The sequence below is a fragment of the Skermanella aerolata KACC 11604 genome (genome assembly GCF_000936425.1).
GTDB lineage: Bacteria > Pseudomonadota > Alphaproteobacteria > Azospirillales > Azospirillaceae > Skermanella > Skermanella aerolata.
The window spans coordinates 1-55,886 of the sequence record NZ_AVFK01000033.1 but is presented as its reverse complement, the minus strand read 5'-3'; the positions used below and the strand labels follow the sequence as shown (position 1 = coordinate 55,886).

The following is a 55,886-nucleotide window of genomic DNA, read 5'->3' as shown; positions in this document are numbered from 1 at the left end:
CCGGCGGCGATTTATCGGCTAAGTTCCCGTTCCCATCGTCCACAGTCTGTTCAGTAGCATCATGACCGCCAAAGTCGGCAACCCTCTCTTCCGCGACATGCCAACGACCGTCTTCGAGGTCATGTCGCAACTGGCCCTGAAGCATAAGTCGATCAATCTGGGGCAGGGGTTTCCCGACGACCGGGGACCGCCCGATGTGCTTCAGGCTGCGGCGGACGCTCTGCTCAATGGCTACAACCAGTATCCATCGATGATGGGAACGCCCGAACTGCGTCAGGCGGTGGCGAACCATGCCAAGCGGTTCTACGGGCTGGACGTCGATTGGGCGCGCGAGGTGCTGGTGACGTCGGGTGCTACCGAGGCGCTGGGCGCTTGCCTGTTCGGCCTGATCGAGCCGGGCGACGAGGTCGTGCTGTTCGAGCCGATGTATGACAGCTACCTGCCGATCATCAAACAGGCGGGCGGCATCCCGAAGCTGGTGACGCTGAAGGCGCCGGACTGGAGCTTCACGAGGGAAGACCTGGAGCGGGTGTTCAGCCCGCGCACCAAGGCGCTGGTCATCAACGACCCGCTGAACCCGGTCGGCAAGGTCTACCGGCGCGACGAGCTTGAGCTGATCGGCGAGTTCCTTCAGCGCTTCGACGCCTATGCCATCTGCGACGAGGTCTACGAGCATCTGGTGTTCGACGGGGCGGCGCATATCCCGCTGATGACCCTGCCGGGCCTGCGGAACCGTTGCCTGAAGGTCGGGTCCGCAGGCAAGACCTTCTCCCTGACCGGCTGGAAGGTCGGTTACGTCACGGGCGCTCCCGAACTGCTGCAACCGGTCGCCAAGGCGCACCAGTTCATGACCTTCACGACGGCGCCCAACCTACAGGCAGGAGTCGCCTATGGGCTGGGGAAGGACCGCGCGTATTTCGACAACCTGGCGTCATCGATGCAGGCGAAGCGGGACCGGCTGGCGGCGGGCCTGCACGACGTGGGCCTGTCGGTGCTTCACAGCGGCGGCAGCTACTTCCTGCTGGCGGACATCTCGTCGGTCGGATTCGACGGCGACGACGTGTCTTTCTGCCTGCACCTGACGGAGGCGGCGGGGGTCACGGCTATCCCCGTCAGCGCCTTCTTTGCGGAAACACCCGTGCGCAATTACATCCGCTTCTGCTTCTGCAAGCAGGACAGCCTGCTCGATGAGGCTATTGGCCGGCTGAAGCGCTATTTCTGAGGCAAATGTATCGGAATTGCGCCATAATTTGGCGGGACCATCCGGCGGGACGCATGATCGTGCGCTCCCCGCCGGTGTTTTTTTGTCGGCATCAGGGTTTTTTGTTTCATGCGCATGCTGCGTCCGCTCGGGCTCGCCTTCCTCGTCGCTCTGGGTCTTTCGACCGCTTCCAAGGCTCAGACGCCGGAGCCGCCCCAGGCGCCGGAGCAGGAACCGGCACAGTTCGCGGTCACCGGGGTCGACGTGCAGGCGGAGCGGGACACGCCGCAGGCCTGCTTCACCTTCAACCGCGCGTTGGAGAAGTCCCGCCTGAACGACTACGCGGCGCAGGTAGAGATCGACCCGCCCATCCCGGTATCGGTGATGGCCCGGAACGACAGCCTGTGCCTGGACGGCCTCAGCCACGGCGCAAAATACGCGGTCACCTTGAAGCAGGGGCTTCCCGGCGCGCAGGATGTCAGCCTCGCGGAGCCGGCGCGCTATGAGATCGAGGTGCCGGACCGGAAGCCTGCCCTGGCGTTCCGGGGAGCCGGCTACATCCTGCCCCATGTCGGGAGCGAGGGGCTGCCGCTGCGGACGGTCAACGTCAAGCGCGCCCGGCTTCAGGTGCTGCGGATCAACGACCGGTCGCTGGTCGAGCAGGTCTATTACGGACGGATCTCCCACGCCCTGACCGACCTGGACATCGGCGGCATCGTCGAGCGCAGCGGCGAGCAGGTCTGGCAGGGCGAGATGGCGATCGGCGAGCAGCGCAATCAGGTCGTCGTGACGCCGTTCCCGGTCGATGCCGCCATCGGCGCGCTCAAGCCCGGCGTCTATATCGCGGTGGCCGGCAACGCCGACCGCGAGGGCGAGAACTGGGAAGCCAAGGCGACGCAGTGGTTCGTCATCACCGACCTGGGGCTGACGACCTTCGCGGGGCAGGACGGCCTGCTGGTGTTTGCCCGCAGCCTGACCACGGCCGAGCCGATGGCGAACGTCGAACTGCGCCTGCTGGCGCGCAGCAACGCCGAACTCGGCAAGGTCGTTACGGGACCGGATGGAATCGCCCGTTTCCCGGCGGAGACGATGCGCGGGACCGGCGGCAACGCGCCGCAGGCAGTCTTCGCCTATGGAGCGTCGGGCGACATGGGCTTCCTGGACGTCGCGGCGCGGTCGGAGTCGGCGGAGGGAGCGCCGACGGCGCCGATGGAGGCCAACGGGCCGCTCGACGCCTATCTTTACACCGACCGCAGCCTGTACCAGCCGGGCGAAACGGTGTTCCTGAGCGCGCTGCTGCGGAACGCCGACGCCGTGGCGGTCCAGGGCCGTCCGCTGACTTTGAAGATCCAGCGGCCCGACGGGTTCGAGGTGGACCGCCGTCAGGTCGCCGACGCAGGCGTGGGCAGCTATTCCTTCGGACTGGATATCCCGCGCCCGGCATCGACCGGCCAGTGGTCGGTCACGGCCCATCTGGAGCCGGACGGCGAGCCGATCGGCCGCGCCGACTTCGTGGTCGAGGACTTCGTGCCGCCGAGGCTGAACGTCGGCCTGTCGTCCGACCGCGAAACGCTGGAGCCGGGCAGCGTGGCGGCGCTGAAGGTCGATGGTCGCTACCGGCAGGCGGGAGCGGCCGCCAAGCTGCCGGGCGAGGTGACGATGCTGCTGCGTCCTGCCGCCAATCCCTATCCGAAATACCAGGGATACCGTTTCGGTCTGGTCCAGGAAACCCTGCCGCCGGTCAAGGCAGACGCGCCGGGCTTCATCACCGGTCCGGACGGTTCCGCCAAGGTCGAGCTGCGGCTGCCCGAACTGCCGGACACGACGCAGCAGCTCGAAGCGGTGATCCAGGGCAAGCTGTACGACATCGGCGGACGTCCCTCGGTCAGGGAGATCACGCTGCCGGTCCGCCACCAGCCGTTCGCCATCGGGATCAAGCCGCGCTTCCAGGGCGATGCCGTACCGGAAGGGGCTACGGCGGCGTTCGACGTGATGGCGCTGGACCCGGCCGGCAACCCGGTGGACAAGCCGGCCCTGTCGTACGAGCTGTTCGAGGAAGACAACGACTACGCCTGGTTCGAGGCCGGCGGACACTGGGACTATCGCATCCAGGTGAAGGACAAGCGCCTGACCGGCGGCACGATCGCCGTTTCGGGCGAGCCGCGCGCCGACGCCAAGGCGGCGATCGAGCAGCCGGTCGGCTCCGGCCGCTATCGACTGGAAGTTTTCGACCCCGGAACGGGTGTCGCGACCAGCGTGCGGTTCGCCGCCGGCTGGTGGGTGAACGCCGCGGCCGGCGACCGGCCCGACCGGGTCGAGGTGGCCGTCATGATGCCTAAATATTCCGGAGGCGAAACGGCGCGTGTCTTCGTCCGTCCGCCCTATCAGGCGCAGGTGCTTGTGACAGTCGCAGACCGCAGGGTCCACCAGACGATGATCCAGCAGATCGGGCCGGAGGGCGCGTTCCTGGAGGTGCCGGTCGATCCGCTGTGGACGGCGGGCGTCCACGTCATCGCGACGGCCTTCGCCCCGGCCGATCCGACCCACAAGGTCGCGTCGCGCCGGGCGGTCGGCACGGGCTGGCTGGCGGTCGATGCGGCGCCGCGGCGCCTCAGCGTTGCGATGACGGTTCCCCAGGACATCGTGCCGCGCCGTCAGGTCATGGTGCCGGTCAAGGTGACCGGGGCTGAGGAGGGCGCGCAGGTCCGGCTGACCGTTGCGGCGGTGGACGACGCGATGCTCCAGCTGACCGAGTTCGCGGCACCCGATCCGGTGGCGCATTATCTGGGACGCCGCCCGCTGGAGGTCGACCTGCGCGACGTGCGCGGCCGGCTGATCGAACAGGATCAGGCCGTGCCGCTGCCCCGCGTCAAGCCGGTCGTGGCCGCCGCGGTCCGGCGGCGCGCCGCCGATCCCCAGCCGCGCCGGCGCGAGATGACGGCGCTCTATTCCGGCGTGGTGACGCTGAGGCCGGACGGCACGACGGAGGTCCCGCTCGACATCCCCGACTTCGACGGCCGGCTGCGCCTGATGGCGGTGGCCTGGACCCCGGCCAAGGTCGGCAACGCCGTGGTGGTCGCCACCGTGCGCGATCCCGTCCTGGCCGACCTGTCGATGCCGCGCTTCCTGGCGCCGGGAGATACGGCGCAGGCTACCCTGACGCTCAACGACCGGGGCCAGAAGCCCGGCGACTATGCGGTCGTCGTCAGCGCCGGCGGCACCATTGCGCTCCAGGGCGACGGGCGGGTCGCCGTACCGCCGCTGAAGCCCGGCAAGCCGGTCAGCGTGCCCTTCACGATCGCCGGCAACGGCGTCGGCGCCGGCTCGGTCAAGGTCGACATCACGGGACCCGACGGTTTCAGCCTGACCCGCGAATGGCCCATCGGCGTCCGCCGGGTGCAGCCGGCCACGACCCGGCGTCAGGTCGAGCTGATAGAACCGGGGGCCAAGGTGGAGGTAGCACCCAATACGGTGCCGGAACTGACGGCGCTTCGGCCTGAGACGATCAGCGTAATGCTGTCGTTAGGCACTCTGCCGGACCTCGACCTTGCCGGGATGCTGCTGGCGCTGGAAAGGTATCCCTATGGCAGCGCCGAGCAGATGACCAGCCGTTCCATGCCGCTGCTCCAGCTTGCCCCGGTGGCGGCCGAACTAGGCGTCGCCTCGGAAGAGATGGTCCGCAACCGCGTCCAGCGCTCGATCGACCGGCTGATGACGGTCCAGCGGACCGACGGCGCTTTCGCCCTTTGGTCGGCGCAGGGATCGGCGGAGATGTGGCTGACCGCCTATGTCGTCGATTTCCTCGGGCGGGCGAAGGAGGCGGGCTACCGCGTGCCCGAGCTGCCGCTGAAGAAGGGGATCGAGTGGCTGAACGCGGTGCTCGACAACGCGTGGTTCGACGAGTCCGAACTGGCGGCGCGGGCTTATGCGATCTACACGCTGGCCGGCGCCAAGGCGATCGACGTGGCGGAAGCGCGGTATTTCCAGGAGACCTGGTGGGCGGCCCTGCCGACGCGGATGGCCCGCGCCCAGATCGCCAGCGCCCTGGCACGGCTGGGCGACGGCGGACGGGCGGCCGAGGCGTTCAACCAGCTCGAGCGGCCCCGCGAGGAACCGGCCGGAATGCGGGATTTCGGTTCCGACCTTCGGGACCAGGCCGCCGTCATCACCCTGCTGGCGGAGAACAACAACGGCAACCGGGAACGTCTGGTCACCCAGACCCAGCAGCTCGCCACCATGCTGGCCGATGCCGAGGCGACCAGCACGCAGGAGCAGGCCTGGGTGCTGATGGCTTCGGCGGCGCTGGCGGGCAAGTCGGCCGAGATGAAGCTGACCGTGGACGGTGCGCCGATTGCGTCGAGCAAGCCGGTCTACCGCCGGCTCGATCCCGGCGGCGCTCCGGTCAAGCTGGAGAACACCGGGCCGGCGCCGGTCTGGCGGGCGGTCATCCTGGCCGGCGTGCCGGTCGATCCGCCGCCGGCGGCGTCCGAGGGCTTCTGGATCGAGCGCAAGATCCTGGACATGGACGGCAAGCCGGTCGATCCCGTCGGCATTGTGCGCGACCGCATGCTGGTCGTGATCCTGGAAGGCGAAAGCCTGCTGAAGGAAGACCATCAGGTGCTGGTGGTCGACATGCTGCCCGCCGGGCTAGAGATCGAGAACGTCCGTCTGGCCGATAGCGGCCAGCTTGGCGACCTGTCCTGGCTGGGCAGCCTGAGCGCGGTCAACCACGTCGATTACCGCGACGACCGCTTCGTCGCGGCGCTGGACCTGAAGCCGAACCAGCCGTCTTTCCGGCTGGTCTATCTGGTGCGGACGGTGACACCGGGGGACTACGCCATGCCGGGCGCCTTTGTGGAGGATATGTACAGCCCCAACCTGTTCGCACGGGGAGAGGCCCGGCGGCTGACCGTCGGGGCGGAGTGATCGGGCGGCATTGCGGAGGAGCCGTCCAATCCTCGGCGGAAAATCAGGAACCTGTCCGGCGCGCGGATGTTGGGTGCGGCATCACTCCCCAATCCGGAAGGAGATGCCATGGCCGTCAGCATGGACGAGTGCATCCGTAACTGCACCGAGTGTCACACCATCTGCATGAAGACCGTCACCCATTGCCTGGGCGTCGGTGGCAAGCATGCCGATCAGGGACATATCCGCATGCTGCTGGACTGCGCGCAGATTTGTGCTACCAGCGCCGATTTCATGACACGAGGCAGCCCGCTTCATCGGCTGACATGCGGAGCCTGCGCGGAGATCTGCCAGCAATGCGCGAACGATTGCGAGCGAATGGCTGGAGGCGACCAGCAGATGCTTCAATGCGTCGAGATGTGCCGGCGCTGCTCCGCGTCCTGCCGGGACATGGCTGCATAACCTGGATCAGACCCTTTCTCGGCCACTCGAACGGCGGCGCGAGGCGACGAACAGCATCGTCGCCAGCGCCGCTATGCCTGTTCCGATCCCGATCGACAACACTACGGCAATCCCGATGGTCGCCGTGCCGACGAGAACGAGCAATAGGAGCCATACTCCCAACGCCACGATAGCGCGGTCCGACATCTAACACCCCTGTACCTGTCTCCCCTTTTACGGGAACTATAGGCCGGTAAGGGGAAGGGATATGCGCGGCAAGCTGTCGCTGGGTATGCTATGGTTTCTTTTTTATAAAATTCAAATAAAAACTCTTCGGTTGAAACATACTTGGCTAGCCCCATATAGCCCGCGACTTTTCGAACAAAATCAACAGTCAGCGGCGCCGGAGGGGCATCATGAAACTCGCGGATGAAGTCCGCCGATGCTGAGCGCTATTCTCGGCATCTTTGTATGGTCGCTACTGGCACCAATTGTCGCACGAAGATTGCCACGGATTGCCGGCTGGGTGCTGGCGGTTGTCCCGGCGGCGGCGACTGTCTGGTTCGTCGGCTTCGTCCCCGAGATCGCGGCGGGCGGGACCGTGCGCGAAGTCGTCGCCTGGATACCCGGTCTGGGTGTCAACCTGTCGTTCTACCTGGACGGACTGAGCCTCACCTTCGCGCTGCTGATCTGCGGCATCGGCACGCTGATCGTGGTCTATTGCGGCGGATACCTGCACGGCGACCCGATGCTGCCGCGCTTCTTCCTGTTCATCCTGGCCTTCATGGCGTCGATGCTGGGCGTCGTGCTGGCGGACAATATCGTCTCCCTGATCGTCTTCTGGGAGTTGACCAGCGTCACGTCCTTCCTGCTGATCGGCTATCTGCACGACAGCCCGCAGTCGCGCCGCTCCGCCTTGCAGGCTCTGCTGGTGACCTCGATGGGCGGCTTGGTGATGATGGCGGGGCTGATCCTACTCGGCCTCACCGGCGGTTCGTTCGAGCTGACGGAACTGGTCGGTCAGGGCGATATGCTGCGGGAGCACCCGTATTACCTGGCGATCCTGATCCTGATCCTGGCCGGGACCTTCACCAAGTCCGCGCAGTTCCCTTTCCATTTCTGGCTGCCCAATGCGATGGACGCGCCGACGCCGGTCAGCGCCTACCTGCACTCCGCCACCATGGTCAAGGCCGGCGTCTACCTGATGGCGCGGCTGGCGCCGACGCTGGGCGGGACGGAGGTCTGGACCGTGACGCTGGTGTCGTTCGGGGCGGTCACTGCTCTGCTGGGAGCCATCCTGGCGGTCCGCCAGACCGACCTGAAGCGCATCCTGGCCTATACCACGATCACGGCCCTGGGCCAGTTGACGATGCTGATTGGCATCGGCAACACCTATGCGGTCGAAACCTTCACCGTCTATCTGCTGGCCCATGCCTGCTACAAGGGCGCGCTGTTCATGGGCGTCGGAGCCGTCGATCACGAGGCCGGCACGCGGGAGGTGACGCAGCTCGGCGGATTGCTGGCGCTGATGCCGGTCACGGCTGCGGCGATCGGTCTGGCGGCGCTGTCGAACGCCGGCCTGCCCCCGTTCCTGGGGTTCATCGGCAAGGAGTTCATGTATTCCAGCACCGTCGGCCTGGGTGAGGGGGAGATGGCGCTGCTCGGCTGGCTGGCGACCGCCGCCATGGTAGCATCCAATGCCCTGATGATCGTGACGGCGGGGCTGGTGTTCGTTAAGCCGTTCCTGGGACGGCGGACCGAAGCTGCCGGCCATGCCCACGAGGCGCCGGTCAGCCTGTGGCTGGGTCCCGTCGTGCTGGCGGGTATCGGCCTTGGGCTGGGCGTCTTTAACGGTGCGCTGGAGCGCTGGTTCGTGGCGCCCGTCGCCGCCTCCCTGACGGGCGCTCCCATGGATGTCCATGTCTATCTCTGGGGCGGCTTCACGATGCCGTTGGCGCTGAGCGCCGTCACGGTAGCGCTGGGCGCCGCGATGTATCTGGGATGGCCGCGGGTCAAGGCGGCGCTGGACGGCATCGCCAGCGCGCTGGGCTACGATTCGGACCGCGGCTGGGACCGGATCCTGAAGGGACTGGTCAGGGTGGCGCTGCTCCAGACGCGGGTGATCCAGTCGGGCTACCTGCGCCACTACATCATGTTCACGATCGGCTTCACGACCCTTGCGGTGGGTGGAACGATGGTGGTCAAGGGAGCGCTTGTCGCCCCATCCCTGACGGCGGCGGCGGGAGCGCCGTATTCGGCCTGGGCGCTGTCGCTGATCGTTCTGGCGTCTACGGTGGCTGCCGTCATGGCGGAATCCCGGCTGGTCGCCATCCTGTCGCTGGGCGTGGTCGGCGTGGTGATCGCGCTGATCTTCCTGCTGTACGGAGCGCCGGACGTGGCGATCACCCAATTCATGGTGGAAACCCTGGTGGTCATCATCGTGGCCCTCGTGCTGGCCCGCCTGCCGCGCCTGACCGCCTTCGCGCGGCCCGACCGGCGGAGCGCCGTGCGAGACGGCGTCATCGCGGTCGCCTTCGGCGCCGTCGTGACGGCGGTGATGCTGGCCGTGATCGACCTGCCGATCCCGCTGGACCTGAGCGAGTACTTCGCGGAGCGGAGCTACACGGAAGGTTTCGGCCGGAACGTGGTCAACGTAATCCTGGTCGATTTCCGGGCGATGGATACGCTGGGCGAAATCCTGGTCGTGGCGACCGCCGGGCTGGGGGCGTTCGCGCTGTTGAAGGCCCGACCCCGCAGGGAACCGCCCGTAGGCGACACGAAGACCGTAGGCGATAGCAAGCCCGAGACGGGAGACCGGTCATGATGGACAGCCTTATCCTGAGGACGGCGACCCGGCTTCTGCTGAGCCTGATGCTGCTGTTCTCCTTCTTCATCCTGCTGCGCGGCCATAACGAGCCGGGCGGCGGCTTCATCGGCGGACTGATCGCCGCCAGCGCCTTCGCGCTCCATTCCATCGCCTTCGGTCCCAGGGCGTTGCGCACCGTGCTGGTGTTCGATCCCCGATCGATCGCCGGCGTCGGCATGCTGTGCGCCATCGCCGCCGGGCTGTTTTCCGCCGTCATGGGAGATGCCTTCCTGACGGCCGGTTGGCTGCATTGGGGAGAAGGCGACGCGGTGTTCCATGTCGGGACTCCCCTCTTGTTCGACGTCGGCGTGTTCCTGGTCGTGATCGGCGCGGTGCTGACCATCGTGCTGGCGCTGGAAGAGGAGGACGTCTAGTGGAAACCCTCGTCGCCTTCACGGTCGGCGTCATGGCCGCCGGCAGCGTCTATCTGCTGCTCAGCCATAACCTCGTGCGCGTGCTGTTCGGCCTGATCCTGCTGAGCAATGCCGCCAACTTCGTGATCTTCGCGGCAGGCGGCATGACCGAGGGGTTGCCTCCGCTGATCGGGCTGGGAGAGAAGGCGCTGACCGGTGTCTATTCCAACCCGCTGCCCCAGGCCCTGATCCTGACCGCCATCGTCATCAGCTTCGGCTTGCTGGCCTTCGCGCTGGTGCTGGTCTATCGCGGTTATCAGGAGCTGGGCACGGTGGACAGCGATCGCATGCGTCTGGCCGAGCCGCCGCATCCCGACCAGGACATTCCCGAGCCGGAGGAGCCCGGCCGCCTGCATGTGCGCGACGCGTCCAGGCGGGTCGAGAATCTCGGGAGCCCGCAATCTTGAACGAGCCCCTAATCTTGAACGAGTCTATGGTGAGCGGGGCTATGTTGAGCTGGTATCTGGTGGCCCCCATCGCTGTTCCGATGACGACGGCGGTACTGTGCATCCTGCTGGCCACCCGGCGAGACCTTCAGCGGATCGTCAGCGCCGCCGGCGCGGGTGCACATTTGGTCGCGGCGCTGCTGCTGATGGCGCAGGTCTGGCAGGGCGGCATCCTGGCGGGGCAGATGGGCCAGTGGCCCGCCCCCTTCGGCATCACGCTGGTGGCCGACCATCTGAGCGCCGTCATGGTGCTGATCACCGGGATCATGGGCTTGGGCGTCGGGCTCTACAGCCTGCGCGACGTCGACGAGAACCGGGAGCGCAGCGGCTTCCATCCGCTCTACCACGTGCTGCTGACGGGGGTCACCGGGTCCTTCATCACCGGCGACCTGTTCAACCTGTATGTCTGGTTCGAGGTGATGCTGATCGCCTCCTTCGCGCTGCTGGCCCTGGGGTCGGAGAAGGTCCAGCTCGACGGGGCGATCAAGTACGCGGCGATCAACCTTGTCTCCACCGTGATGTTCCTGATCGCCGTCGCCGTTCTCTACGGGATGACCGGCACCCTGAACATGGCGGATCTGGCAGTGAGGGTACCCCAGGTCGAGCAGCGCGGCATGATGACGACCGTGGCCGTGATGTTCATGATCGCGTTCGGCATCAAGTCGGCCGTGTTCCCGCTGTTCTTCTGGCTGCCGGCCTCGTACCACACGCCGGCAGTGGCGGTTTCCGCCATCTTCGCAGGCCTGCTGACCAAGGTCGGCGTCTATGCGCTGGTGCGCACCTTCACGCTGATCTTCACGGACGATGTCGGCTACACTCACGACGCCCTGCTGGTGGTGGCTGGGCTGACGATGCTGACAGGGGTCCTGGGTGCGGCGGCGCAGAACGAGATCAGGCGCATCCTGTCGTTCCACATCATCAGCCAGATCGGCTACATGATCATGGGACTGGCGCTCTATACGCCGCTCGGCCTGATCGGGGCGGTGTTCTATCTGGTCCACCACATCATCGTGAAGACCAACCTGTTCCTGGTGGCCGGCGTCGCCAAGCGTCTGACCGGATCGATGGACCTGAAGAAGATCGGCGGGCTCTACAAGTCCTCGCCGCTGCTGGCTGTGCTGTTCCTGATCCCGGCGCTCAGCCTTGCCGGCATCCCGCCGCTGTCGGGCTTCTGGGCGAAGTTCGTCCTGATCCGCGCCAGCCTCGAGATCGAGTCCTGGGTCATCGCCGCCGTCGCGATCCTGGTCGGATTGCTGACGATGTTCTCCATGACCAAGATCTGGGTCGAGGCGTTCTGGAAGCCCCATCCCGACGGCGACGACAGGAGCCTGAGCATCGGCGACCTGACGGTGAGCGAGCGGGTGCTGCTGATCGGTCCGATCGTCGTGTTCGCGGCCTTGACCGTCGCGATCGGTCTATGGACGCAGCCGTTCCTCGATCTGGCGACGCGTGCTTCGGCTGAGTTGCTGAACCCGGCCGGTTACATCGATGCTGTCCTGGGAGCGCGGCCATGACGCTGTTCATGCTCAATATGGCGCTTGCCATCGTCTGGCAGGTGGTGACGGGCTCGTTCAGCCTTGGCGGGCTCGCGGTCGGCTTCGCCGTGGGATATGCCACGCTGTGGATCGCGCGGCCGATGTTCGGCGACAGCCCCTATTACGGCAGGCTGTGGCGGATCATCGGCTTCTTCTTCTACTTCCTGAAGGAACTGGTCGTGTCGAGCCTCCGGGTCGCCTATGACGTGGTGACGCCGCCGATCTATGCCCGGCCGGGCGTCATCGAGGTGCCGATCGAGGCGAAGACCGACCTGGAGATCACGCTGCTCGCCAACCTGATCACCCTGACGCCGGGCACCCTGACGCTCGATGTGGCGCCGGACCGCAAGTCGCTTTATGTCCACGCCATGTTCGTGGACGATCCGGAGCAAATCCGGGCGGAAATCAAGAACGGCATGGAACGCCGGCTGCTGGAGGTGATGCGATGAGAAATGACCTTTCGCCTTTCCTCAACTGGTCGATCGAGATCACCTTCATCCTTCTGCTGGTGTCGATCGTCATCGCCTTCGTCCGGCTGGTGCGGGGGCCGTCGCTGCCCGACCGGATCGTGGCGCTGGACCTGCTGACCTTGCTGGCGGTGGGCATGATCGCCCTGTTCGCGATCCGGGAGGACCAGCCGGTCTTCCTGGATGCCGCCATCGCACTGGCCCTGGTGGCCTTCCTTGGAACCGTCGCCTATGCGCGCTTCCTGGAACGGCGCGGGCGCCATCTGCACAAGATGGAGGATCCCAGTCCATGATCGGGACCATCCTGGAAATCCTGGCGGGCGTGTTGCTGGTGGGGGGAGGAGTCTTCTCGCTGATCAGCGCGCTGGGCGTCCTGCGGCTGCCGGACGTCCTGATCCGCATGCACGCATCGAGCAAGGCCGGGACGGTCGGGGCCGGCATGATCCTGCTGGCCGTGGCTGTTCTGTACGGCGGCGGCGAGATCGTGGCGCGGGCCATCGCCGCGATCTTCTTCCTGCTGCTGACGGTCCCGGTGGCGTCGCACATGATCGGCCGCGCCGCCTATGTGACGGGTGTCAAGCTGTGGTCGGGAACGGTGATCGACGAGCTGCGCGAGCGGTACGAGGTGCCGAAGCGTAAGGAGGACGAGGCACGGGAGCGGTGAGTTATGCCAAAGGCGGAAGGTGTTCGACCGGTCAGGGGCGTTAGATGTCGGGCTGAAGAGGCCCGACCTACGTTAGCGTGCTCCGGACCGAGTGGGACGGCGCCCGAGAAAATGAAAACGCGGCGGACCGGGGTCCGCCGCGTTTACTTTATCCGGTTTCGAGGCCGGATCGGGAACTAGAAGCGATAGCCGACGCCGACGCCGAAGATCCAGGGGTTGATGTCCACGTCGGCCTTCAGGGCGGTGCCGCCCAGGTTGGCCTTGACGTCGGTGTTCAGCCACAGCTTCTTGACGTCCAGGTTGAGCGACCAGGCGCCGGCGATGGCATAGTCGATACCGGCCTGGAGGGCGTAGCCGATGTTGTCGTCGTAGCTGATCGAGCGCAGGGCGCCCTTCTTCTCGTTGTAGAAGATGGTGTAGTTCAGGCCGGCGCCGACATAGGGGCTGAAGCGCGCGGTCGGGGCGAAGTGGTACTGAACCGTCAGGGTCGGCGGCAGCAGCCATACGCTGCCCATGTCGAGGCCGTTGGAGGCGTCGACTTCATGCTTGGTGGTGGCGGCGATCAGCTCGAGCGCGATGTTCGGCGTCAGGAAGTAGGAAACGTCGACTTCCGGAACGTAGGCGTTGCCGAGACGGGCGTTCAGGGTGGTGTCGACGCCGCTGGCGGTCTTGATGTCGCCACGCTCGGTCGGGACGACGCCGATGCCGCGCAGGCGGATGTTGATGTCACCGGCGGCCTTCGGCTTGAAGGCGATTTCCTCGGCGCTGGCCGGAGCCGGAGTGCCCGCGGCATACAGGGCTGCGGTCAGGGCGGAAACGGCACAGGCGACACGCCAGGAACGAGACATTTGCGACACTCCATTGCTCTTTGAATTTTTTCGAAACAGGCTTGTTTCTCTCAGGAGCAGGTGTTTATCACATACGTCATAGGCCTTCCAGGGTTTGGTATTAATACGATTGGATTACCATCAGCCGCAAGAACGTTTATGTTGCAGCAGGTTGAGCATCATTAATCAGCAACCGACAGGTCTGATACGATGAAAGAGGCATTAGACGGGCATAATGATGGAATTTTGTGCAGCAATAATTGCTAGCGGATAATAATAAATTGGGAAGTCCTGGCAGCTTGAGGACTTTGTTGTTTGTGTGGGTATGTAATCTCCAATAAAAATTACTGTACTGTACCGGCTGCATGTAGATGCAGGCCTTATCGAAACCTATTTGGCTTGAATGCGTTTATGGCTCAGACAGGCGCTGAGACAGGCGGCTGCGCATCCATGTCGTCCATCGCGGACAACACTTCCTCGGACCCGTTGCGATTGCGCCACAGTACGGCGCGCCCCCCGAGGGGATGGCAGTACTATTTGGCAACACCATCAGGCCCCATCATCAGGCCAAGGAGATCGGAAAACCCATGTGTGGCATCTGCGGTGAAATCAGGCTCGATCGAAATCCCGCCAGCAGCCGGGCCGTCGGAGCCATGGCCGAGGTTCTGGCTCCCCGCGGTCCGGACAGCGCCGGCGTCTTCGCCCAGAGCCGCGTGGCGTTCGGACATCGCCGCCTGAAGATCATCGATCTGTCCGATGCCGCCCAGCAGCCCATGGTCGATCCGGATCTCGGCCTAACCATCGTCTTCAACGGCTGCATCTACAACTACCCGGAACTGCGCGCCGAGCTTGAAGGGCAGGGCTACCGGTTCTTCTCCCACGGCGATACCGAGGTGATGCTGAAGGCCTATCACGCCTGGGGGCCGCGGTTCGTCGAGAGGCTCTACGGCATGTTCGCCTTCGCGATCTGGGAGCGCGACAGCGGCAAGGTCGTCCTGGGCCGCGACCGCCTGGGCATCAAGCCGCTCTATCTGGCGGAAACGCCGGGCATGATCCGGTTTGCGTCCACCCTGCCGGCCCTGCTGGCGGGCGGTGGGATCGATACCGATATCGACCCGGAAGCGTTGCACCACTACATGAGCTTCCACGCCGTCGTCCCGGCGCCGATGACGATCCTGAAGGGCGTCCGCAAGCTGCCGCCGGCCACGTTGCTGACCATCGAAGCCGACGGAACGAAGCGCGAGGAGGTCTACTGGACCGTCAATTTCGGGCCGCAGCAGGGTGACGAGCGACTGTCCGAATCGGACTGGCAGGACCTGGTGCTGCAAACGCTCCGCAAGGCGGTGGAGCGGCGGCTGGTGTCGGATGTGCCGGTCGGCGTGCTGCTTTCGGGCGGCCTCGACAGCTCGATCATCGTGGCCTTGCTGGCGGAAGCCGGGCAGCACGGGCTCAAGACGTTCTCGATCGGGTTCGAGACGGTCGGCAACGAGGTCGGCGACGAGTTCCAGTATTCCGACATCATCGCCAAGCGGTTCGAGACCGACCACCATAAGTTGTTCGTCGACAGCACCCGGACGCTGCCGGAGCTTGAGAACTGCGTGCGGGCGATGGCGGAGCCGATGGTCAGCCACGACGCGATCGGCTTCTACCTGCTGTCGCAGGAAGTGGCGAAGCACGTCAAGGTCGTCCAGAGCGGGCAGGGCGCCGACGAGATCTTCGGCGGCTATCACTGGTATCCGCCGATGATGGAGAGCCGCGACCCGGTTTCCGACTATGCCCGTGTCTTCTTCGACCGCGATCAGGCGGAGATGGCGCAGGTGCTCGACCCGCGCATGGTCGGCGAGGACTACAGCCGAAAGTTCGTCGAGCGCCACTTCGCCCAACCCGGCGCCGACCGGCCGATCGACAAGGCGCTGCGGCTGGACACCAACGTCATGCTGGTGGACGACCCGGTCAAACGGGTGGACAACATGACGATGGCCTGGGGCCTTGAAGGCCGCGTGCCGTTCCTGGACCACGATCTGGTGGAACTGGCGGCGCGTGTCCCGCCGGAGCTGAAGATCGCGGACGGCGGCAAATACGTGCTGAAGGAAGCCGGCCGCCGCGTCGTGCCGTCGGAGGTGATCGACCGGCCCAAGGGCTATTTCCCGATGCCGGCGCTGAAATACCTCAAGGGACCCTATCTGGACCTTGTCCGTGACGTGTTGAATCAGCCAAAGGCGCGCGAGCGCGGGCTTTTCCAGCGGCCTTACGTCGACAAGCTGCTGGCCGAGCCGGAAACCCACATCACTCCCCTGCGCGGCTCCAAGCTGTGGCAGGTGGCACTTTTGGAATACTGGCTCCAGACACACGGCATCTGAACATGACTCAGCCCCTGAACCCCCGCACCCGGCACCGTCTGGAACGGCGCAACGCGCCGTCGCTCCGCAACTGGTACGCCAAGGACCAGAAGCATCCCGATCAGGAGGGAATGGCGGAGAACGTCACGGTCGATTGCGGCTGGGGGCGGCTGCTGTTCGCCCATACCTTCCCGGACTTGCCGGAACTGGCGAAGGCGCTGAGGGACGAGACGCAGGGACGGCGCGATATCGCGCTGTACCTGCGCGATCCCCACGTGGCGCTGTCGCTGGCGCCGCAGGAGCTGTTCCTCGACCCTTCCCATACGTACAGGCTGTGGCTGGCCAACTACCGCACCGGCAGGCGGCGTCCCCGCGGTTTCACCGTGCGGCGGCTCCGCACGGTCGAGGACGCCGAAGCTGTCAACCGCATCTATGCCGGCCGCAACATGGTCCAGGTGCCGCCGCACTTCTTCCACGACCAGCGCAACAGCCGGGTGCTGACCTATTTCGTGGCGGTCGATTCGGCGACCAACAACGTGATCGGGTCGGTCACGGGCGTCGATCATGGGCGCGCTTTCGACGATCCGGAGAACGGGTCGTCGCTGTGGTGCCTGGCGGTCGATCCGCAGGCGTCGTTCCCCGGCATCGGCGAGAACCTGGTGCGGACGCTGGCGGAACATTTCCAGGCGCGCGGGCGCAGCTTCATGGACCTGTCCGTGATGCACGACAACGTCAACGCGATAGCGCTATATGAGAAACTGGGTTTTCAACGGGTGCCGGTGTTCGCCTTGAAGACGAAGAACTCGATCAACGAAAAGCTCTATGTCGGGCCGCCGCCCGACGAGACGCTCAACCCATACGCCATGATCATCATCAACGAGGCCCGGCGACGCGGCATCGGGGTCGAGGTGGTCGATGCCGAGGGTGGCTATTTCACGCTGAGCTTCGGCGGGCGTTCGGTCGTGTGCCGCGAGAGCCTGAGCGAGCTGACGACTGCCGTCGCGATGAGCCGGTGCGACGACAAGGCGGTCACCCGGCGGCTGATGCTGAAGGCCGGCCTGAAGGTGCCGGCGCAGAAGGTCGCCGGCACGGCGGAGGAGAACAAGGATTTCCTGAAGGAGCACGGCTCCATCGTGGTCAAGCCGGCCAGGGGCGAGCAGGGCAAGGGCATCACGGTCGATGTCACGACCGAGGAGGAGGTCGCCAAGGCGGTAGCCGAGGCGCGCAACCACGCCGAGACGGTGCTGCTGGAGCAGTTCTTCCAGGGCGACGACCTGCGGATCATCGTGATCGACTACCGCGTGGTGGCCGCCGCGATCCGCCGCCCCGCCGAGGTGACCGGGACCGGCGAGCATACGGTCTCGGCCCTGATCGAGGCGCAGAGCCGACGGCGGTCGGCGGCGACCGGCGGCGAGAGCAAGATCCCGATGGATGCCGAGACCGAGCGCTGCGTCGCGGCCAACGGCTATTCCATGGACGACGTGCTGCCGGAGGGAACGGTGCTGCCGGTCCGCAAGACCGCTAACCTGCATACCGGCGGGACCATCCATGATGTGACCGACCGACTGCACCGGACGCTGGTGGATGCTGCCATCGCCGGGGCCAAGGCGCTGGACATCCCGCTGGTAGGGTTCGACTTCCTGGTGCCGTCGGTGACCAAGCCGGACTATGTCATCATCGAGGCAAATGAGCGGCCCGGCCTAGCCAATCATGAACCTCAGCCCACTGCCGAACGTTTCGTTGACCTGCTGTTCCCCAATACCAAACTTCTGTCCAATGGATAGAGGCAACGAAAACGAGAAGTCCAATCATGCAAGGTTCAACTTCGGAGAAACGTGCCGCCGCTGAAGAGGGGTTCGTCGCCCCCGCCCGCCCGGCAATCGACATGGACTATGTGCTGGATCTGCTTGAGAAGCTGCTGAAGATCCCCAGCCCGACCGGCTACACCGACGAAATCGTCCATTTTTGCGGCCGTGAGCTGAAGCGGCTGGGCATCCCGTTCGAACTGACCCGGCGCGGCGCTATCCGCGCCGACATCAAGGGCCGGCTGAACAGCCCGGACCGTGCCATCGTCGCCCATGTCGATACGCTGGGCGCCCAGGTGAAGGGGTTGAAGCCCAACGGGCGGCTGGAAGTGGTCGCGATCGGCACGTGGTCGGCGCGTTTCGCGGAGGGCGCACGCTGCACGATCTTCACCGACCACGGGTCGTATCGCGGCACCATCCTGCCGCTGAAGGCATCCGGGCACACCTTCAACGAGGAGATCGACACCCAGCCGGTCGCCTGGACTAATCTGGAGGTCCGGGTCGATGCGGTGTGCTCGAACACCGCAGACCTGATCCGCCACGGCTTCAATGTCGGCGACTTCGTCGCGATCGATCCGGTGCCGGAGTTCCAGCCGGACGGCTTCATCAACTCGCGCCATCTGGACGACAAGGCCGGCGTCGCCGTGCTGTTCGGTGCCGCGAAGGCGGTGCTGGACGCCGGCGTGACGCTGCCGGTCGATTGCCACCTGCTGCTGACGATCTCGGAAGAGGTCGGGTCGGGAGCGTCATCGGTGCTGCATGGCGACGTGGCCGAGATGGTGTCGATCGACAACGCGACTCCGGCGCCGGGACAGAACAGCCGGGAGTCAGGTGTCACGGTCGCCATGGCCGACAGTACGGGGCCGTTCGACTACCACCTGACGCACAAGCTGCTGGACCTGTGCAGCGACTACGACATCCGGCACCAGCGCGACATCTTCCGCTACTACCGCTGCGACAGCGCCGCCGCCATCGAGGCCGGCAACGACATCCGCACGGCGCTGGTCTGCTTCGGGGTCGACAGCTCACACGGTTACGAGCGGACGCATGTCCACGCGCTGCGTTCGCTGGCGGAACTGGTGGCGCTGTACATGCAGAGCGACGTGACCATCGAGCGCGACCGCCACGTCATGGGACCGTTGACCGGCTTCCCGCATCAGAAGACGGAACCGGCCGAAACGGTGTAGTGAGGGGGAGGGGGGCAGCGGTGCGGATAGCGCGACAAGCTGCCTCTTGCCTTGCAACCGAGGCTATGACACTCCATGTCCTATGTCTCAGAGGCCCAAGGCAGTTCTATTGTTTCAGCGTCGTCGCGAGTTCGACGATGGCGCAATCATGGAAATGAAAATCTGGCAGGTACCGGAACCGGTGCCGCCGACCAATCATGGCTTCAAGTACAGCCTCTTCTATGGAAGTGGAGGGGAGCGGCTGATTGGATACGATAATGAACGCGGCAAAGGTGACCATAAGCATCTGAGTGACGGCGAGGTTCCATACGTCTTCACCACGATAGAACGGTCGATCGCAGACTTTCTCGACGATGTAAGCTTTGCTCGGGGCGAATCATGACTGAAATCGACATGACCATCAGTGTGGGCGGCAGCATCCAGGACGATGGAGCAGCTTTCGTCGATGCCTGGAAGCGTGCTCAGCGTGGTGAAGTATTTCAGGAACGCCACTTGGCATTCGAGTCGTGGACAGCGCTTACCCGCGTCCTGACCCCCAAAAGGGTCGAGCTTCTACGTCACGTACATCATCACCCCGAACCGTCGGTGGCGGCTTTGGCACGGGCGTTGGGACGGCCCTATCGGCGCGTTCATGATGACGTGGAGGCTTTGATCGCGGTCGGTCTAATTGAACGCAACGACGATGTGTTGATCGCTCAATATGAGCGAATAAAGACCGAGATCGTGATGTAGCGGGTCTCGTTCGCATAACCACACTAGTTCATATCCAAAAAAAACAGGCCGGGCCTCACATCGGTAAGACCCGGCCATCGTTTTTCCTGATTCACGCCATCAGTTATCGAGCGGCAGAATCCAGGTCGCTTCACGGCCTTTCGAGGCGTCCTGGACGCGCATCTGGACACGCTGGCCGGCTTCGAGCTGGAGCAGGCCGCAGCGGCGCAGGACGCTCTTGTGGACGAAGACATCCTTGCTGGCGTCGTCTGCGGTGACGAAGCCGAAGCCCTTGTCGGGCTTGAACCACTTCACGGTGCCGGACATCTCGACTTCCGGGCCGCCGGGGGCGGGGGAGCCGTAGTCGCTGTCGCCATAACGGTCGCTGCTGCTGCCGTAGCGGTCGCTGCTGCCGTAACGATCGCCGCCGCCGCCATAGCCGCCGCGATCGCTGTAGCGGTCGCCGCCGTAACCGCCCCCGCCGTAGCTGTCGCGGTCGCCATAGCGGTCGCCGCCGCCACGGTCGCCGTAGCGGTCCGCGCTGGGCTGCCGGGGAGCCGGCGCGCCGCCGACCACTTCGACGATTCGCGTCACCTGGGGACCCTTGGGACCCTGGCTGATGTTGCACACGATCTCGGTGCCGTCGCTCAGCTCCTGAAGGCCTGCTCTGTTCAATACCGAAATGTGGAGGAATGCGTCCGGAGATCCGTCAACCGGAGCGACGAAACCAAAGCCCTTGGTTACATTAAACCATTTCACCAGGGCCCGAGCCTGGGCGCCATCGTCGAACGACGAGGCATTGTGCTGACTGAAGCGAGACAAGTGTGCAGAACCTTCGAACAGCGCCGCGCGCGGTTAACACCTTCGAGGGTAGCGCCGGTTGTCGCCCCGTGCCTGCCCCCGTCATGATTTTATGCACAGAAAAATTTGAGTCTCCAGTGTAATTTTTTGTTCACCCTACTCTTTCAATAGGGGAGCTTATTCTTTAAACAGAACGGTCTGTGCAATTTTGGTGGAATTCGGCGAAAAAACGCGCAATCCGCACAATTCTTGACCTTTACGTAAACGGCAAGTAGCGTTAGGGAGTTGTGGGAGGCTGGCAAGCGGCAGGGGTGACAATGCCGCGGCGACGATGGGAAGCAGGGAGACTGATAAATGTCCGATCCGGCACTGACGCCCGCGCGATACCCTTGGGAAAGCTCATATCCCCCTGAGATCGACTGGCACGCGGATATCCCCGTGGCCCCGCTTTATCGCCTGATGGACGATGCGGTGGCCCGGTACGGCGACCGTCCCTGCATCGACTTTATGGACAAGCGCTATACCTATGCGCAGATCGGCGCGCTGGTGGATAGGGCGGCGCGTGGCTTCCAGGCGCTGGGGGTGGGGAAAGGCAGCAAGGTCGGCCTGTTCCTGCCCAACACGCCCTATTTCGTCATCTGCTACTACGGCATCTTGAAAGCCGGCGGCATCGTCGTGAACTTCAACCCGCTCTATGCCGAGCGGGAGGTCGCGAAGCAGATCGAGGACAGCGAGACGGACATCATGGTCACGCTCGATCTGGCCCTGCTGTACGGCAAGATCGCCAAGATGCTCCAGGAGACGCGGCTGAAGCAGATCGTCGTGGCGAAGATGGCGGACATCCTGCCGTTCCCCAAGAACTGGCTGTTCCCGGTCTTCAAGCGCAAGGACATCGCGAAGATCCCGTCGGACCATCGGCACGTTCCCTTCGCCCGGCTGATCGGCAATCCCGGCAAGCCGGAGCCGATAACCGTCGATCCGCTCCAGGACGTGGCGGTGCTTCAGTATACCGGAGGGACGACCGGCGTGCCCAAGGGCGCCATGCTGACCCATGCCAACATCTACGCCAACGCCGTCCAGTCGCGGATGTGGTGCTCCGATGCGCGGCCGGGCCAAGAACGGATGCTGGGGGTGTTGCCGCTGTTCCATGTCTTCGCCATGACCGGCGTGATGAACCTGCCGCTCGCCATGGGCGCCGAGATGGTGCTGGTGCCCCGGTTCGACCTGGAACAGGTGATCAAGCTGATCCAGTCGAAGAAGCCGACGCTGTTTCCCGCCGTTCCGACGATCTACACCGCCATCGTCAACCACAAGGATATCGGCTCGTACGACCTGTCGTCGATCCGCTTCTGCCTGTCGGGCGGCGCGCCGCTGCCGGTCGAGGTCAAGCATGCCTTCGAGAGCAAGACCGGCTGCAAGCTGGTGGAGGGCTACGGACTGTCGGAAACTTCTCCGGTCGCCACCGCCAACCCCATGTACGGCGTCAACAAGCCCGGCTCCATCGGCATCCCGCTGCCGGGCACGGTGATCGAGATCGTCAGCCTGGACGACCGATCCAAGCTGGTGGCGCAGGGCGAGAAGGGGGAGGTCTGCATTCGCGGCCCGCAGGTGATGCAGGGCTACTGGAAGCGTCCGGCGGAATCGGCCGAGGCGATGGCGGACGGGCGGCTCCATACCGGCGACGTCGGCTATATGGACGAGGACGGCTACACGTTCATCGTGGACCGCATCAAGGACATGATCCTGTGCGGCGGCTACAACGTCTATCCGCGCAATGTCGAGGAAGCGATCTACCTGCACCCCGCCGTGTCGGAGTGCGTGGTCGCGGGCGTGCCCGACCCTTATCGCGGCCAGACCGTGAAGGCCTATGTCACGCTGACCGAGGGCCATCACCTGACGCGTGAGGATCTGGCGGAGTTCCTGAGGGACAAGCTGTCGCCGATAGAGATCCCCAAGCAGTTGGAGATCCGCGACGAACTGCCCAAGACGATGATCGGCAAGCTGTCGCGCAAGGCGCTTCTGGAGGAAGAGAGCCGGCGGCTGGAACAGCGCGAGCGCTAGAAGGCCCGGTGCCCCTGGCGGCTTCTCTGTGCCGCGTCAAACCGCACCCGGTCGTTCGACCGGTTGCGGACTGAGGCGGGAAGGGTCTTCGGGTCAGAAAGCTGGACGGTCAGCGCATCGCGTAGCGGGAGGCACTGATGACGGCCTGGGTGCGGTTCTTCACGTTCAGCGACTTGAAGATCGCCGTGACGTGGATCTTCACCGTACCCTCGGACAGGCCGAGCTCATAGGCGATCTGCTTGTTGGACTTGCCTTCGCGCAGGCAGTTCAGCACGTCGCGCTGGCGCTGGGTCAGGTTGACGTTGCTCCCCAGGTCGGACGAGGAAGACGGGGCCACGTGGTCGCGGGGGTTGCTGGTCAGGCCGCTGGTGCCAGACTGAAGCAGCGCATGCGGGACGTAGACGCCGCCGGCCAGGACCAGACGCAGGGCGCTGACCATGATCTGGACGCTGGAGGACTTGGGAATGAAGCCGCCGGCGCCGTGGTCCAGCGCCATGCGGGCATCGGCCCCGTTCTCCGACGCGGAGACGACGACGAGCGGCGTCTGCGGCAGCAGGTTCCGGATGTGGCGGATACCTTCGAAACCCGGCCAGCCCGGCATCTGGAGATCCGTCAGGATCAGGTCGGGCGGTTGCGAGCCGGAGCAGTACGCTACCGTTTCATCATAGGTTGCAGCCTGGAGATACTCGGCGTCGGGGAAAATCTGTTCGAGAAGGCGGTTGATGCCTTCGCGGAACAAGGCGTGGTCGTCTCCGATCAGAATACGCATGTCATAACCCTTCCCGTTTTTTGGCCTAAGCGGCACACACTCAAATATGAGGTAATCTCATCGCCTAGGATACTATTTTGTTCATTAAGAAACCCTATCGACCCTTGTATCTCTAAGTATACATAGGAGCCTTGGCCTGTGTTGCCGATATGCAACCAACATATATGATGATACGGATAGTTTTTAGATCCGCCTATTGTCCGATCAAACCGATTATTGCTGAGCGTCATATGCTTTATGTCCGTGAGGCATAGCCTGTTAGACCTAGAGTTTGGGGTGTCTATAGCTGTTCCAACCTGAAGTTGGCCTATTCGACGGTGCGAATCATGGTTGAAGCGGGTTGAGGGGAGTTCGAAAGGTGTTCCTCCACCGCGACTCGGTTTTCGATGATCATGCGAAAAAGGGTGCCCGCCGCTAGCGGACACCCTTTTCTTCCATACTCGGATAGATATACGAGAATCAGAAGGCGTCGGCGTCGATGTCCATCAAGGGTGCCGAGCCGGCCATGATCGTCAGGAACAGGGCGTTGACCTGCGGCAGCAGTTTGGTCACGTAGAAGCGCGCCGTCCTGATCTTGGTGTCGTAGAAACGGGCATCGCCGTTGGCCTGAGGCAGTTTCGCCTGCGCCACCTTGACCATCCGAACCCACATGAAGCCGACAGCCACCAGCGCGAACAGGCGCAGGTAGTCGGTGGAGGCGGCTCCCGCCTCGTCCGGGTTCTTCATGCCGCGCTGGGCGATCAGCGCCGTCGCCTGCTGGAGCTTGCCGAACGCTTTGGCGAGCGGGATGACGAATTCCAGCAGGGCAGGGTCTTCCTGGTTCTCCTCCAGGAACTCCGACACCGGATGGAAGAACCGCCGGAGCAGGCGGCCCATGTCCTGCGGCAGCTTTCGGCCGACCAGATCGAGCGCCTGGATACCGTTGGCGCCTTCGTAGATCTGGGCGATCCGGGCGTCGCGGACGAACTGTTCCATGCCGTATTCGCGGATGTAGCCGTGCCCGCCATAGATCTGGACGCCCATGTTGGTCGTCTCGAATCCTATATCGGTGAAGAACGCCTTCACGACAGGAGTCATCAGCGCCACCAGATCGTCGGCTTCCGCCCTGACGGCCGGATCGGGATGCTTGCTGAATATGTCTATGTTCAGGCCTATCCAGCAGGCGAGAGCGCGGCAGCCTTCGGTATAGGCCCGCATGGTCATAAGATTTTTTCGGACGTCGGGGTGAACGATGATCGGATCGGCCGGCTTTTCCGGCGCCTTGGTCCCCGTCAGCGAGCGGCCCTGAAGCCGGTCACGGGCGTAGCTGACGGCGTTCTGATAGCTGACTTCGGCCAGACCGAGGCCCTGGATGCCTACGCCGAGGCGCGCCGCGTTCATCATGGTAAACATGGCGCGCATGCCCTTGTGGGGCTGACCGACCAGCCAGCCCTTCGCGGCGTCGAAATTCATCACGCAGGTGGATGAGGCCTTGATGCCCATCTTGTGCTCGATCGAACCGCACAGGACGCCGTTGCGCATGCCCGGCGTGCCGTCATCACGCGGGAGAAACTTGGGAACCAGGAACAGGCTGATGCCCTTGGTGCCGGGGGGAGCGTCGGGCAGTTTCGCCAGTACCAGATGAAGGATGTTCTCGGTCAGGTCGTGCTCGCCGGCCGAGATGAAGATCTTGGTGCCGGTGATCGCGAACGACCCGTCGCCGCTGTCGTCCGGCACCGCCTTGGTCCGGATCATGCCGAGGTCGGTGCCGCAATGCGGCTCCGTCAGGCACATCGTCCCGGACCACGTACCGTCCACCAGCTTCGGCAGGTAGGCGCGCTTCAGTTCGTCGGTGCCGTGCAGGTAGAGCGCGTTGTAGGCACCGTGGCTAAGGCCCGGATACATGCCGAACGACAGGTTGGCGGAGCACAGGAACTCCTCCAGCACGAAGTTGACGACATGGGGCAAGCCCTGGCCGCCGTATTCCGGATCGGCGGACACTCCCGTCCAGCCGCCGGCGATGAACTGGGCATAGGCCTCCGGAAAACCGGCGGGGGTGCGGACAACGCCGTTCTCGTAGTGGCAGCCTTCCTCGTCGCCGGAGCGATTGAGCGGCTGGAGCACGTTTTCAGCCAGCTTGGCGCCTTCCTCCAGCACCGCTTCGATCAGGTCGGGGGTATGGTCCTCGTGACCGGGCAATTCGGCAAGTTGGCCAACGGAGAAGACTTCGTTGAGCACGAAACGGACGTCGTTCAGAGGCGCCTTGTAGGTCGGCATGTTTACGTACTCCCTCAGTTCCGCAACGGCTTGCCGGTGGTGAGCATGTGTTCGATCCGGGCGACGGTGTTGCTGTTCCGGACGAGTCTCATGAAGGCGGTGCGCTCCAGTTCCAGCAACTCGTCCTCGTCCAGTTCCACCGTGATGTCGGTGTCGCCGCCGCTGAGCACGCTGGCCAGCGCCGAGGAAACCGTCACGTCATGGGGCGTGGCCTTTCCCTGAAGCTGAAAACCTTCCACCGCCAGATCGAGCGCCGCCCTGGCGGTCGGGCCGGGCAGGCGGAGCTTCACCGGCTCCGGCGGCTTGTAATCCGCGGCCAATGCCAGCGCCTTGGCCTTCGCGTCGGCCAGCAGGCGGTCGCGGTTCATCGTGATGCCGTCGGTTGGACGCAAGAACATCAGGTCGCGTGCCTCGTCCGCCGACTTCGCTACCTTGGCGAGGCTGATCGTCTCGAAGGTCTGGGCGATCGGCGGCATCGGGCCGCCGGGGCGCTTCTTGTTGAGCGTGGCGCGGGTCAGCATCTCCTTGCAGCCGCCCCAGCCGGGGATGACGCCAACGCCGACTTCGACCAGACCCATATAGGTTTCGGCATGGGCTTGGACGGCGGCGCAGTGCAGCAGGATCTCGCAGCCTCCGCCCAGCGCCATGCCCGACGGAGCGGCGACGACGGGGAAGGGGGCGTATTTCAGCGCCTTGTAGGTCTCCTGGCCTTCCTGGACGGTCTGCTCGACCTGCGGCCACAGCGCGATATTGACCGCGAACAAGGCGAGGCCGAGGTTGACGCCGACCGAGAAGTTGTCGCCCTCGTTATGGACGACCAGCGCCTTCCAATCCCCCTTGCCATCGCCGATCATGCCGGCGGCCTTCCGGATCAGCGCCATCACGTCGCTGTCCAGGGCGTTCATCTTGCCCGTAAACTCCAGGCAGGCGACGCCGTCGCCGATGTCCCAGAGCGAGGCGGAGGCATTGCGGGCGATCGGCTTGCCGGCGCGCTTGATATCGGACAGCAGCAGCACGCCTTCCGGGCGGACCAGATCGGCGTAACCGCCTTCCGTGGTGAGGAACTGGAGCTTGCCGTTTTCGGTGCGGTAGAACGTCTTGCCCGAAGCCGTTTCCAGCAGGGCCGGGACGGCCTTGCCCTCGGCCCTCAGGGCGTCGGCCAGCCAGTCGGCTCCTAGCTGGTCGATCAGCTCGAACGGGCCGAATTTCCAGTTGTAGCCGAGCCGCATCGCCTGATCGACGCCGGTAATGTCGTCGGCGATCTCGGGCACCAGCCCGGCGGCGTAACTCAGCAGCCCGACCAGCACGCGGCGGGCATAGGTCCCGCCCTTATCCGGATGCTCGACAAGCTTGCGCAGGCCGCCCTTGGCGGCGGCGACGCTATCGAGCGACGGCTTGCCGGCCGGGCGGTACTGGCCGGTCTGGAGATCGACCGCTTCCTTGACCCTGGCGCCGCCCGATTTGTTCATCCGGTAGAAGCCGCCCTTGCCCTTGCGGCCGGTATAGCCCTCCGCGATCATGCGGGTGAACAACTCCGGCTCCCGGTAGATGTCGCGGTACGGATCGCCGGGCGGCAAGGTCTTCAGGAGCGAACGGCTGACATAGGGCATCAGGTCCAGGCCGACCAGATCGACCAGCCCGAACACGCCGGTCTTCGGAATGCCCATCGGGCGGCCGACCACGGCGTCGGCCTCTTCCACCGTCAGGCCAAGGTCCATCGCCTCGTTGATCGCGGCCTGAATCCAGTAGGTGCCGATCCGGTTGGCGATGAAGCCGGGGCGGTCCTTGCACTGCACGACGCCCTTGCCCAGCCGCTTGTCGGCGAAGGTGCTGAGGGATGTCACGGCTTCGGCGCGGGTGGCGGGGCCGGAAACGACTTCCAGCAGGCGCATGTAGCGCGGCGGATTGAAGAAGTGGGTGATCAGGAAATCCTGGGCGAATCGGTCGCTCTGGCCCTCGATCAGGTTCTTCAGCGGGATGGTCGAGGTGTTGGAGGAGACGATGGAACCGGGCTTCCGCACCTTGTCCAGCCGGGCGTAGAGGTCCGACTTGACGGCGGGGTTCTCGACCACGGCTTCGACGATCCAGTCCACGGTCGCCAGCTTTTCCAGATCGTCGTCGATGTTGCCGGGGGTGACCAGCCGGGCGTTCTTCTTGTGCATGAAGGGCGCGGGGTCGGTCTTCAGCATCTTCTCGATGGCCGTGCGGGCAACCACGCTGCGGTCGTTGCCGCGTCCGTCCTTGACGTCCTGCGGCACGATGTCGAGCAGGAAGACAGGGATGCCGGCATTGGCGATATGTGCCGCGATGCCGCTGCCCATCACGCCGGCGCCGATCACGGCTGCGCTGCGGATTTCCATGAAGCGTCTCCTCGGGTTCGGCTTATTGCTGCGTGTCAGACCGCTTCAAGGACGGTGGCGATCCCCTGACCGCCGCCGATGCACTGGGTCGAAAGCGCGAACTGCCCGCCCTCCCGCTTCAGCAGCTGGGCCGCCTTGCCGGTGATCCGGGCGCCGGTGGCGCCGAGCGGATGGCCGAGCGCCAGCGCGCCGCCGTCGAGGTTGACCTTGGCGCCGTCGAAGCCAAGCTCCTGCGCCACGGTCATCGCCTGCACCGCGAAGGCCTCGTTGCTCTCCACGATATCAAGGTCCTTGACGGTGATCCCGGCGCGCTTCAGCGCCTTCTGGGTCGAGGGGACCGGGCCGTAGCCCATGATCGTCGGATCGCAGCCGGACACGGCGATCGACTTGATGCGCGCCAGGATCGGAAGACCGTGGGCGCGGGCGAATTCTTCCGATGTGACGAGGGTGGCGGAGGAGCCGTCGGTCAGCGGACTGGCGGTACCCGCCGTCACGGTACCCTCGGCCAGGAACGCGGCCTTGAGGGCGGCGAGGCTTTGCGGGGTGGTGTCTGCGCGGATGCAGCCGTCCTTATCGACTACGCCGTCGGGCGTCTTGATCGCCACGATCTCGTCGTCGAAGCGGCCCGAGGCCTGCGCTTCCGCCGCCTTGCGGTGGCTTTCGACGGCGACCGCTTCCTGGGCTTCGCGGGTGAACTGGTATTTGGTCGCGAGGTTTTCGGCGGTGATGCCCATCGCCATGTAGGCGCCGGGGTTGCTTTCGGCCAGCTTCGGGTTCGGCATCGGGTTGAAGCCCATCATGGGCACCCGGCTCATGCTTTCGATCCCGCCCGCGATGAAGGCGTGGCCGGCATCCATCTGGATCGCACCGGCGGCCATGTGGATCGCCTGCATCGACGATCCGCAGAAGCGGTTGATGGTGGTGCCGGCGACGCTCTGCGGCAGATTCGCCAGCATGCCGACCAGCTTCGCGACGTTGAAACCCTGCTCGCCTTCGGGGAAGGCGCAGCCCAGCATGATGTCCTCGATCTCATTCGGATCGACGCCGGTCTGCTTGAGTAGGCCGTTGACGACCTGCGCCGCCAGATCGTCGGGGCGGATGCGCGCCAGCTTGCCCTTGTTCGCGAAGTGGAACGGCGACCGGACATACCCGGCGATAACCACGTTCTTCATGACGCTGAATGCTCCTCACCGACTTGATTTGGTTAGTTGGGTCTATTTCTTCGGAAGCTATTTCTTGGTGTTCTTGTCCGGCGCCGCACCGGCGGCCTTGAGGTGTTCGACGATCTGGCTTTCCAGCGCCCGCAACTCGCTCAGCGTCTGCTGGACATCGACAAGCTGGACCTCCAGCGAGGCGATCCGCTCTCGCCCATGGGCCAGTACGAAGCGCATCTGCTCGATCTGCCGGTCATCGACATCGTAGAGGTCGAGAAAATCCTTGATCTCCGCCAGACTGAAGCCCAGCCGCTTGCCCCGGCAGATCAGCGTCAGCCGGGCGCGGTCACGATGGCTGTAGACCCGATTGAGCCCGTCGCGCCTGGGCGACAGCAGCCCCTGGTCCTCGTAGAAGCGGATCGTGCGGGGAGTGACCTGGAACGTATCGGCCAACTCGCTGATGGTAAAAGTCCGCTCTTCTCCCGCCTCTTCCGGCGGATCGGTCATACTGAGCATGATTTGTCACCGCGCGTTCAGGGAGTGGCATAACGTTTACGTAAACGTAAGGTATGAGAATCGGCGCTGGACGTCAAGGGGGTGGATGATGGGGCGGGGGTGTTGGGGTCGAGTGGGTTGACAGGAACACGGATGGACACGGATTTCCCACGGATGAACACGGATAGGAGAAAATTTGATCGCTCCCGGTGCCGTGGTGAAATCAACGTTTGATATTATCCGTGTTCATCCGTGAGAAATCCGTGTCCATTCGTGTTAAAATTATACTTAACTAATAATAAATTTTCCAAAATATAACAATTTCTGGTTCTGGCCCGATTGAAATTTTCCGAATTGGATGCTGCTGGTCAGGTCAAATCATCAAGATCTACCCGTAACGCTTCGGCTGTCCGCTTGACAACATCGATGGTGCCAATGCGAGCGCCAGCCTCCATCTGTCACACGTAGGCTTGGCGGAGGCAGGCGGCCTCGGCAAGTTGAGTTTGGGTCATGCCTCGGTATTCGCGGAACACTTTTACCGGATGCTCACTATTCAGAAGCCGGGAGGCAACTTCATCGGGGAAGGTTTCCGGTTGGGTAGCCTTGTAAGCGTCATACGTGCGGATGCTTGCAGCTTCGTCGGCTACTTCCAGCAGCCGCTCGTACTCGTCGATGGGCAACACGGCAAAAGCGGGATTACCGTTTTGATCCCGGATGATCTGTGCGGAGTTAGTCATCGATGCCGCCTCTTGGACCAGATTTTACGTAATTGCTCATGGTTCGGAGCTTCTTGTAAACGGTATTCCGAGTGACGCCCAAGCGGCGGGCGGTTTCGGTGATGTTTCGTCCGGACTGCTCCCAGGTCGCTACGACTTGATCGATAACCGCCCGCTCCAGGGTCGAGGCGGGTGCCGGTGCGGGCGGCGGGGCGGGGGCGTTGAGGTGTTCGGCTCCGATGACGCTGCGGTCGGCGGTGATCGCAAGGCGGGTCAGGACGCTGCGGAGTTCCCTGACGTTGCCGGGCCAGGGGCGTTGCGCCAGCAGGGCCAGCGCCGTGTCGGCGATTGACGCTGCCGGGTCGATGATGTGGAGCAGGTGTCTGGCGATGCGGTGGAAGTCCTTGCGCTCGGCCAAGGGGGGCAGGGTTATCTCGATCGTGTTCAGGCGGTAGAGTAGGTCGGCGCGGAAGCGGCCGGTTTGGACGGCTTCTTCCAGGTTCGCGTTGGTGGCGGCGACGAGTTGGACATCGACGGTCCGGCGGGCGGAGCTTCCGACGGGGCGGATGGTCCAGTCGTCCAGCAGGCGGAGCAGGATGCTTTGCAACTGGACCGGCATGTCGCCGATCTCGTCCAGGAACAGGGTGCCGCCGTCGGCTTCGTTCACTAATCCTTTGGCGCCGCCGCGTCGCGCTCCGGTGAAGGCGCCCTCGGCATAGCCGAACAGTTCGGCTTCGATCAGGGTGTCGGGGAGGGCGGCACAATTGACGGGGACGAAGGCGCCGGTGCGGCCGCTGACGGCGTGGGCGTGGCGGGCCATCAACTCCTTGCCGGTCCCCGTCGGGCCTCGGATCAGGATCGGGACGCCTCGGGCCGTGGCGCCGGCGACCTGGGTCAGTAGGGCGGTTACGGCAGGATCTTCGGCGATGAAGTCGGGGGACGGCGTGCGGGGTGCGGGACGGGGCTGGGACTTGGGCTTCGGCTCTTGATGGCGGTGGAGCGGGCAGACCTTGTGCAGGTTGTCGATCGCCACGACGTAGCTGCTGCCCTCATGGTCTTCCAGGCGCACCCGGTCGCGGCGGTGGCTCTCGTCCAGAAAGTCGAGGAAGCCGGTGCGGAACAGTTCGGCGAAGTGGTGTCCCGGCCGTGCCGGCAGGCCTTGCAGGAAGAACGCGGCCTGCGCGCTGGCGGCGATGATCGTGCCGGTTGGATCGACCGCCAGCAGGCCGGCGCTGAGGGTCCGCAGGTATTCCGCCCGCGTGTGGAAGATCAGCACAAGGTCGTTGCGGTGGAGGTCGCGGAACAAGCCGTTCTCGATCTGGCGGACCGACATCTTGACCAGGGCCATCGTGTGGCGCTGGCGGGAGCGGCAATCGCTCGATGCGTCCAGTATGCCGGCGATCTCGCCCGAGGGGCCGAAGATCGGGGCGGCGTTGCAGGTCAAGCCGTCATACATCCGGAAGAAATGCTCAGGGCCGTGGACCGTCACCGGCGCTTTCATGGCCGACGCCAGCCCCAGCGCGTTGGTGCCTTGCTGCAACTCCCCCCACAGGCCACCGGCGCGGATATTCTTCGCTTCCGCCGTGGTGCGGAAAGTGTCGTCGGTGATGGTGTCCAGCACCATGCCGCCGGGATCGCCCAAGGCGATCATGAAGTTGGAGCCGGAGATCTGGTGATAGAGGTTGTGCATCTCGGCCAGCGCCAGCCGGCGCGTCAGCTCGTGCCGGTCGCGCGCTTCGCGCACCGTGGCCGCGTCGGCGTAGACCGGTTCGGGAGGTCGGTGCGGGTCGAGGCCCGCTTCAAGGCAGCGTTCCCAGGACTGGCGGATTTCCGGTGTCAGCGTGGCCGGACGCGTGATCGATCCCATGCCTGCTCCTCCCTGGTCCCTCGGTTGAATGGGGACCGTGATGACCTGTTATGTTCAGGTTTTGCGCAGTCAGGGTGTGAGCAGTCGTTGATTATGTAAACGGTCAAATTAGAGGCTCATCGTCGGGAATGGCTGAAACCCGTCGGTTTAGGTTCTAGCACGGTGGTTGCGTTTAAGGATCTCGGTTCCAACCAAGAAACCGGCATCAAGGGAGAGGCGTCCATGAAGGCGGCCGTGCTTTATGAATTCGATCCATCGCTGACCAGTCCGCAGTTCGTCCGGTACGAGGAAGTCCCCGACCCGAAGATCGAGAAGACCACCGATGTCATCGTCCGCATCGGCGGCGCCGGCGTTTGCCGCACCGACCTTCACATCGTCGAAGGCATTTGGCGCAGCAAGGTGGATATACAGCTTCCCTATATCATGGGACATGAGAATGCCGGCTGGGTCGAGGAGGTCGGCGCCGGCGTAGAGGGCTTCAAGGTCGGCGATCCCGTGATCTGCCATCCGCTGGTCACCAGCGGCCATTGCCTCGCCTGCCGGCGCGGCGACGACATGCACGCGACCGACAGCAAGTTCCCCGGCATCAACACCAATGGCGGCTATGCCGAGTATCTGCTGACCGGCGTTCGGTCCCTGATCAAGCTGCCGGGCGGTCTGACGCCGAAGGACGTGGCGCCCTACACCGACGCGGGCCTGACGGCATACCGCGCGGCCAAGAAGGCGTCTCGCCATCTGTTGCCGGGGGAATACGCCGTCGTGATCGGGGCCGGCGGCTTGGGGCATATCGGGATTCAGGTGCTGGCGGCTCTCTGCGCCGCCGAGATCATCGCGGTCGATCGCTCCGACATGGCGCTGAACCTCGCCAAGGAATGCGGGGCGCATCATCTGGTCAAAGGCGACGGCACGGAGGTCGAACAGATCCTGGCGCTGACAGGAGGGCGCGGGGCCGAGGCCGTGATCGACTTCGTCGGCGAGGGCGACGCGGTCGAGAAGGGGCTGGCGATGACGCGGAATGCCGGTTTCTACTACATCGTCGGCTATGGCGGTAAGGTCGAGATCCCGACGATCGAGATGATCACCTCGGAAAAGACCATCGTCGGCAATCTGGTCGGGACCTATCCCGAACTGGTCGAGCTGATGGCGCTGGCCGACCGGGGGCTGGTCAAGCTCGCGACGCGCGAATACCGGCTGGAGCAGGCCAACGAGGCGCTTCACGACCTGCACTACGGCAAGGTCAAAGGCCGCGCTGTTCTGATCCCCTGAGGGCCTCATGATGAGGATATCGCGATGAACCTCGAACCCGAGATCGCCCAGGTTGGACCCTACGAGTGGGAAGTGGAGGAAGGCGATCTGGTGATGTGGTGCCGCTGCGGTCGCAGCGGTACCCAGCCGATCTGTGACGGGTCCCACGCCGGTACCGGCATCAGTCCGATGGGGTGGAGGGCGCCTGGCACCGGCACGGTGTTCCTGTGCGGGTGCAAGCAGACCGCCAACCCGCCCTTGTGCGACGGCCGCCACAATGACCTCTGACGATCCGTTCCAGGTCATGATGGCGGAACGCTACGCCATCGTGGCAAAGCTCACCGAGCTGAACTCGGCCCACTTGTCGCGGGAGGGCCGGCGCGCCGGAGTGGAGTTCGAAATGGAGCGCTGTCGCGAGAACATCGCGGCGGCGCCCACCCCGGAGCTGAAAGCGCAGCTTTCCGAGTTGGAGCGGGAGCATAGTGAAGTCATTGCGCAGGCCCGCCGGATCGAAGCCGAACGCGAGGCCCTGATCGAGCAGCTTGAAGACATCGTCAACCGCCTGAACGCCCCTCATGGAGATACGCAGACATGACCGCCGACACAGCAAAACCATCGCCGGAAGCCTTGGCCGAGCAGGAGTCCAAGAACGCGTTCCTCCAGAGGCTCGACGACCTGTCGCAGGAAATGATCGACGCCCATGGCGAGGACTTCACCATGGGCGTGCTGATACTGGGGGCGAGGTATATCGCGGAGAGGAAGGCTAAGCCGGAGGGTGCGGCTGAGAAGAAGTGAGCGGGGTCAATGCCCCGGCATCGCGAAACGCATGAGGCTGAAGACGGTGACGACCAAGCCTGTCAGGGCAACGTACATGTGCCAATACGTTGGGAGGTTCCTCACCGAGAGCTTGGCTTCAATCACGTCGTACTTCATGACCTTGATTTCGGTTTCGATCTCCTTGATACGACCATCAGTCGTCTCCAAGCGCATATCGACTCCCTCAAGGCGCTTGGCCACCTGCTCGAAGCGCTTGTCGACCTGCTCGAAGCGCTTGTCGACCTGCTCGAAGCGTCTCTCCATGCGGTCGCCAAGTTCCGCAATGGCTGTGAGAATCGCGTCGCGTTCACCATTAGTAATTTTGTTGAATGGTGTGCCGGTCATTCTCAACTCCGCGTCCGATCCAAGCGACAATCCGTGCCGCTGCGCAAAGGTAGCATGGTCTCCGGTCCCCTGCCAGCATACTGCGGAACCCGCTTGGGAGTCATACTGTCGCATGACGGGAGAGGTATCCTAGTCCACAACCGTTCACAACGATGCGTTTTGAAACACGTGTCAACGACCGGGTGTCACACAAAGAAACAAAGACCATAAACAAAGTGCGGGAAAGACTGTGGCAGGCCAGCGATTACAAGGCAATAGCAAATCCCCAAGATCTGGCACGGCTCTTGCTGAGTATTCCACCATAATAAATCACTGCACAATGATGCGGTGCAATAAACAAGGAAGTAGTGCGGGGAGATGACCATGACAGCAGCGCGGCGGAAAAATTCTGCATTCTGAGCGTAACTTTGAAAGAAGGTTCGATGCTCGGAAAAATCATGGCGCGTATACCCCAAACTTAACTCATGCCGACATCTTTAAAGTTGGCCAAGGCGGAAACCTGTAACGCTCAAGAATTCCAGGGAGTGAGACCATGCCTGACGGTTTGACGCTCAATAAGATCATTGCACAAAAGGGCATCAGCATAGGCGAGGCTGCGCGCCGGGTCGCGGATTTGGGCTGGACGCCCACATACGTTCAGGAAGCGATGACCTTCCCGACCGACTACAAGATCACGAAGGCGCCGAAGGACCCCATGAAACAGGTCCTGCGCTCCTACTTCCCGATGCAGGAAGAGAAGGACAACCGGGTCTACGGCGCTCTCGACGCGGCGCTCCGTGGCGACATGTTCCGCAACGTCGAACCCCGCTGGGTCGAGTGGATGAAGCTGTTCCTGGCTATCATCCCGTTCCCGGAAATCTCCGCCGCGCGCTCCATGGCGATGGTCGGACGACTGGCGCCGGGCGATGACCTGCGCACCGGGTTCACCATGCAGATGGTCGATGAGTTCAGGCACTCGACCATCCAGATGAACCTGAAGAAGTGGTACATGGAGAACTATATCGACCCCGCCGGGTTCGATATCACGGAAGCCGCCTTCGGCAAGTGCTACGCGACCAGCATCGGCCGGCAGTTCGGCGAGGCCTTCGTCACAGGCGACGCCATCACGGCGGCCAACGTCTACCTGACCGTCGTCGCCGAAACGGCCTTCACCAACACGCTGTTCGTCGCGATGCCGTCGGAAGCCGCCCGCAACGGCGACTACGCGCTGCCGACCGTGTTCCTGTCGGTCCAGTCGGACGAGAGCCGCCACATCGGCAACGGCCATTCGCTGCTGATGTCGATCCTGAAGGAGCCGGACAATCACCAGCTTCTGGAACGCGACCTGAAATACGCGTTCTGGCAGAACCACGCGATCGTCGATGCCGCCATCGGGACCATCATCGAGTACGGCACGACCAACCGCGACAAGAACAAGGAGAGCTATGCGGAGTTGTGGCACCGCTGGATCTTCGAGGATTACTACCGGACCTACATGCTGCCGCTTGAGAAATACGGCATCAAGATCCATCACGACGACGTCCACGAAGCATTTGACCGGATCGTCAAGAAGAACTACGTCCACAAGGTCGCCCAGTTCTTCTCCGCCGGCTGGTGGGCCAACTTCTGGCGCATCGAGGCGATGACCGAACGTGACTTCGAGTGGTTCGAGCACAAGTATCCCGGCTGGTACGATGAATTCGGCGCCTGGTGGGAAAACTATGCCAAGCTGTCGAAGCCCGGCAACCCGCCGATCACCTTCGTCGATACCGGCTACGTCTATCCGCACCGCTGCTGGTCGAACCTCGTCCCCTGCCTGATCCGCGAGGACATCGTGGTCGATGAGGTCGACGGCGAGATCTACACCTACGGCCACGAAGTCGACCGCTGGACCCACAAGGTCGCCTTCCAGGGCGAATACCAGGGCCGGCCGACCCCGGCGATGGGCCGTTTCAGCGGTCATCGCGAGTGGGAAAGCATGTATCACGGCTGGGATCTGGCCGACGCGATCAAGGACATGGGTTTCGTCCGTTCCGACGGGAAGACCCTGATCGCTCAGCCGCACCTGTCCTTCGACGAGAAGGATATGTGGACCCTGGACCATGTGCGCGGCTACGAGATCAAGAGCCCCTTGATCACGCTGCGCGGCATGACCCCCGAGCAGCGCGACGCCCATATCGCCGACTACAAGAAGGGCTTCAAGGTCCACAAGATCTGAGGCTGCAAGACCGACGGGGCGGGGGCCGGCTTCACGCCGGTCCCCGTACCGGACTACTCAGGGGACATAGCGAACATGACGCAGAACCCGTTGGCCGCCCGTGCGGTCCACACGGTCCTCCTGCAACCCGCCGGCATCGAAATGGAAGTCGAAGAAGGGGAAACCGTTCTCGATGCCGCGTTCCGCCAGGGCATCTCTTTGATGCACGGCTGCAAGGAAGGCCAATGTTCAAGTTGCAAATGTGTTTTGGTCGAAGGTGACGTCGAACTTTTAAAATATTCGACCTTCGCACTATCTGAAATGGACCGGGACACCAACCACATATTGCTGTGCCGGACACTGGCTTACAGCGATATCGAAGTCGAACTGCTGAACTACGACGAAGACCTGCTGTCGCGATCGATCGCGGTCAAGGACTTCGCGGCCCGGCTGACGGCCATCGTCCCACTGACCCACGACATCTTCCGGCTGGAAATGGAGATCGAACAGCCGCTGAAGTTCTGGGCCGGCCAATATGTCGATATCACGGTCCCCGGCAAGGGCATCACGCGATCCTTCTCCATGGCGAACCCGCCGAGCGAGCCGAACCGGCTCCAGTTCATCATCAAGAAATACGGACAGGGCGCCTTCTCGTCCCTGCTGGACGGCGGCCTGAAGGCGGGAGACAGCCTGATGCTCCGTGGTCCGTTCGGAACCTGCCTGCGGCGCGAGAATCGATCCGGGCCGCTGGTGCTGGTGGGAGGAGGCTCCGGCATGTCGCCGCTGTGGTCGATCCTTCAGGACCAGATCGGTTGCGGCGAGCCGGACCGTCCGATCCGCTTCTTCTACGGCGCGCGCCAGGCGCGCGACCTGTTCTATCTCGACCGCTTCGCCGAACTGGCGAAGAAGCTGCCCGACTTCCGGTTCATCCCGGCGCTGTCCGACGCGGCCCCGGAGGATAATTGGACGGGGGAGACCGGCTTCATCCACGAGGTCGTCCGGGCGCATCTGCCGGATATGGGCGATGCCGAGGAGATCGACGTCTATTCCTGCGGTCCGCCGCCGATGATCGATGCCCTGCTGCCGGTGCTCCAGATCGCCGGGGTCGAGGCCGACCGGATCTACTTCGACAAGTTCACGCCTGCTCTTCGATAACTGCAATTCGATACCGTGCAATGCCAAGGGGAGGAAAACAAAAATGACGGCACATGTGGAAGCACCGGAAGTCAAATCGGGTGCGGCGGGAGCCAAGAAGTTTCCCGGCTGGGACAGTCGCAAGTACAATTACTACGAACCCAAGGGTCGCAAGGCGACCCATTACGAGGACATGACGGTAGACGTTCAGCCCGACCCCGAACGGTACCTGCTCCAGAATTGGATCATCTCTTTCGCCGACGGCACGCCGACCTACAGCAAGAAGTGGACGAAGCTGCAATCGTCCGACTGGCACAAGTTCCGCGCGCCCGACCAGGAATGGGAACGGACGCATTATCAGCGCCAGTCCACCATCGAAGGCATGATCAAGAACGTCGTGGACAATGCCCGCAAGCAGGGTGCTCCGACCCGCTTCGATCCCCGCTGGGTCAAGATCCTCCAGGACCACCTGGGCGCTTACAAACATGCCGAATACGGTTTGGGCAAGGCGATCATGCATGCGCAGCGCTACGGCTACACGCAGATGATCAACAACGCCATCCTGACCAACTCGTCGTACAAGCTGCGTTTCTCCCAGGACCTGACGCTGTACCTGAGCGAGATCGGCATGGATCTTCAGGTATTCGACGCGACCGCCGGCAAGACCCATTGGATGGAAGACCCGATCTGGCAGGGAACGCGCGAGGCGACCGAAACCATCATGGGCGCCGACGACTATCTGGAGCAGTACTTCGCGGCCAACGTCGTTTTCGAGCCGATGGTCGGCGAGCTGTTCCGCAGCGGCTTCATCATGCAGATGGCTGCCGCCCAGAACGACTTCTCGACGCCGGCCGTCGTTTCGGCTGCGGAAGCCGACTACGAACAGAACCTCGCCAATACGGTCGAGCTGTTCCACTTGCTGGCCGACGATCCCGAGCACGGCGAGGCCAACCGCACGGTGATGGAGGGCTGGCTGGAGAAGCACGGCGCCCTGTGCGTCAAGGCGGCCAACCAGCTTCAGCCGCTGTGGTCGCAGCCGCGCGTCAAGGTAGCACAGTTCACCGACGCCTTCGCGGCGGCCTCCAACCGGGTCAAGGCGATCTGCGAGGAAATCGGCATCAAGGTACCCGATGCGACGTCAGCATCCTGACCTTTAACGAAGAAGAGGAGAGCACGAGCCATGAGCGTTGCCCATGACTTCAACATCTTCAAACCGATGCAGGATCTGACTTTCGAGCACACGATCTCGCATCAGTGCGGCGTCACCATGAACGACAGCGTCGAAGCGCGCTGCATCGCCGAGGTGATGGAGGAAAAGCCGGGGATCAAGGTGACCTACATGCCCGCCATGATCCGGATCGACGGCGAAGGCAAGATCGAGTTCAAGATGGACGAGATCAGCGAAGCGCTGGGCCGCGAGATGACCCCGCATCTGTTCGAAATCTCCACATCGACGCATTACGGTCGCATGGTCATGATCGATGACAACACGGTCATGCTGTTCGGCAACATGGATGACGCGCTGGAATACACCTGAGCGGGTCTTTGCCGGGCCGTGATCGTCACGGTCCGGCACCCGCACACAAAGACGGTCAATAAAAAACGAAACGGCGGAGGAAAGCATGTACCGGACGGCGGACGGCGAAGAGATCTTCATCATCGACGGTCACACCCACCTGTGGGACGGCAGCAAGGAGAACCTGAAGAACATCCACGGCCAGCAGTTCATCGACTGCTTCTACGGCTACCATTCGGCGCTCAGCCCGAAAGAATATGTCTGGCCGAAGGAAAAGTTCGACAAGTACGGCGCCGAGACGATGTACAACGACCTGTTCGTCGAAGGTTACGACGACATGGCGATTTTCCAGCCGACTTACCTGAAGGACTTCTACGTCAACGGCTTCAACACGACCGAACAGAACGCCGTGCTGAAGGAAAAATACCCCGACCGTTTCATTCTCAACGGCGCCTGGGACCCGCGCGACGGCGAAGTGGGTCTGGAAGCGCTGCGCGAACTGGCGTCCAAGTATCAGCTCAAGGGCGTCAAGCTTTACACGGCGGAATGGCACGGGTCGAGCAAGGGCTACAAGCTCAGCGATGACTGGGCTCAGCGCTACCTCGAGGAGTCGCAGAAGCTCGGCATCAAGAACATCCATGTCCATAAGGGACCGACGATCCTGCCGCTGAACCGCGACGCCTTCGACGTGGCGGATATCGACGAGGCCGCGACCAATTTCCCCGAACTCAACTTCATCGTCGAGCATTGCGGGCTGCCGCGCCTGGACGACTTCTGCTGGATCGCGGTGCAGGAGCCCAATGTCTATGGCGGGTTGGCGGTCGCACTGCCGTTCATCCACAGCCGGCCCGACTATTTCAACCAGATCATTTCCGAACTGCTGTTCTGGCTGGGGCCTGACCGCCTGCTCTACGGCAGCGACTACGCGATCTGGTCGCCCAAGTGGATGATCGAGAAGTTCATGGCGCATGAGCTTCCCGACAACATCAAGAAGGACAAGGGCGTCGATCTGAACCTGGACGCCAAGCGCAAGATCCTCGGCCTCAATGCGGCGCGGCTCTACGACATCGACGTGCCGGCCCAGGCGGCGAAGCTGTCCGGTTCCGCTCCCGTGAAGGAGGGCGAGCAGACCATGGCGCAGGTGGCCGAAGTGCTGGGAGACGACTGATGCCGATCTCCACCGATGCCCGCGTGGCGGAGGTGTGGGACAGGCTGGCATCGGTGACGGACCCGGAGCTTGACGAGTCGGTGACGGAGCTTCGCTTCGTCACCGCCGTCGAGGTGGACGCGGACTCCCGCGTCCATATCGGGTTCCGCTTGCCGACTTACTGGTGCTCCCCCAACTTCGCCTTCCTGATGGCCGACGACATGCGCGCCGCCGCAGGCTCGCTGCCGTGGGTGCGGCAGGTGCTGATCGACCTGCGCGACCACATGTATTCCGACACGATCAACCAGGGACTTGCCCAGGGACATTCCTTCAAGGCGACCTTCGCGGAGGAAGCGGCCGAGGAGGATCTGGACGACCTGCGCCGGACTTTTCGCATCAAGGCGTATCAGCGCCGTCAGGAAGCGGTGATCCGCCATCTGATGGAACGGGGATGGACGCCTGCCGCGATCCTGGCGCTGGACTGCCCGCATTTGGCGACGCTGGCCATCGACGATCCGGAGACCGACCGCCAGCGCACCCGCTATCTGGAAATCCGCGCCGAGTACGGCGGCCCGACCGACGCGGCGTTCACCTCGGCCGAGGGAGAGGCGATCAATCCAGAAACGTTCGCCGACTACCTGACCCTGCTGCGCCGGGTCCGGATCAATACGGAGTTCAACGGCAGCCTGTGCCGGGGACTGCTTCAGGCCCGCTACGGCGACGACGAGCCTGCTTCCGCCCCTGACGGCGAACCCACTTTGGCGGACTTCATCGCCGGCAGGGTGGATGCTAGAAATGAGAGAAGGAATCACTCATGCCGAAAATGATGCTCCACCGCGCCGAAGCCCGCGCCGCTCTCGGCCGGGGCGTCGCCAAGCTGACGCTCGCCGTGCAGGGCACGCTGGGACCGAAGGGCATGAACGCGATCATCGACCGGCCCATCGGCACTCCGATCGTCTCGCGCGACGGCGTCAGCATCGCCGACGAGGTCGAGTTGCCGTGCCGGTTCGAGAACATGGGCGCCCAGGTCGTCCGTGAGGTTTCCAAGCAGACCAACGAGGTCGCCGGCGACGGCACCACCACAGCGACCGTGCTTGCCAACGCGCTGATCCAGGACGGGTTGAAGGTGCTGGACTCCGACACCAGCCCGGTCGATCTGGTCGCCGGCATCGACCGCGCCGCCGGCGTGATTGCGGAGGCGCTGCGCCGCTCGGCAAAGCCGCTCTCCGGCCAAGCCCAGCTCGAGGCGGTCGCCACCATCGCCGCGACCGATCCGGCGCTTGGCCGGCTGGTCGCCGAGGCGTTGGGGCGCGTCGGGGCAGACGGCATCGTGGAGGTCCAGTTCGGTCCCGGCATCACGACCACGCTGGAAGTGGTCGAGGGCATGTCGTTCGACCGGGGCTACATCTCGCACCACATGGTAACCGATGTCGAGACGATGCGGGCGGTGCTGGACGACCCGCTGATCCTGATCACTGACCAGCGGATCAGCGCACCGGCCCAGATCGAGCATGTGCTGTCCGAAGTTTCGGGCACCGGAAGGCCGCTGCTGATCATCGCGGACGAGCTGGCGCCCGAAGTGGTCATCGCCCTGCTCGGCATGCGGCGGAACGGCATCGGCCTTGCGGTGGCGGTCAACCCGCCGGAGTTCGGCCACTGGCGGAAGGCCATGCTGGAGGACATCGCGATCCTGACGGGAGGCCGCGTCATCGCCCGCGACCTTGGCGGCAAGCTGGAACAGGTAACCCTGGACGACTTGGGCGGCGCAGACCGGGTAGAGGTCGGCCAGAGCTTCACCGCCCTGATCCGGGGCCGCGGCGATCCGGAAATGATCCGCGCCCGCCGCGCCCAGGTCCAGCGCCAGTTCGACGCCGCCCCGCCCAATATCGAGCGCGACAAGTACACTGAACGGCTCGCCAAGCTGACCGGAGGCACCGCCACGATCCTGGCCGGCGGGGCGACACCGGCGGAGCAGAAGCGGCGCGTACAGCTTCTCGACGACAGCCTGAGCGCCGCCCGTGCCGCGATCGAGGAAGGCGTGGTCGCCGGCGGCGGAACCGCCCTGATCCAGGTGGCGGGCGAGCTGGACAAGCTGGCAGACCAGACCACGGGGGGAGTCCGCGAAGGCGTCCGCGTCCTTCAGCGCTCGCTGAAGGCTCCGCTCGCCTGCATCGCGGAGAACTGCGGCCTGAAGCCCGCCGACATCCTGGTCCAGGTCGCGCAATCGCCCAAGGGCACCGGCTTCGATGCCCGTACCTGCGAGTTCACCGACCTGATCGCGGCGGGTGTCACCGATCCGGTCAAGGTCACGATGGCGGCTGTGCGCAACGCGGCCTCCGCCGCCTGCCTGATCCTGAACACGCATACGCTGATCGCGGATAAGCCGGAGTTCGAAGATCCAACCGCGGGCCCGGCGCTTGGCGCCGGAGCGGAGAAGCTTGGCCGGCAGTGAGATCCGCCGCGATCTGCCGGTCCAGGTGCGACGCACGGGGCGAACCGCCGACCCCGTGCGTCAATCTTTCTACAGCCCTTCGGTACCTCAAACGAATGGACGGAAAGGAATTGAGAAGAAGAGACCATCCGAACTTTATCGTTACTCAAGATCAGCTCTCAGTGTAAACTCCCGAGATCTGGATCGACGCCGTTCGAGCACTAAGAAGATGATCCGGCCGAGGGAGTGAGACTACATGCCCAGATCAGGGCCAAGTCCAGGGAGCGGGGCTGCTGCACCGCCGCGCGGGACGCCCTATGCCGACGAAGCGACGATCATGCGGGCCTGGGAGGACTTCCTGGCCGGCGTGGACAGCCATCCGCCCGTCCGCAACGTCGTCGTCAACTCGTGGCGCCGCAGTCTGGAAAGCGGCGTCGATGCCCATGGCTCGTCGGCGCCCCTGGCGGTCCGCGACGACGGATTGCATCACCTGCGCATCCAGAACCGCGATTTGCTGGCGGCGGCTTCCGGTACGCTGGCCGAGGCGATCGACCTGTTCATCGGCACCGGATCGATCATGCTGGTGACCGACCCCAGCGGCATCGTCCTGTCCACCGTCGGCGACCGCGCCACCATCGAGTCCGGGCGCGAGATCCACCTGGAGCCGGGCGGAGCCTGGAACGAGTCCGTTGCAGGCACCAACGGCATCGGCACGGCGCTGATCACCAAGCAGCCGGTCCTGGTCCATGCGACCGAGCATTTCTGCGCCGGCGTCAAGACCTGGACCTGCGCCGCCGCCCCGATCCGCGACCCGATCGATGGCTCCCTGATCGGGCTGCTCGACATCTCCGGCCCTCGCCAGACGTTTCAGCGGCACAACCTGGCGCTGGCGGTCGTGGCGGCGCGGCAGGTCGAATGGGCGATGGCCGACCAGGCGCGGCAGGAACGGATGAAGCTGCTGGAGGCCTGCGTCGCCAAGCTGCCGAGCTGGATGGAGGACGGCATCATCGCGGTGGACCGCAAGGGGCGCGTCGTCCACATGTCGGACCGTGCCCGCAACCTGCTGGAGCACGGCTCCGGCCCGACCAGCTTGGTGCTGGACAAGGACGCCCGGATCGCCAACCTGGACCCGGCCGGCTGGCCCGCCGAGTGGATGAAGCCGCTGTCGGCGGACGGCGAGAACCTTGGCGCCTTGCTGGTCATTCCGGCCAAGCCGCGCAGGGCGGCCAAGGCTGGCGCCGTCCGGCACGAGGCCGACGCCAATCGCAACAGCTTCGCCGGGATCGTCGGCGCCAGCGTGGCGGTACGGACCGCCATCGACCGCGCCCGCCGGCTGGCGGGCCGGCGCGCGCCCGTCCTGATCGAGGGAGAGACCGGCACCGGCAAGGAGCTTTTCGCCCGAGCCATCCACGGTGAGGGCGCAACATCCCCGTCGGAGCCCTTTGTCGCCTTCAACTGCGGGGCGGTGTCCAAGGAGCTGGTCTCCAGCGAGTTGTTCGGCTACGTCCGGGGCGCCTTCACCGGGGCGGCGACCGAAGGACGCCTCGGCCGCTTCGAGCTGGCTCACGGCGGCACCCTGTGCCTGGACGAGATCGGCGAGCTGCCGCTCGACCTCCAGCCCTATCTCCTCCGCGTCCTGGAGGAAGGCATCGTCTACCGCGTCGGCGACAGCGAACCGCGCCACGTCAATGTCCGTCTAATCGCGATGACCAACCGCAACCTGCGCGACGAAGTCGCCGCCGGCCGCTTCCGGCAGGACCTTTACTACCGTATCGGCGTGACCACCGTCCGCATTCCGCCGCTGCGCGAACGCACCGGCGACACCGACCTGCTGGTCCCGCACTTCAACGAGTTGCTGTCCCGCCGCCACGACCTGACGCCTAAGCAGTTCGACGCGGCGGTGCTGGAGGCGTTCCGCCACCACGACTGGCCCGGCAACGTCCGCGAACTCCGCAACGTGATCGAAAGTCTGCTGCTGATGAGCGACGAACCGCTCGTCACCCTGGCCGACCTGCCCCCCGACATAGCGCCCCCGCCGGTCGTCCCATCGGTAGCACCGGTCACCAGCCTGGAATCCTTGGAGCACAAGGCGATCGAAGCGGCGATAGCCAGCCATTCCGGCAACCTGACCAATGCCGCCCGAGCGCTGGGCATCTCCCGCACGACGCTGTACCGCAAGATGGAGCAATACGGCCTGGAGCGTTATTGAGCCGCATTTCAGGGGCTTCCAAATTCGGTTGGATTTGGTAGAGTGGAGGAGTTGGGAGGAGTGTTCCTAAGGCACTCCCTCCGGCGACTCTGTTAGAGGTTCAGGCCGATCCTCGATATTAATCTCGATCGTCTGTCCCTTCCAACGGAGCCGGATCGTCCATTTGAACATATGGACGGTTCCTCCTCAGTTTGTCTACGACGGAGCGGCCAACCCGCTCCGTCGGACACTGGCGAGAATAGGGGTAAGCCCCCTCCCTTAATACGAGAACCTGCATGCTGTGGCATGCTGTCCAAATTGGCGCGATATCGGTGACAGTTTAATTAACTTGGTTCTTGAGTTTACCATCTATCAACCAATCCAATGCTAGCTAAACCCGTCACGCCCCTGCGGGAAGCAGCATGAAACTCGTCGTTCTCGATCCCGGTCTCGACAGCACCGCCGGCCACCATTACCACCTGGATCTCGTGCTGCGGGAGCAGGGGGCGGCGCGGGGGATGGATGTCCTGGTGTATGGCTACAAGGGCATGGACCCGCTGGTGTCGGAGCAGTTCGATGCGCGCCTCGTGTTCGACATGCACTGCTATGCCCAAGTCGCCACCGTTCCGGAAATGATGCTGATCCACAACCGGTCGGTCAGCAACTACAGCTTCCACCGGAACCTGTGCGAGGAGGTCGGGCAGGACTTCGATGCCGACGACGTCATCGTCATGCATACCGTGCTCGGCAACCAGCTTACCGGCCTTTACCTGTGGTACCGCGACCTGCCGGAGCCCCGGCCGCGCCTGTGCCTGATCCTGCGCTTTCCGCCCAGCTTCCACCTGTCCGCCGAAAACCACGACAGCGCCGCCGCACTCGACCGGCAGGCGCTGGCCTTGTGGCGCAAGTTCCCGGAAGACCGCGTCAGGATCGTCTGCGACAATCAGGGATTGGGACGCTATTACGGCGCGCTGACCGGGCTGGACATTCCCGACCTGCCGATCCCCATCCGCTATCCGCAAACCCGGCCGCGCGCCTCCGCCCGGCGCGATCCACGGCCGCATTTCGTCTATCTCGGCGAGGGGCGGTGGGAGAAGGGTATCCAGCTTCTGGTGGAGGCATTGAAGGGGCTGCCGGGCCTGCGCCGGGACGTGCGGTTCACCATCCAGTGCGGCCGGCCCGAGATGCTGGCCGATACGCTGCCGGGATGGGAGCAGGATCTCCCCGACGTGGATTTCCTCGCCCGGAACCTGAGCGAGGGCGATTACCTGAGCCTGCTGGCGGATGCCGACGCCGTCGTCGTGCCGTATCACCCCGCGATCTACGACGTCCGGACCTCCCACGTCTTCCTGGAGGCGGTTGGGGCGGACAAGCCCGTCCTGATCACGTCAGGCACCTGGATGGACATGGAACTGGACCGCCTCGGCCATACCGCCGTCCGTGCCCACGACTTTTCCGCAATAGGGATCGGCGCGGCCTTGGTCGAACTTGCGGGCGGATGGCGGATCCTGGCGGAGGAGGCTCCTGCCGCGGGCAAGCGCTGCCGCGCCTTGCACAACCCCGAGGTCTTCTTTCAAAGGTTGCTCGACCTGTTTCCGGCCTGAATCTCAGACTTTCCCCATTTCCCCTCCGCTTCCGCTGTCTTGCATAGACGGATCGGTATAAAAACGAGGAAAAGGGAGGGGAGCAATGGCCGATACAAGACTCGAACCTGATGTCGCCGCCGATGTATCACCGCATGTGTTCGATGCGTCGGAAATCACGGCGCTTTCGCATCTCTACCGGGGCGAGCTTTACCGAAGCACCATCTGGCGCACCCGGCTCGACACCACCACGAACTGGGCCGTCGTCACCACTGGAATTTCACTGTCGCTGACCTTCAGCAGCGCTTCCGCGACGCCCCTGCCGCTCGTGCTGGTGGGATTGCTGGTCGCAGTATTCCTGACGATCGAGGCGCGGCGCTATCGCTTCTTCGATTTCTGGCGCATCCGAGCCCATGTGCTGGAGGTCAACTTCTTCGGCCCGATCCTGCGGGGGCAGGGGGTGCGGACCGACAACAACTGGAACGAGATCCTCTACCAGGATTATCGCAGCCCTAACCTGCACATCACTTATCTGGAGGCCATCGGGCGCAGGATCAGGCGGAACTACGGCTGGATCTTCATGATCCAGGTCGTCGCCTATATCGGCAAGCTGATGATCCACCCGATGCCGATAACCTCCTTGGAGGAAATCTTCGTCCGGGCGACCATCGGTCCGGTCCCCGGCCAGATCGTCCTGATCGCCGGCGCCCTGTTCCATGCGACATGGATTTCCATCGCCATCCACACCTCCCGGAGCAGGCGGGGAGCGGACCGTGTCCGCCCGCCGCGCCCGCCACGGGACAGCATCCTTCAGCTTGCAAGAGGTGCGGAGTGAGGAATGCCGCCGGAGATGCTTACGGCTTGACCACGACGCCCCAGGGCGCCCGGCCGACCTTCAGCGACTTGACGACCTTTTCCGATGCCAGGTCGATCACCGACACGTCGCTGCTGACGCCGTTGGTGGTGTAGAGCCGGGTCTCGTTCTGCCCCAGCGCCATGTTCCAGACGCGCTGGCCGACCAGATAATACTTTTTCACCTCGTAGGTCGCCGGGTCGATCTCGGCGACCCGGTTGGCCGGGCCGAGCGCCACGAAGGCCCGCTTGCCGTCCTTGGTGATCTTGACGCCGACCGGCTGGATCGCGTCGGCGGAAACGCCGGGGATCTCGAAGCGGATCTTGTGGATCACCTTCTTCTCGGCGCTGTCGATCACGCTGACCGTGCCGCCGATCTCAGCCGATACCCAGACATGCTTGTTGTCGGGGGTAAACTCCGCGACGCGCGGGCGGCTGTCGACCAGGACGTTGCCGATGATTTCTCGGCTGTCGGTGTCGATGAAGTGGGCCATGTTGGTGGTTTCGGACGTGTTGACCAGCAGCTTGCCGTCCGGGCTGATGCCCATGCCTTCCGGTTCCACGCCGACCTGGATCTCGTTCAGCACCTTCTTGCTGTCGATGTCCAGCACCGTCACCATGTTATCGTCCTCGTTGGCGATATACAGGTGGTGGCCGTCGGGATGCAGCGCCATCAGCTCGGGGTCGGGGCCGGAGGGCAGGCGGTCGACCACCTTGCCGGTCTTGAGGTCGATCACGTCGACCCGGTTGTCGTCGCCGATGCAGACATAGAGCTTGGTCATGTCTTCGCTCAGGACGATGCCGCGCGGACGGCGGCCGGTCTTGATGGTCGAGGTTACCTTCAGCGACTCTCCGTCGATCACGGAAACCGAGTTATCTTTCTCGTTGGAAACATAAACGGTCTCGGCCTGGACCGGCAGGCTGAACGAAGCCAGAAGCGCCGAGGTCAAAATCAGGCGAGTATAGGTGAGCATCTCTTTGCTTCCTCCACTTAATGTAGTTTCTTCGCAGGTGCAGTATAGCCGGGCTATTTGTTGCCCTTTTTCTCATCAGGAGTTTTACAAGAGCCCGTGATCCATTATGGTTCTTAGCATGAGGATCGTGCTTGCGACTATCACCCTCTTATGGATAGGTGCCACCACCCCCACGCTGGCGGAGCCGCTTGCCGTGGATGAGGTAGCTCCTGGCATTTTTGTCCATGCCGGTGTTCCGCAATACGCCGATGGTAATAATCGCGGCGATATTTCAAATCTGGGCTTCATCGTGGGTTCGGAAGCCGTCGCCGTAGTCGATACCGGTAATTCGCCCAGTATCGGCAAAGGTCTGCGCGAGGCGATCCGGCAGCGGACCGATTTGCCGATCCGCTACGTCGTCAACACGCACATGCATCCCGACCACATCTTCGGCAACGCGGCCTTCGCGGAGGACCGCCCTGTTTTCGTCGCCCACTCGAACTTCCTGTCCGCGCTGATGGCGCGGGCCGACGGCTATCAACGCCGGCTTGAAGAAGATTTGGGTACGGACGAAGCACGCGGCGCTACATTGGCCGCTCCCGGCCAGACGGTCGAACCGCCCCCCGGAGTGCCCCTTCGGCTCGACCTGGGAGGTGGCCGCGTGATCGAAGTGACCGCCTGGGCGCCCGCCCATACCAACAACGATCTAACCGTGCTGGATACCGCGACGGCAACCCTGTTCGCCGGCGATCTGGTCTTTCTCGACCGCCTGCCGACCATCGACGGCGATGCGCTGGGCTGGCGGAAGGCGATGGACCGGCTGGCAGCACTGCCGGCGGCGCGTGTCGTTCCGGGCCACGGTCCGGCGTCGGCGCCCTGGCCGCAGGCGCTGGAGCCGCAGCGGCGCTACCTTACGGTCCTGATCGACGATATCCGCGGGATCCAGAAGCGGGGCGGCACCATCGAACAGGCTGCCGAACAGGCCGCCTCGTCCCAGCGGAGCCTCTGGCGCCTGTTCGACGAAGACAACCCGCGCAATGCGGTTACCGTGTTCGCGGCGCTGGAATGGGAATAGCGGAATAACCAAATAATCTGCAAAGACAAACCGGAGGAAAGCGCCATGTCCACAACAGTGAAACGACTGACCGTTACGGTGGCCGCCTTGGTGCTGTCCTGCGGCATCGCTTCGGCCCAGCTTAATTCCCCGAAAGAGTCCACCTCCCAGAAGCAGGGCGACGCCAAGCCCGACGACTACGAGCGCTGGGACGCCGTTCGCGAGGTCTACTTCCCAGGCCGGACGATCGAGGACGGCAGCGCGTTCCTGTCGCTCGATGCGCCTTACCGCGCGCAGGACGCGGCGCTGGTGCCGGTAACCGTCAAGGCGGCGCTGCCGGCCGATGCCGGCTGGTCGATCAAGACGCTGACACTGCTGATCGACGGCAACCCGGTGCCGCTAGCCGGCAAGTTCCATCTCCACGACGAGGCCGCCGGCACCGGCCACAGGAACCTGAGCATCGGCACGCGGGTTCGCGTCAACGAATACACGCTGATCCATGCCGTGGCGGAAACGACCGACGGCCGGCTGTTCAGCGCCGAGCGCTACGTCAAGGCGGCCGGCGGCTGCTCGGCGCCCGCCATGAAGAACCCGGAACAGGCGATGGCGAGGCTCGGCAAGATGAAGCTGAACCTGCCGCAGTCGGTGCCGGTTGGCGGCGACGTCACGGCCCAGTTGCTGGTCAGCCATCCGAACCACAGCGGCATGCAGTTCGACCAGATCTCGCGCACCTATGTGCCGCCCTATTTCATCCGCTCGATCAAGGTCAGCTACGCCGGACAGCCTGTCATGGACGTGGAAACCGACATCTCGTTGAGCGAAGACCCCAGCCTGCACTTCACCTTCACGCCCAAGGCGGCGGGGGACTTGAAGGCTGAGGTGGTGGACAGCAAGGACCAGACCTATACGGGGGACTGGCAGGTTATCCCGCAGCCGGCGAGCTGAGCTACCATAGGCGTTAACTCAGGCCGTCCGCTCTATTTTCGTCATACCAAGACTTGATCTTGGTATCTCCTTTCAGAAACTGAGTGGGTGAAATCCGGGCTTCAAGTTGAAGTCCTCTCGTCAGCTTCGGCCGGGAGATGCCAAGATCAAGTCTTGGCATGACGGTGGAGTGAAGGAGAATGTCAACGTGACGCACTGGAACGCCTTATGTCAGCCGCATGTCAGCTGCCGACAACAAACTTGGCACGCCCATCCTCACTGGTCCGGGAAGCATTCCAGGTCGGCTTCCACCTGCGCCAGACGGAAGCGGTCCTGCAAGTCCTTGATCCAGCCGACGCCCCGGAACAGCATGGCCCGCTCGCCCGGCATGTCCTGCATCCTGCGGACCGTCTCGAGCTGGACGAAGCTGTTGTAGGGGATGTTCTTGGCGATGTGGTCGATGCTGCACGAGCAGCGCTCCATCGCTTCGTGCGTCTGTCCGTTGCTCGCCATGCAGCCGATCACGTAATCGACGCGCGCGGTGGTCGGATAATTGCTGGGGTCGTCGTTGGGGTCGGCGGCGAAGGCCGGAGCCGCCGCCATCATCAGCGCCGCGGTCAGAGCGATGGCAGATATCTTCATTTCGGTATCCTCCCGGTATTTTGTGCCAATTATATCAGTATCCGGCCTGCGGCGGCACTCGGCCGTTCGTGATGAAACCGCTTGCGGCTTGTTGATTGTCGATATCGATGGAGCGGTCCATCGCGAACCATAAAAACCTCCGGAGGAAGTTCATGAAACTCGTCAAATCAGGCGTCACGATGGCATTCGCCGCGGCATTGACCCTCGGCGCCGCATCCCTTGCTTCGGCTCAGCAGAGCAACCCGACGGGGACGCTGATGCAGGAGCGTCAGGGTGCCGTGGGTGCGGACAAGGGTGCGGAGAAGCCGGCGAACCAGAACGGCAAGCTGTCCGGGACAGGTGCTCCGGCCGCCGATGACGAGGCCAAGGCCGCAACGGGAAAGACCAGCCAGGGTGGCGGCCTCGACTTCGGACCCAAGGGCGATGACGCCAATTCGCTTCCCGCACAGCGCCAGGGCACCATCGGCACCGGAGATCGTCCCGCCGAACCGACGACCCAGGGCGGCGCCAAGCAGTAGGCTGCCGAGCCGTCAGGCGAACCGGCACGGGAAGCGACGCGCCACAGGATCACTTTGGCGCGCCGCTTGCCATGTCTGGAGTCGCTATCCGATGCTGGACCAGCCACTGCATTCCCCGGAGCCAGGCGCGGTCGTTGTCGCCCCTGATATCCGCTATGCCGCGCGCGACCTCCTTGCCCGTCTCGACCGACAGCACCTTGATGTCCATGCTGAGGATCAGCGTGCTGATCTTGTTGACCGTGCCGAACACGGCGACTTCGGCGCCCCGCTCGCGGGCCACATCCATGAAGCACGTCACGCAAGACCGCTGGTAGCCTAGCTTGGCTATTCGATCGTGGTCGGCACTCAGATCGACCGTCTCGTATTTGCCGGTTTTCGCAAGCTCGTGGCGAAGCGCTTCCGTGGTGGCCTTGATGCGTTCGGCCTGGGCGGGCGTGTTCGGCTCGCCGCTGGTGTCCTGCAATTCGATATCGAAGACGGCGGCGCGGGTGGCGGCATAGGCCGGAAAGACCGGGAGCAGAAGTGCTATCAGCAGCGCAATCAGGCGAGACATCGGTGTATACTTCCTTTGTGAACTATCTATAACGCTGCGCGGCTGCGGCGGGCGACGACGGAAAACGACAACAAAAGCGACTTTGGGGAACGAAATGCGTTTCTGGCGTACCATCAGGCCTCTCCTGTCCTCGACGATCGTCCTGACGGCACTCACGGGGTTTGCCGGGGCTCAGCCTCGCGTCGAGACGCCGCCGGACTGGCCGTGCGTCCAGGTGTTCGTGCCGACGCTTTCGGCGGCGTCGATCTGGGCCGGCCCTCCGATCGACGACTACCTCAAGACCTGGACGGATAACCATGACGTGGCGTCCCTTGCGACGCGGGCGGTTTCCCGCTCCGTGCCGGAAGAGGAGGCGACCCAGGCGCTGGACAGCTTCGCCGAATCGCTCAAGGACAACCGCGAACAGACGCTGACCATGCTGTTCGCCGGGATTTTCGACGAGGCGAACCGGACGCGGGGCAAGGCAATCGACGGCATCCGCCGATTTTCCCGCGCCCAGCAGGAACAGCTCCGCAATATGAACGCCACCCTCGGGGAGCTCGACCGCGTCCGCGCGGCGCAGCCCCAGGATACGGCGAAAATGAAGGAACTGACCGAACAGCTCGGGTGGCAGCGCCGCATCATCGAGGAACGCCAGCGCTCGCTGGGCGCTCTGTGCGAGCAGCCCGTGATCGTCGAGCGGCGGCTGGGCACCCTGGCGCGGACCATCGCCAGCCATATGGAATGACGGCACCTTCGGGAGCCCCGGCACCTTAAGGAACCCCAACTGGCACCGGCCGGAGTGGGGCGAGCTTCAGCCCGGCCTTTTCCCAGCCTGCGGCGCCTTCCGGGTAGTAAAGCACCGTGCTGTAGCCGTATTCGACTGCCCGGAGCGCCGCGTTCCACGACATCCAGCAGGCGGGTTCGCAGAAGAACACCAGCGGACGGTCGTGCCGGCCGTCCGTGAGGCGCTGGAGGTTGTCGCGGAAATACGCTTCGATGCCGTCGGGCAGGGCGCCGTAGCCGGTATTGGGCAGCCAGACGGCTCCGGGGATGGTGTCGCGCGCCTTCGGTATCCAGACGGAGTCGGCGGGAAGGCCGGCTGGGCGGGGAGGGGCAGGGTAGACGTCGATCAGGACGGCCTCCCCGTTCCGCACCAGCTCCTCCACCTCGCCCGTCGTGACCGTCCGGGCGCCGGGAACGGTCGCCGGGGTGGGCGAGCGGTAGTCCGACATCCGGTACTCGGCGGCGGAGCCGGAGGAGGACATTCCGGGAAGCAAGGCCGCCGCCAGAAGAAAGGCCGCCGCGAACAGGGCGGCGGCCGGCCGGATCGTCACTGCGCTACGCTGGCGGACTGCAACTTGCCATTGGAGGACAGCAGCGGCACATGGTACTGAGCCAGCACCGCGTCGATGTCGCCCTGGCGGCGCGCGATGAAGTCGTTCAGCCAGTGCTTCCACTCCGGCTCCTCTCCCCGGACCCCCATCGTGATGGAGAAGTCCAGTCTGGTGCCCTTCTCGTCAACCAGCGGGACGACCGCCAGCTTGGTCGGCTGAAGCGAAGCGAAGTAGCCGGCGATCGGACCCCAGATGACGGTGGCGTCGGTCTTGCCAGTTCCGACATCCTCGATCGCGCGGCGGGCCGGGTTGTCCTGCCGGGTGTCGATGTCGAGTTCGTAGGGCTCCAGCCTGGTGATCTTGTTCATGGTCACGACGGTGGCGCCGGGCGTCTTGGTGACGATGCCGAAACGCAGGTCGCGCAAGGCCGGATCGCCGACCGACTTGGCCTGGAGACCGGCGCCTTCCCGATATACGAGGCTGTAGACCGACCGGTAATAGGGATTGGTGTTCTGCATCAGGCCTTCGCCCGATGCCGCCCCCATGACGATGTCGCATTTGCGGGCGCGCAGCGTACTGCGAACGAAGCCGATCGTCTGCGGCCACCATGTATAGACGACGGGAACGCCCAGTTCCTCGCCGATCATGGCGGCGATCTTGTTCTCGAACCCTTCCAGCTTGTCGTTGGAGAAGGGCAGGAGGTTGGGATCGGCGCAGACGCGAAGAGCATCGGGCTTCACGAATTCAGCCGCGTCGGCCGTGCCGACCGCCACGGTTCCGGCCGTTAGGAAGGCGGCGGCCGCGATTATCCAGGATTTTGCCAGCATGGGTCAGACCTCCGTGACGCTATCAGCGTCACTTTTTGATTCTTTCGGGCCGGCCGCGATCGATCTTCCCGTCGGAGCGCGCCTTCAGGTAGCCGTAGATATCCGCGACATGCAGCATGACGTTCTGATCGGTGCCGAAGGACGGCATCACGCGTTGGCCGCTGGCGCCCTTTTCGGACTTGCCGTTGGCGATGATCTCCGTGAACTTGTCGTAGTCGAGCACCTTCAGCGAATCGACCAGCGCAGGCGCAAAGGAGCCGCCAAGGCCGTCCGGCCCGTGGCAGACGTGGCAGGAAGAGTGGTAGCGTCGAAAGCCGTTGTAAGTTCCCTGATCGACTTTGCCGTCTTCGACGATATAGGGCTTGTCGTAAGGGTCCGTTTCTTTTTCGGCCTCCTGGGCGTGGAGGGTTCCGGCAGCGAGGAAGAGACAGGCGGCGCCGGCAGTCACGACCCGCGTAAGGCTGGAAAAGTTCATGGCAATCAGTATCCGGTAAAGCAGGCCGGTGTCCCCGCCCGCGGAGGGACGGGAACACCGGGAGTTTTCTCAAATCATCGTCTTGTTCAAGCGGCGCTCCGCCCTGTCACAAGGGCGAAGCGCGGGCCTTTCGGCTGATCCTTCAGCGGATCAGTCCGGCAGAGTGAAGACGGTCAGCACGCCGCCGAGGTTGGTGTACTGGCCGAGCGAGGCGTGCGCGCCGACGGCGCCCAGGCCCGCCTGCGGGTCGTTCAACCCGGCTGCCAGGCCGATACCGGCCCAGCCGCCGATTCCCGACAGCACGGCGATGTGCTGCTTGCCGCCGGCGACGAAGGTGTTGATGTTGCCGATGATGCCGGACGGGGTCTTGAAGCGGTACAGCTCCTTGCCGTCCTTCATGTCGACCGCGACCAGATAGCCTTCCAGCGTGCCGTAGAAGGCGACGCCGCCCTTGGTGGTCAGGGCGCCGCTCCACACCGCGAACGCTTCCGGCTTGGACCAGACGATCTTGCCGGTGGTGGCGTCGAAGGCGATGAAGTTGCCCATGCCGCCGTGCGAGTTCGGCGCCGGGTACATCGACAGCGTGGCCCCGACATAGGGCTGGCCGGCGCTGTACGAGACTTCGAACGGCTCGTAGTCCATGCAGATGTGGTTGGTCGGCACGTAGAACATGCCGGTGTCGGGCGAGAACGACGCCGGCTGCTGGTCCTTGGAACCGAGGGCCGCCGGGCAGATGCCTTCGGAGTTGGTGTCGGCGCCGTTGGCGAAGGTGCTGAACTTGTCGACCACGGCCGGACGGCCGGTCTTCATGTCGACATGGGTCGCCCAGTTGACGCTCGGGTCGTACTTCTCGGCGACCAGCAGCTCGCCGGTCACGCGGTCGAGCGTGTAGGCGAAGCCGTTGC

At 64.0% G+C, this 55,886-nt stretch carries 52 protein-coding genes; 34 read left to right on the top strand and 18 right to left on the bottom strand.

Annotated elements, in window-relative coordinates:
* Positions 1–61: 61 nt before the first annotated feature.
* The 3 genes from N826_RS28985 to N826_RS28975 all read left to right on the top strand — a co-directional run bounded on the left by N826_RS28985 (position 62) and on the right by N826_RS28975 (position 6,568).
* Positions 62–1,222 (top strand): aminotransferase, encoded by a 1,161-nt coding sequence (locus N826_RS28985; protein WP_044434640.1) that lies wholly within the window; start codon positions 62–64, stop codon positions 1,220–1,222.
* Between the two features lie 108 nt (positions 1,223–1,330).
* Positions 1,331–6,127, top strand: coding sequence for an alpha-2-macroglobulin family protein (locus N826_RS28980; protein ID WP_147041001.1), 4,797 nt, complete (start codon positions 1,331–1,333; stop codon positions 6,125–6,127).
* A 108-nt stretch (positions 6,128–6,235) separates the two neighbouring features.
* Positions 6,236–6,568, top strand: coding sequence for a four-helix bundle copper-binding protein (locus N826_RS28975; protein WP_044434638.1), 333 nt, complete (start codon positions 6,236–6,238; stop codon positions 6,566–6,568).
* Between the two features lie 6 nt (positions 6,569–6,574).
* Here the strand turns inward: N826_RS28975 and N826_RS28970 are convergent, their stop codons facing one another.
* Positions 6,575–6,754: a hypothetical protein gene (locus N826_RS28970; RefSeq protein WP_044434636.1), complete on the bottom strand. Its 180-nt coding sequence runs from the start codon at positions 6,752–6,754 to the stop codon at positions 6,575–6,577.
* Between the two features lie 235 nt (positions 6,755–6,989).
* On the opposite strand from N826_RS28970, the gene N826_RS28965 reads away from it, so the two are divergent.
* The 7 genes from N826_RS28965 to mnhG are packed head-to-tail and all read left to right on the top strand — an operon-like array spanning position 6,990 to position 12,938.
* Positions 6,990–9,371 (top strand): putative monovalent cation/H+ antiporter subunit A, encoded by a 2,382-nt coding sequence (locus N826_RS28965; protein WP_044434634.1) that lies wholly within the window; start codon positions 6,990–6,992, stop codon positions 9,369–9,371.
* On the top strand, positions 9,368–9,787 hold the full coding sequence (locus tag N826_RS28960; protein WP_244619693.1) for a Na+/H+ antiporter subunit B: 420 nt from the start codon (positions 9,368–9,370) through the stop codon (positions 9,785–9,787). Before N826_RS28965 ends, N826_RS28960 begins: the two co-directional genes overlap by 4 nt.
* Positions 9,787–10,233, top strand: coding sequence for a Na+/H+ antiporter subunit C (locus tag N826_RS28955; protein ID WP_063772337.1), 447 nt, complete (start codon positions 9,787–9,789; stop codon positions 10,231–10,233). Before N826_RS28960 ends, N826_RS28955 begins: the two co-directional genes overlap by 1 nt.
* 41 nt (positions 10,234–10,274) lie before the next feature.
* A complete protein-coding gene (locus N826_RS28950) occupies positions 10,275–11,786 on the top strand; it encodes a Na+/H+ antiporter subunit D (protein WP_147041003.1) in 1,512 nt (503 codons plus the stop codon).
* A complete protein-coding gene (locus N826_RS28945) occupies positions 11,783–12,256 on the top strand; it encodes a Na+/H+ antiporter subunit E (protein WP_044434632.1) in 474 nt (157 codons plus the stop codon). The genes N826_RS28950 and N826_RS28945 overlap by 4 nt, the downstream gene beginning before the upstream one ends.
* Positions 12,253–12,567: an MrpF/PhaF family protein gene (locus N826_RS28940; protein WP_044434630.1), complete on the top strand. Its 315-nt coding sequence runs from the start codon at positions 12,253–12,255 to the stop codon at positions 12,565–12,567. The genes N826_RS28945 and N826_RS28940 overlap by 4 nt, the downstream gene beginning before the upstream one ends.
* Entirely contained in the window at positions 12,564–12,938 is a 375-nt protein-coding gene (gene mnhG / locus N826_RS28935) for a monovalent cation/H(+) antiporter subunit G (RefSeq protein ID WP_044434628.1), read from the top strand. Before N826_RS28940 ends, mnhG begins: the two co-directional genes overlap by 4 nt.
* A 176-nt stretch (positions 12,939–13,114) precedes the next feature.
* Here mnhG and N826_RS28930 read toward each other — a convergent pair whose 3' ends face one another.
* On the bottom strand, positions 13,115–13,786 hold the full coding sequence (locus tag N826_RS28930) for an OmpW/AlkL family protein (protein WP_044434626.1): 672 nt from the start codon (positions 13,784–13,786) through the stop codon (positions 13,115–13,117).
* Between the two features lie 566 nt (positions 13,787–14,352).
* On the opposite strand from N826_RS28930, the gene N826_RS28925 reads away from it, so the two are divergent.
* The 5 genes from N826_RS28925 (at position 14,353) to N826_RS28905 (ending at position 19,828) form a co-directional block, all read left to right on the top strand.
* Complete coding sequence (locus N826_RS28925) at positions 14,353–16,125, top strand: N-acetylglutaminylglutamine amidotransferase (RefSeq protein WP_044434625.1); 1,773 nt, start codon at positions 14,353–14,355, stop codon at positions 16,123–16,125.
* A gap of 2 nt (positions 16,126–16,127) precedes the next feature.
* Entirely contained in the window at positions 16,128–17,888 is a 1,761-nt protein-coding gene (ngg, locus tag N826_RS28920) for an N-acetylglutaminylglutamine synthetase (RefSeq protein ID WP_044434623.1), read from the top strand.
* 26 nt (positions 17,889–17,914) lie between these two features.
* Complete coding sequence (locus N826_RS28915; RefSeq protein WP_084721265.1) at positions 17,915–19,096, top strand: osmoprotectant NAGGN system M42 family peptidase; 1,182 nt, start codon at positions 17,915–17,917, stop codon at positions 19,094–19,096.
* Positions 19,097–19,244: 148 nt separating this feature from the next.
* Positions 19,245–19,478, top strand: coding sequence for a toxin-antitoxin system TumE family protein (locus tag N826_RS28910; RefSeq protein WP_244619694.1), 234 nt, complete (start codon positions 19,245–19,247; stop codon positions 19,476–19,478).
* Positions 19,475–19,828 (top strand): HVO_A0114 family putative DNA-binding protein, encoded by a 354-nt coding sequence (locus tag N826_RS28905; RefSeq protein WP_044434619.1) that lies wholly within the window; start codon positions 19,475–19,477, stop codon positions 19,826–19,828. Before N826_RS28910 ends, N826_RS28905 begins: the two co-directional genes overlap by 4 nt.
* Positions 19,829–19,927: 99 nt before the next feature.
* Here N826_RS28905 and N826_RS45795 read toward each other — a convergent pair whose 3' ends face one another.
* Positions 19,928–20,566 (bottom strand): cold-shock protein, encoded by a 639-nt coding sequence (locus N826_RS45795; RefSeq protein WP_169789429.1) that lies wholly within the window; start codon positions 20,564–20,566, stop codon positions 19,928–19,930.
* A gap of 396 nt (positions 20,567–20,962) precedes the next feature.
* Here N826_RS45795 and N826_RS28895 point away from each other — a divergent pair, with 396 nt between their 5' ends.
* Positions 20,963–22,669 (top strand): long-chain-fatty-acid--CoA ligase, encoded by a 1,707-nt coding sequence (locus tag N826_RS28895; RefSeq protein ID WP_044434617.1) that lies wholly within the window; start codon positions 20,963–20,965, stop codon positions 22,667–22,669.
* A 109-nt stretch (positions 22,670–22,778) separates the two neighbouring features.
* Here N826_RS28895 and N826_RS28890 read toward each other — a convergent pair whose 3' ends face one another.
* The 7 genes from N826_RS28890 to N826_RS28860 all read right to left on the bottom strand — a co-directional run bounded on the left by N826_RS28890 (position 22,779) and on the right by N826_RS28860 (position 32,286).
* The gene (locus N826_RS28890; RefSeq protein WP_044434615.1) at positions 22,779–23,438 is read right to left on the bottom strand and encodes a LuxR C-terminal-related transcriptional regulator; all 660 of its coding nucleotides are present in this window, start codon (positions 23,436–23,438) and stop codon (positions 22,779–22,781) included.
* A gap of 459 nt (positions 23,439–23,897) precedes the next feature.
* Positions 23,898–25,694, bottom strand: coding sequence for an acyl-CoA dehydrogenase C-terminal domain-containing protein (locus N826_RS28885; RefSeq protein ID WP_044434613.1), 1,797 nt, complete (start codon positions 25,692–25,694; stop codon positions 23,898–23,900).
* A 14-nt stretch (positions 25,695–25,708) separates the two neighbouring features.
* Positions 25,709–28,054, bottom strand: a complete 2,346-nt coding sequence (locus N826_RS28880) for a 3-hydroxyacyl-CoA dehydrogenase/enoyl-CoA hydratase family protein (RefSeq protein ID WP_044434611.1) — start codon at positions 28,052–28,054, stop codon at positions 25,709–25,711.
* Between the two features lie 35 nt (positions 28,055–28,089).
* Positions 28,090–29,226 carry a thiolase family protein gene (locus N826_RS28875; RefSeq protein ID WP_044434609.1) on the bottom strand — a complete coding sequence of 379 codons (1,137 nt, stop codon included), beginning with the start codon at positions 29,224–29,226 and terminating at the stop codon, positions 28,090–28,092.
* Positions 29,227–29,283: 57 nt separating this feature from the next.
* Positions 29,284–29,724 carry a MerR family transcriptional regulator gene (locus N826_RS28870; RefSeq protein WP_084721263.1) on the bottom strand — a complete coding sequence of 147 codons (441 nt, stop codon included), beginning with the start codon at positions 29,722–29,724 and terminating at the stop codon, positions 29,284–29,286.
* 437 nt (positions 29,725–30,161) lie between these two features.
* Positions 30,162–30,440, bottom strand: coding sequence for a helix-turn-helix domain-containing protein (locus tag N826_RS28865; protein ID WP_052832232.1), 279 nt, complete (start codon positions 30,438–30,440; stop codon positions 30,162–30,164).
* Positions 30,433–32,286: a sigma-54-dependent Fis family transcriptional regulator gene (locus N826_RS28860; protein WP_044434606.1), complete on the bottom strand. Its 1,854-nt coding sequence runs from the start codon at positions 32,284–32,286 to the stop codon at positions 30,433–30,435. Before N826_RS28860 ends, N826_RS28865 begins: the two co-directional genes overlap by 8 nt.
* Before the next feature lie 222 nt (positions 32,287–32,508).
* On the opposite strand from N826_RS28860, the gene N826_RS28855 reads away from it, so the two are divergent.
* The 4 genes from N826_RS28855 to N826_RS28840 are packed head-to-tail and all read left to right on the top strand — an operon-like array spanning position 32,509 to position 34,326.
* Positions 32,509–33,552 (top strand): NAD(P)-dependent alcohol dehydrogenase, encoded by a 1,044-nt coding sequence (locus N826_RS28855; protein WP_044434604.1) that lies wholly within the window; start codon positions 32,509–32,511, stop codon positions 33,550–33,552.
* 24 nt (positions 33,553–33,576) lie between these two features.
* Complete coding sequence (locus N826_RS28850) at positions 33,577–33,819, top strand: CDGSH iron-sulfur domain-containing protein (RefSeq protein WP_044434602.1); 243 nt, start codon at positions 33,577–33,579, stop codon at positions 33,817–33,819.
* Positions 33,809–34,126 (top strand): hypothetical protein, encoded by a 318-nt coding sequence (locus tag N826_RS28845; RefSeq protein WP_044434600.1) that lies wholly within the window; start codon positions 33,809–33,811, stop codon positions 34,124–34,126. Before N826_RS28850 ends, N826_RS28845 begins: the two co-directional genes overlap by 11 nt.
* Positions 34,123–34,326, top strand: coding sequence for a hypothetical protein (locus N826_RS28840; RefSeq protein ID WP_044434598.1), 204 nt, complete (start codon positions 34,123–34,125; stop codon positions 34,324–34,326). The genes N826_RS28845 and N826_RS28840 overlap by 4 nt, the downstream gene beginning before the upstream one ends.
* Before the next feature lie 6 nt (positions 34,327–34,332).
* Here N826_RS28840 and N826_RS28835 read toward each other — a convergent pair whose 3' ends face one another.
* Entirely contained in the window at positions 34,333–34,692 is a 360-nt protein-coding gene (locus N826_RS28835) for a hypothetical protein (RefSeq protein ID WP_147041005.1), read from the bottom strand.
* A 532-nt stretch (positions 34,693–35,224) separates the two neighbouring features.
* On the opposite strand from N826_RS28835, the gene N826_RS28830 reads away from it, so the two are divergent.
* From N826_RS28830 to N826_RS28785, 10 genes are all read left to right on the top strand, one after another.
* Positions 35,225–36,889, top strand: coding sequence for an aromatic/alkene/methane monooxygenase hydroxylase/oxygenase subunit alpha (locus N826_RS28830; protein WP_044434593.1), 1,665 nt, complete (start codon positions 35,225–35,227; stop codon positions 36,887–36,889).
* A 75-nt stretch (positions 36,890–36,964) separates the two neighbouring features.
* Complete coding sequence (locus tag N826_RS28825; protein ID WP_044434591.1) at positions 36,965–38,023, top strand: NADH:ubiquinone reductase (Na(+)-transporting) subunit F; 1,059 nt, start codon at positions 36,965–36,967, stop codon at positions 38,021–38,023.
* Positions 38,024–38,066: 43 nt separating this feature from the next.
* Complete coding sequence (locus N826_RS28820) at positions 38,067–39,152, top strand: aromatic/alkene monooxygenase hydroxylase subunit beta (protein WP_044434589.1); 1,086 nt, start codon at positions 38,067–38,069, stop codon at positions 39,150–39,152.
* A gap of 30 nt (positions 39,153–39,182) precedes the next feature.
* Positions 39,183–39,539: an MmoB/DmpM family protein gene (locus N826_RS28815; RefSeq protein ID WP_044434587.1), complete on the top strand. Its 357-nt coding sequence runs from the start codon at positions 39,183–39,185 to the stop codon at positions 39,537–39,539.
* An 85-nt stretch (positions 39,540–39,624) separates the two neighbouring features.
* Positions 39,625–40,686, top strand: coding sequence for an amidohydrolase family protein (locus tag N826_RS28810; protein WP_044434585.1), 1,062 nt, complete (start codon positions 39,625–39,627; stop codon positions 40,684–40,686).
* On the top strand, positions 40,686–41,492 hold the full coding sequence (locus N826_RS28805; RefSeq protein WP_044434583.1) for an iron-sulfur cluster assembly protein: 807 nt from the start codon (positions 40,686–40,688) through the stop codon (positions 41,490–41,492). The genes N826_RS28810 and N826_RS28805 overlap by 1 nt, the downstream gene beginning before the upstream one ends.
* Positions 41,480–43,117 carry a molecular chaperone GroEL gene (gene groEL / locus N826_RS28800; protein ID WP_044434582.1) on the top strand — a complete coding sequence of 546 codons (1,638 nt, stop codon included), beginning with the start codon at positions 41,480–41,482 and terminating at the stop codon, positions 43,115–43,117. Before N826_RS28805 ends, groEL begins: the two co-directional genes overlap by 13 nt.
* 235 nt (positions 43,118–43,352) lie before the next feature.
* Positions 43,353–45,305, top strand: coding sequence for a sigma-54-dependent Fis family transcriptional regulator (locus N826_RS28795; protein WP_044434580.1), 1,953 nt, complete (start codon positions 43,353–43,355; stop codon positions 45,303–45,305).
* A 401-nt stretch (positions 45,306–45,706) separates the two neighbouring features.
* Positions 45,707–46,888 carry a glycosyltransferase family protein gene (locus N826_RS28790; RefSeq protein WP_044434577.1) on the top strand — a complete coding sequence of 394 codons (1,182 nt, stop codon included), beginning with the start codon at positions 45,707–45,709 and terminating at the stop codon, positions 46,886–46,888.
* Between the two features lie 85 nt (positions 46,889–46,973).
* Positions 46,974–47,702 (top strand): DUF2270 domain-containing protein, encoded by a 729-nt coding sequence (locus N826_RS28785; protein ID WP_044434576.1) that lies wholly within the window; start codon positions 46,974–46,976, stop codon positions 47,700–47,702.
* Between the two features lie 19 nt (positions 47,703–47,721).
* Here N826_RS28785 and N826_RS28780 read toward each other — a convergent pair whose 3' ends face one another.
* Positions 47,722–48,693: a YVTN family beta-propeller repeat protein gene (locus tag N826_RS28780; RefSeq protein ID WP_044434574.1), complete on the bottom strand. Its 972-nt coding sequence runs from the start codon at positions 48,691–48,693 to the stop codon at positions 47,722–47,724.
* 118 nt (positions 48,694–48,811) lie between these two features.
* Between N826_RS28780 and N826_RS28775 the strand changes: the two genes are divergently transcribed.
* The gene (locus tag N826_RS28775) at positions 48,812–49,747 is read left to right on the top strand and encodes a quinoprotein relay system zinc metallohydrolase 2 (RefSeq protein WP_044434572.1); all 936 of its coding nucleotides are present in this window, start codon (positions 48,812–48,814) and stop codon (positions 49,745–49,747) included.
* A 45-nt stretch (positions 49,748–49,792) separates the two neighbouring features.
* Entirely contained in the window at positions 49,793–50,671 is an 879-nt protein-coding gene (locus N826_RS28770) for a quinoprotein dehydrogenase-associated SoxYZ-like carrier (protein ID WP_044434570.1), read from the top strand.
* A gap of 255 nt (positions 50,672–50,926) precedes the next feature.
* Here the strand turns inward: N826_RS28770 and N826_RS28765 are convergent, their stop codons facing one another.
* Positions 50,927–51,292, bottom strand: a complete 366-nt coding sequence (locus N826_RS28765) for a hypothetical protein (RefSeq protein WP_044434568.1) — start codon at positions 51,290–51,292, stop codon at positions 50,927–50,929.
* A gap of 152 nt (positions 51,293–51,444) precedes the next feature.
* Between N826_RS28765 and N826_RS28760 the strand changes: the two genes are divergently transcribed.
* The gene (locus N826_RS28760; protein ID WP_147041007.1) at positions 51,445–51,810 is read left to right on the top strand and encodes a hypothetical protein; all 366 of its coding nucleotides are present in this window, start codon (positions 51,445–51,447) and stop codon (positions 51,808–51,810) included.
* A 49-nt stretch (positions 51,811–51,859) separates the two neighbouring features.
* Here the strand turns inward: N826_RS28760 and N826_RS28755 are convergent, their stop codons facing one another.
* Complete coding sequence (locus N826_RS28755) at positions 51,860–52,363, bottom strand: DUF3280 domain-containing protein (protein ID WP_044434564.1); 504 nt, start codon at positions 52,361–52,363, stop codon at positions 51,860–51,862.
* Between the two features lie 94 nt (positions 52,364–52,457).
* Between N826_RS28755 and N826_RS28750 the strand changes: the two genes are divergently transcribed.
* Positions 52,458–53,090: a hypothetical protein gene (locus N826_RS28750; protein WP_052832228.1), complete on the top strand. Its 633-nt coding sequence runs from the start codon at positions 52,458–52,460 to the stop codon at positions 53,088–53,090.
* A gap of 25 nt (positions 53,091–53,115) precedes the next feature.
* Here the strand turns inward: N826_RS28750 and N826_RS28745 are convergent, their stop codons facing one another.
* From N826_RS28745 to N826_RS28730, 4 genes are all read right to left on the bottom strand, one after another.
* Positions 53,116–53,679, bottom strand: coding sequence for a PQQ-dependent catabolism-associated CXXCW motif protein (locus N826_RS28745; RefSeq protein ID WP_211099412.1), 564 nt, complete (start codon positions 53,677–53,679; stop codon positions 53,116–53,118).
* Complete coding sequence (locus tag N826_RS28740; RefSeq protein ID WP_044434562.1) at positions 53,676–54,506, bottom strand: quinoprotein dehydrogenase-associated putative ABC transporter substrate-binding protein; 831 nt, start codon at positions 54,504–54,506, stop codon at positions 53,676–53,678. The genes N826_RS28745 and N826_RS28740 overlap by 4 nt, the downstream gene beginning before the upstream one ends.
* Before the next feature lie 28 nt (positions 54,507–54,534).
* Positions 54,535–54,981 (bottom strand): c-type cytochrome, encoded by a 447-nt coding sequence (locus N826_RS28735; RefSeq protein WP_044434560.1) that lies wholly within the window; start codon positions 54,979–54,981, stop codon positions 54,535–54,537.
* Between the two features lie 150 nt (positions 54,982–55,131).
* On the bottom strand, positions 55,132–55,886 hold a 755-nt coding region (locus tag N826_RS28730; protein ID WP_044434558.1), incomplete at its 5' end, for an outer membrane protein assembly factor BamB family protein.

What these genes read in the sequence shown, in the direction of transcription:
- N826_RS28985 (WP_044434640.1), top strand. Translation starts at nt 62, where the DNA reads ATGACCGCCAAAGTCGGCAACCCTCTCTTCCGCGACATGCCAACGACC.
- N826_RS28980 (WP_147041001.1), top strand. Translation starts at nt 1,331, where the DNA reads ATGCGCATGCTGCGTCCGCTCGGGCTCGCCTTCCTCGTCGCTCTGGGT.
- N826_RS28975 (WP_044434638.1), top strand. Translation starts at nt 6,236, where the DNA reads ATGGCCGTCAGCATGGACGAGTGCATCCGTAACTGCACCGAGTGTCAC.
- N826_RS28970 (WP_044434636.1), bottom strand. Translation starts at nt 6,754, where the DNA reads ATGTCGGACCGCGCTATCGTGGCGTTGGGAGTATGGCTCCTATTGCTC.
- N826_RS28965 (WP_044434634.1), top strand. Translation starts at nt 6,990, where the DNA reads ATGCTGAGCGCTATTCTCGGCATCTTTGTATGGTCGCTACTGGCACCA.
- N826_RS28960 (WP_244619693.1), top strand. Translation starts at nt 9,368, where the DNA reads ATGATGGACAGCCTTATCCTGAGGACGGCGACCCGGCTTCTGCTGAGC.
- N826_RS28950 (WP_147041003.1), top strand. Translation starts at nt 10,275, where the DNA reads ATGTTGAGCTGGTATCTGGTGGCCCCCATCGCTGTTCCGATGACGACG.
- N826_RS28945 (WP_044434632.1), top strand. Translation starts at nt 11,783, where the DNA reads ATGACGCTGTTCATGCTCAATATGGCGCTTGCCATCGTCTGGCAGGTG.
- N826_RS28940 (WP_044434630.1), top strand. Translation starts at nt 12,253, where the DNA reads ATGAGAAATGACCTTTCGCCTTTCCTCAACTGGTCGATCGAGATCACC.
- mnhG (WP_044434628.1), top strand. Translation starts at nt 12,564, where the DNA reads ATGATCGGGACCATCCTGGAAATCCTGGCGGGCGTGTTGCTGGTGGGG.
- N826_RS28930 (WP_044434626.1), bottom strand. Translation starts at nt 13,786, where the DNA reads ATGTCTCGTTCCTGGCGTGTCGCCTGTGCCGTTTCCGCCCTGACCGCA.
- N826_RS28925 (WP_044434625.1), top strand. Translation starts at nt 14,353, where the DNA reads ATGTGTGGCATCTGCGGTGAAATCAGGCTCGATCGAAATCCCGCCAGC.
- ngg (WP_044434623.1), top strand. Translation starts at nt 16,128, where the DNA reads ATGACTCAGCCCCTGAACCCCCGCACCCGGCACCGTCTGGAACGGCGC.
- N826_RS28915 (WP_084721265.1), top strand. Translation starts at nt 17,915, where the DNA reads ATGCAAGGTTCAACTTCGGAGAAACGTGCCGCCGCTGAAGAGGGGTTC.
- N826_RS28910 (WP_244619694.1), top strand. Translation starts at nt 19,245, where the DNA reads ATGGAAATGAAAATCTGGCAGGTACCGGAACCGGTGCCGCCGACCAAT.
- N826_RS28905 (WP_044434619.1), top strand. Translation starts at nt 19,475, where the DNA reads ATGACTGAAATCGACATGACCATCAGTGTGGGCGGCAGCATCCAGGAC.
- N826_RS28895 (WP_044434617.1), top strand. Translation starts at nt 20,963, where the DNA reads ATGTCCGATCCGGCACTGACGCCCGCGCGATACCCTTGGGAAAGCTCA.
- N826_RS28890 (WP_044434615.1), bottom strand. Translation starts at nt 23,438, where the DNA reads ATGCGTATTCTGATCGGAGACGACCACGCCTTGTTCCGCGAAGGCATC.
- N826_RS28885 (WP_044434613.1), bottom strand. Translation starts at nt 25,694, where the DNA reads ATGCCGACCTACAAGGCGCCTCTGAACGACGTCCGTTTCGTGCTCAAC.
- N826_RS28880 (WP_044434611.1), bottom strand. Translation starts at nt 28,054, where the DNA reads ATGGAAATCCGCAGCGCAGCCGTGATCGGCGCCGGCGTGATGGGCAGC.
- N826_RS28875 (WP_044434609.1), bottom strand. Translation starts at nt 29,226, where the DNA reads ATGAAGAACGTGGTTATCGCCGGGTATGTCCGGTCGCCGTTCCACTTC.
- N826_RS28870 (WP_084721263.1), bottom strand. Translation starts at nt 29,724, where the DNA reads ATGCTCAGTATGACCGATCCGCCGGAAGAGGCGGGAGAAGAGCGGACT.
- N826_RS28865 (WP_052832232.1), bottom strand. Translation starts at nt 30,440, where the DNA reads ATGACTAACTCCGCACAGATCATCCGGGATCAAAACGGTAATCCCGCT.
- N826_RS28860 (WP_044434606.1), bottom strand. Translation starts at nt 32,286, where the DNA reads ATGGGATCGATCACGCGTCCGGCCACGCTGACACCGGAAATCCGCCAG.
- N826_RS28855 (WP_044434604.1), top strand. Translation starts at nt 32,509, where the DNA reads ATGAAGGCGGCCGTGCTTTATGAATTCGATCCATCGCTGACCAGTCCG.
- N826_RS28850 (WP_044434602.1), top strand. Translation starts at nt 33,577, where the DNA reads ATGAACCTCGAACCCGAGATCGCCCAGGTTGGACCCTACGAGTGGGAA.
- N826_RS28845 (WP_044434600.1), top strand. Translation starts at nt 33,809, where the DNA reads ATGACCTCTGACGATCCGTTCCAGGTCATGATGGCGGAACGCTACGCC.
- N826_RS28840 (WP_044434598.1), top strand. Translation starts at nt 34,123, where the DNA reads ATGACCGCCGACACAGCAAAACCATCGCCGGAAGCCTTGGCCGAGCAG.
- N826_RS28835 (WP_147041005.1), bottom strand. Translation starts at nt 34,692, where the DNA reads ATGACCGGCACACCATTCAACAAAATTACTAATGGTGAACGCGACGCG.
- N826_RS28830 (WP_044434593.1), top strand. Translation starts at nt 35,225, where the DNA reads ATGCCTGACGGTTTGACGCTCAATAAGATCATTGCACAAAAGGGCATC.
- N826_RS28825 (WP_044434591.1), top strand. Translation starts at nt 36,965, where the DNA reads ATGACGCAGAACCCGTTGGCCGCCCGTGCGGTCCACACGGTCCTCCTG.
- N826_RS28820 (WP_044434589.1), top strand. Translation starts at nt 38,067, where the DNA reads ATGACGGCACATGTGGAAGCACCGGAAGTCAAATCGGGTGCGGCGGGA.
- N826_RS28815 (WP_044434587.1), top strand. Translation starts at nt 39,183, where the DNA reads ATGAGCGTTGCCCATGACTTCAACATCTTCAAACCGATGCAGGATCTG.
- N826_RS28810 (WP_044434585.1), top strand. Translation starts at nt 39,625, where the DNA reads ATGTACCGGACGGCGGACGGCGAAGAGATCTTCATCATCGACGGTCAC.
- N826_RS28805 (WP_044434583.1), top strand. Translation starts at nt 40,686, where the DNA reads ATGCCGATCTCCACCGATGCCCGCGTGGCGGAGGTGTGGGACAGGCTG.
- groEL (WP_044434582.1), top strand. Translation starts at nt 41,480, where the DNA reads ATGCCGAAAATGATGCTCCACCGCGCCGAAGCCCGCGCCGCTCTCGGC.
- N826_RS28795 (WP_044434580.1), top strand. Translation starts at nt 43,353, where the DNA reads ATGCCCAGATCAGGGCCAAGTCCAGGGAGCGGGGCTGCTGCACCGCCG.
- N826_RS28790 (WP_044434577.1), top strand. Translation starts at nt 45,707, where the DNA reads ATGAAACTCGTCGTTCTCGATCCCGGTCTCGACAGCACCGCCGGCCAC.
- N826_RS28785 (WP_044434576.1), top strand. Translation starts at nt 46,974, where the DNA reads ATGGCCGATACAAGACTCGAACCTGATGTCGCCGCCGATGTATCACCG.
- N826_RS28780 (WP_044434574.1), bottom strand. Translation starts at nt 48,693, where the DNA reads ATGCTCACCTATACTCGCCTGATTTTGACCTCGGCGCTTCTGGCTTCG.
- N826_RS28775 (WP_044434572.1), top strand. Translation starts at nt 48,812, where the DNA reads ATGAGGATCGTGCTTGCGACTATCACCCTCTTATGGATAGGTGCCACC.
- N826_RS28770 (WP_044434570.1), top strand. Translation starts at nt 49,793, where the DNA reads ATGTCCACAACAGTGAAACGACTGACCGTTACGGTGGCCGCCTTGGTG.
- N826_RS28765 (WP_044434568.1), bottom strand. Translation starts at nt 51,292, where the DNA reads ATGAAGATATCTGCCATCGCTCTGACCGCGGCGCTGATGATGGCGGCG.
- N826_RS28760 (WP_147041007.1), top strand. Translation starts at nt 51,445, where the DNA reads ATGAAACTCGTCAAATCAGGCGTCACGATGGCATTCGCCGCGGCATTG.
- N826_RS28755 (WP_044434564.1), bottom strand. Translation starts at nt 52,363, where the DNA reads ATGTCTCGCCTGATTGCGCTGCTGATAGCACTTCTGCTCCCGGTCTTT.
- N826_RS28750 (WP_052832228.1), top strand. Translation starts at nt 52,458, where the DNA reads ATGCGTTTCTGGCGTACCATCAGGCCTCTCCTGTCCTCGACGATCGTC.
- N826_RS28740 (WP_044434562.1), bottom strand. Translation starts at nt 54,506, where the DNA reads ATGCTGGCAAAATCCTGGATAATCGCGGCCGCCGCCTTCCTAACGGCC.
- N826_RS28735 (WP_044434560.1), bottom strand. Translation starts at nt 54,981, where the DNA reads ATGAACTTTTCCAGCCTTACGCGGGTCGTGACTGCCGGCGCCGCCTGT.